Here is a 54,384-nt window from a genome sequence, read left to right on the forward strand (position 1 = left end):
AGCTTGATCACGGGCAGGAAGAGGGCGAGCACCAGGCCCAGCACGATCAGGGGCAGCAGGTACCAGAACGACGGCGCCAGGGCGTCGGCGTAGGCGTCGATGACGCCGGTCTTCAGCGGCTCGGGCAGCTGCTGCACGAGGGCGGGGGTGAGGCTGGACTCCCCCGCACCGGCCGCGCCGCCCGGCACGCCGGCGAACACGCCCTGCAGGTTGTCGGTGAGCCGCGTGGTGAAGATCGTCGTGAACAGGGCCGTGCCCGTGGCGGCGCCGATCTCGCGGAAGAAGTTGTTGGAGCTCGTGGCGGTGCCCAGCTCGTGCGGGTCCACGGCGTTCTGCACCGCGAGCACGACGGTCTGCATCACGAGGCCCATGCCGGCGCCGAGCGTGAAGATCATCGCGCCGAACGTCCACATGGACATGTCGCCCGACAGGGTCGTCAGCCACACCATCGCCAGCGCGACGACGATCAGCCCGACCACGGGGTACGCCTTGTACTTCCCCGTCCTGGAGATCGCGATGCCCGACACGATCGAGGTCAGCATCATGCCGGCCATCATCGGGAGCATCAGCCAGCCGGACTCGGTCACGCCGGCGCCGGTCGACATCTGCAGGAACGTCGGGATCATCGCCATCGCCGAGAACATGCCCATGCCGAGCACCAGGCCGATGAGCGTGGTGATCGTGAAGGTCCGGTTCTTGAACAGGCGCAGCGGGATCAGCGGCTCGGCGACGCGCGTCTCGGCCACGATGAACCCGGCCACGGCGGCCAACGTCAGCACGACCAGCCCGGACAGGCGCCAGTCGGTCCAGTCGTAGCCGCTCGAGGAGAGCGACTCCCAGCTCGTGACGAGCACGATGCCGGTGGTGGCCACCGCCATCGTGACGATCCCGGCCCAGTCGATCGGACGGGAGGAGCGGTGCGAGGGCAGCTTGAGCGCGAACCACGCGATGACGAACGCGGCGACGCCGACGGGGAGGTTGATCCAGAACGTCCAGCGCCAGCCCGGGCCCTCGGTGAGCCACCCGCCGAGGAGCGGCCCGAGGACGGCGGAGATGCCGAACAGCGCACCGAGCGGGCCCATGTACTTGCCGCGCTCGGACGCCGGCACGATGTCGGCGATGATCGACTGCGACAGGATCATCAGGCCGCCGCCGCCGAGGCCCTGGACCCCGCGCCACAGGACGAGCTCGATCATGTTCTGCGAGAGCGCGGCGCCCACGGAGGCGAGGGTGAACAGCCCGATCGCGACGAGGAACGGCCAGCGCCGGCCCATGAGGTCGCCGAACTTGCCGTACAGGGGCATGCCGATGGCGACGGCCAGGATGTAGGCCGTGATGACCCACCCCTGGTGCTCGACGCCGTTCAGCTCGCCGACGATCGTGGGCATCGCGGTGCCGACGATCGTCTGGTCGAGGGAGGACAGGAACATCGACGCCATCAGGGCGCCGAAGATCAGCCAGACGGTGCGCTGCGTCAGGACGACGAGCGGCTTGTCCGGCGCGGCGGGAGCGGCATGGCTCATGGAACACCTCGGATCGGCGGCGCACGGGGCGCCGGGGTAGTGACGGGGGCGGGGATGCTTCGGGTGACGACGTGCGCGGGTGCCGGCGGGCACCCGGGGGTCACGACGTGAGGATGGCGGCGAGCTGGCCGACGACGTGCGGCACGTGGTCGCCGACGTCGCCCTCATGACCGGCGCGGGCCCAGTCGTCCATCGCGGCTCGCGTGACGACGAAGACGACCATGGCGCACATCTCGGGGTCGGCGGGCAACGGGGCCGCCTCGTGCCGCCGCTCGAACAGGGCGACGACCTGGGTCTTGTGCCGCTCGAACCAGGCGAAGTGCCGGCCGAGCAGCCGTGGCTCCAGCTGCAGGATCTCCATCACCTGCTCGCCGTGGTGCTGCCCCGGGCCCGCGAAGGCCTCGAGCAGGGACCGGACGAGCACCTCGAGGTCGGCCACGAGGCGTCCGTGGGGCCCGCCGGCCGCGAACGCCTCGCGGATCTCGGCGCTCAGCTCGAACGAGCCCTGGCCGAGCACCGCGTCGTCCTTCGACTCGAAGTAGTTGAAGAACGTGCGGGGAGAGATCTGGGCCGCCTCGGCGATCTCCTCCACGGTCACGGCGTCCAGGCCGCGCTCGAGCACGAGGCGCTGGGCGGCGTCGACGATCGCGTCCGTGCGCGCGCGCTTCTTGCGCTCACGCAGTCCGAGGTCACCGGCGGGAGGAGTCACCGGACAATCATGCACCCGCTGCAATATTGCACCAAGTGCAACTTCCTGTGAGCGTGGTCACACCTCGCCGAAGCCGCCCTCGATCAGCCCGACGACGGTGGCCACGGCGTCGCGCGCGTCCGCGCCGTGCGCGGCCACCTCGACCTCGGTGCCGGCGGCCGTGCCCAGCGCCATGAGCTGCAGCACGCTCGTCGCGTCCACGCCCTGCAGGGTGACCGGCCCGCCGAACGCCGCCGCGGCGCGTGCCACCACCGCCGCCGGACGGGCGTGCAGGCCCAGCGGGTTGCGGATCACGACCCGCGCCGAGACCGTCTCGCCGCCCGCGTCCGGGGCCTCGGGGGTCGGGGCCGTCGGCGGGGCGACGGGCGGGGCGACCGGCGGGGCGACCGGCGGGGCGACGGGCGCGCCCGCCCCCTCGGCGGCGGCCAGCACCGCGTCCAGGTCGCCGCCCTGCTGCGCCGCGACCGCCGCGGCGACGGTGCCCTCGACGAACGGCGCGTCGGCGAGGCGCACCCGGTCCGCCAGGTCGGCGTCGAGCTCCAGCGCCGTCTCGACGGTCAGCACGGCGGAGCCCAGGTCCGCCAGGACGACGACGCCGTCGACCCGCGGCAGCGCGTGCCCCAGAGCGTCCTGCACGACCTCCAGCGACGTGCCCAGGCCGCCGTCGCCGTCCCCCGCCCCGCTCTCCAGGACGACGTCCGGCGCCATCTCGCGGGCCAGCTCGACCGCACCCTCGGCGAGCCGCGTCGAGTGGGAGACCAGCAGCAGCCCGACGCTCACTCCGCGACCGCCTCCGCCTCGCTCTCGCCCGCCGTGGAATCGGGCGTGGCGTCGAGCGCCGCGTCGAGCGCCGCGCGCAGCACCAGCGCCGTCGAGCGCGCGCCCGGGTCCTCGTGGCCGGCGCTCCGCTCCCCCAGGTAGGAGGCGCGCCCCTTGGTCGCGACGAGCGGGATCGTGCCGGTGGCCCCCGCGTCGGCTGCCTCCGCGGCGGCTCGGAGCACGTCGACAGGGTCCCGACCGGCGTCCGCGGCGGTGGTGGCCGCCTCGACCGCGGGGGCGAGGGCGTCGACCATCGTCTTCTCCCCGACCTGCGCCTTGCCGCGCGACGTCACGCCCTCGAGCGCGGCGTCGAGCAGCACCACGACGCCGGACCCGTCCACGCTGGGGCGGGCGGACCGCTTCGCCGCCCGCAGGAACGCCGTCCCGTACAGCGGCCCCGAGGCGCCGCCGACCTTCGACATCAGGGTCGTCGCGACGAGCATCAGCACGTCGCCCACCTCCGCGCGCTCCGGGGTGCCCGGCTCGTCCAGCTTCGCGACCACGGCCTGGAACCCGCGGTGCAGGTTCTCCCCGTGGTCGCCGTCCCCGATCTGCCGGTCGAGCTCCGTGAGCTCGTCCTTCGACCCCGCCACGACGTCGGCGGTGCGCCGCACCCAACGCTCCGCCCAAGCCACGTCGAGCCCCATGACCGCACGCCTCCTCGCCTCGGGGCGCCCCGCGGCGCCCGTCACCAGTGCAACGCCGCCGTACGCACCGGCGCGTCCCACAGCCCCCGCAGCTCGTCGTCCAGCCGCAGCAGCGTGATCGACGCGCCCTGCATCTCCAGCGACGTCACGTAGTTGCCCACGAGCGACCGGGAGACGGTGACACCGCGCTCCTCGAGCAGCCCGCGCGCTCGACCATAGACGACGTACAGCTCCGACAGCGGCGTGCCCCCCATCCCGTTGACGAACAGCAGCACGTCGTCGCCGCCGCCCAGCCGCAGGTCGTCGGCGACCGGGTCGAGCAGGCTGCGCGTGATCTCGGTGGCGCCGGCGAACGGGATCCGGTGGCGGCCGGGCTCGCCGTGGATGCCGATGCCGATCTCGACCTCGTCGTCGGGCAGGTCGAAGGACGGCTTCCCGACGTGCGGCACCGTGCAGGCCGTGAGCGCGACGCCCATGCTGCGCACGTTCGCCACGACGCGGCCGGCGATCTCGGTGACGGCGCCGAGGTCGTCGCCGCGGGCCGCGGCGGCGCCCGCGATCTTCTCCACGCAGACGGTGCCGGCGACGCCGCGGCGGCCCGCCGTGTACAGCGAGTCCTCGACGGCGACGTCGTCGTTGACGAGGATCGTCGCCACCTGCGACCCCTCCGCCTCGACGAGCTCCACGGCCGTCTCGAAGTTGAGCACGTCGCCCGTGTAGTTCTTCACGATCGCGACGACGCCGGCGCCCGAGTCCGCGCCCAGGATCGCCGGGACGATCTGGTCCGGCGTGGGCGAGGTGAACACCGCGCCCGGGACCGCCGCGTCGAGCATCCCGTCCCCGACGAACCCGGCGTGCAGCGGCTCGTGCCCCGAGCCTCCGCCGCTGACCAGCCCCACCTTGCCCGGGACGGGCCCGCCGGCCCGCGTCACGTACACGGGCTCGTCGTGCACCTCGACCAGGTCGGCGTGGGCGAGCCCGAATCCCGCGAGCGAGTCGGTCACCGCGTCCGCGGGGTCGTCGAGCAGCTTCTTCATGTCGTGCCTCCTCGCCTGGCACCGCCGTGCACCGCGGCGGCCTGTCCCCATCCAACACCCGGGCGGCACGCCACGCAGCACCCCCGGGGGGTGGCGGGCGGGTGATCGTGCGCGCGTCCCGGACGGGCGCGTCAGCCGCGGCCGAGCAGGATCCGGGCGTCCGCGACGGTGATGACCGAGCCGGTGACGAGCACGCCGCGGCCGGTGCCGACGCCCACCTGGTCGCCGCTCTCGGCGAGGTCGGCCGCCATCTGCAGCGCCTCGTCGAGGCGGGCGGCGGTGCGTACGCGGTCCTCGCCGAAGATCTCGTGGGCCACCTCGAGCAGGTCCTCGGGGTCGGCCGAGCGGGCCGACGAGTTCTTCGTGAGCACGAGCTCCGTGAGCGCCGGCTCGAGCGTCGCGAGCAGCCCTTCGACGTCCTTGTCCGCCATCACGGCGACGACGCCGACCAGGCGCGGCAGGTCGAACTCCTCGTCGAGCGCGTCGACGAGGGCCTGCGCCCCGTGCGGGTTGTGGGCCGCGTCCACCAGGACGGTCGGGCTCGAGCGCACCACCTCGAGGCGCCCGGGCACGACGACGTCGGCGAACGCCGTCTCGACCACGCCGCCGTCCAGGGCCCGGCCGCCGAGCAGCGCCTCGACCGCGGCGAGCGCGAGGAGCGCGTTGTGGGCCTGGTACGCGCCGTGCAGCGGCACCAGCACCTCGGTGTACAGGCCGGCGGGGGTACGCAGGTCGACGAGCTGCCCACCGACGGCCGGCCGACGGCCGGCGACCTCGAGCTCCACGCCCTCGCGCAGCAGGTGCGCCGACACCTCCGCCGCACGTTCGCGCAGGATCTCGTCGACGACGACCTCCTGCTCGGCGCTCACGACCGTGGCGCCCTCCTTGACGATGCCGGACTTCTCCGTGGCGATCTCCGCCAGCGTCGAGCCGAGCCAGCGCTCGTGGTCGATGCCCACCGGGGTGAGCACCGCGACCTCGCCGTCGACGACGTTGGTGGAGTCCCACCGGCCGCCCATGCCGACCTCGACGACCGCGACGTCGACCGGGGCGTCGGCGAAGGCCGCGACCGCCATGACGGTGAGCACCTCGAAGAAGCTCAGCCGCGGCCCGTCCGCCTCCTGCGACTCGCGGTCGACCACGCCGATGTACGGCGCGACGTCCTCCCAGACCTCGACGAAGCGGGCGGCGCTCAGCGGCTCGCCGTCCACCTGGATGCGCTCGGTGACGCTCGTGAGGTGGGGCGACGTGAACAGGCCGGTGCGCAGGCCGTGCTCGCGCACGAGCCGCTCGGTCATGCGCGCCGTCGACGACTTGCCGTTGGTGCCGGTGAGGTGGATCGCGCGGAACGCGTGCTGCGGGTCGCCCAGCAGCTCGAGCACGCGCCGCACGCGGTCGAGCGTCGGGTCGATGTCGTGCTCCGGCGCCCGCGACATGATCTCCGCGTACACCTCGCGCAGCGACTCTTGCGCCACGGCGTCCTCCGCCGCCGCGCGGGCGGCCTGGCGCTCGGCGGCACGGGCCTTGCGCACGGCGGACGAGGGCTTGTTCTCAGCGTCGGGGGTCACCCCCGAAGGATAGGCGCTGCGCGCCCGCCGACGACGGCCGGTCAGCGCGGCGCGAGCACCACGACCGGGGTCTCCCCGGCGCGGTGCGCGGCGAACCGGTCGATCTCGCCCCAGCCCTGGTGGCGGCCGACGAGCGTCCAGAGCCGGTCGCGCTCCTCGCCCTGCGCCGCCGTCGCCCGGACGGGTCGCGGGCCGTCGACGGTGTCCACCTCGGCGTCCGGGTGCGCGCTCAGGTTGAGCCACCACGCGGGCGGCGGGTCGCCCCAGCCGTTCATCGCCAGGGTCACGTACCGGCCGTCGTCCTCGACGTAGCCGAGGATCACGGCACGCTCCTGGCCGCTGCGGCGCCCGACGACGCGCAGGCGCAGCATGCCGAACTTGCCGCCGGGGGTGGGCCGCCGCAGCGGCCACCGCCCGCCGCTGATCCGGTAGCCGGCGCGCTGGACCGCCCACGCCGAGCGGACGAACCAGCGCGGCGGGACGAAGGGCGGGCGGGACTCGGGGGCCGGTGTCGCGTGCGTGCTGCCCATGGCGGACTCCTCGGCGAACTCCTCGCAGCGGGCCGGCGCGGCACGCCGGGGCACCAGGCTAGCCCCGGGGTGGGCGCCGCGCCGCTGTCGTCGGCCGGGGCTACGGTCGGGTCGTGGCCACCGCCTCCGACGCTCCCGAGCGTCCCGTCCGCCTCGCTCGTCGCGTCGTCCCCGACCCTCCGGGGTCGGACGCCGCGCCGCTGGTGCTGCTGCACGGCGGGGGCGGTGACGGCTCGACGTGGGACCCGTTCCTCGGCCCGCTCTCCCGCCGCGGCCCGGTCGTGGTGCCGGACCTGCGGGGCGCGGGACGCAGCCCGCGGCGCGGCATCGGGTCGGTGACCGAGCTGCGGGACGACGTGCTGCTGCTGCTCGACGACCTCGCCCTGGACCGCGCGGTGCTGGTCGGGCACTCGCTGGGCGCACTCGTCGGGCTGCTGGTCGCCCTCGAGCGGCCCGACCGCGTCGCGGCGCTGGTGCTCGAGGAGCCCCCGCCCCTGGAGCCCTTCCGCCTCCCCGCGCCGGCCAGGCGCCCGGACGACGCGTCGTTCTACGAGCGGGAGATCCGCCCCGCGGTGCTGGCGGCGCTCGCCGCCCCGGACCCCGCCTGGGTGGACGGTCTGGCCGCCGTCGCCGCGCCGACGCTGGTGATCGGAGGCGGCCCCGACAGCCACCTGCCGCAGGACGCGATGGCCCGCACGGCGGCCCGGCTGCCCGACGCCCGGTTCGTCACGCTGTCCGGCGGCCACCTGGTGCACCCGCACGCCCCCGACGCGTTCCTGCGCGAGGTCGAGGGGTTCCTCGACCTCGCGCAGGGCGGCTCGTGACGGCTGGTCCGCGGGTCAGCCGGCCGGCGTCTCCCGCTTGCTCACGCGCACGGCGCGCTCGCCGTCGCCCGCCGCCACGGCGAGATCGAGGGCGAGGGTCTCGCGGGCGATGAGCTCCCGGTAGGTCTCCACCGCGGCGACGTGCTCGGCGGGCACGTCGAGCTCCAGGGCGATGCGGTCGCTCACCTCCAGGCCCGCGGCCTTGCGGGCGTCCTGCACGTCGCGGATGACGTCGCGGGCGTAGCCCTCGGCGCGCAGCGCGTCGTCGAGCGCGAGGTCCAGGACGACGAACCCGCCGCCCGGCAGCACGGACGCCGCGACGTGCTCGCCGGCCGCGTCGCCCACGACGGTGGTGAGCTCGTACTCCGCCTCGAGGAGGGGCTCGTCGCCGGCGTCGGTCGTGACGACGACGGTGCCGTCGTCGTCACGGCGCCACGCGCCCGCCTTCGCCGCCTTGATGACGGACTGGACGCCGCGGCCCAGACGCGGGCCGGCGGCCCGGGCGTTGACGGCCAGTCGCTCGGTGATGCCGAACCGCTCGGACGCGTCGGCGTCCGCCTCGACGAGGTCGACCGCCTTGACGTTGAGCTCCGACGTCAGCAGGCCGACGTAGTCCGCGAGCGCCGCCGGGTCCGGCACGGCCACCGTGAGGCGGGCCAGCGGCTGGCGCACGCGCAGCTGGTGCGCCTTGCGCAGCGCGAGCGCGCTGGACACGACCGCGCGCACCTCGTCCATCGCCGCGACGAGCTCGTCGTCGCGCACGAGCGCGGCCTCGGGGACCTGGTGGACCGCGACGGCGTGGACGTCGTCGGCGCCCTCGAACCGCTCGCCGACGTCCTGCGCAGTCGCCGGCCAGTCCGTGAGGTGCACGGACCGGCCGCCGGTGAGGCCGCGCCAGACCTCCTCGGTGAGCAGCGGCGCCAGCGGCGCCATGACGCGCGTCAGCGTCTCGAGCGCCGTGTACAGCGTGTCGAACGCGTCGGCGTCCTCGGCCCAGAACCGGTCGCGCTGGGTGCGCACGTACCAGTTGGTCAGGACGTCGAGGTGCTCGCGCACCGACTCGCAGGCGCCCCCGATGTCGTAGGCGTCGAGCTGTGCGGTGACCTTCGCGACCAGGTCGTGGGTGCGGGCCAGCAGGTAGCGGTCGAGGGCGGGCAGGCCGGGGACGCGCTCGGCCGTGACGGGCTGCGCCGTGTAGCCCGCGCCGCCCCCCTCGGAGCCGGTCGCGCTGTTCGCGTACAGGGTGAAGAAGTAGTAGGTGCTCCAGAGCGGCAGCAGCACCTGGCGCACGGAGTCGCGGATGCCCTCCTCCGTGACGACGAGGTTGCCGCCGCGCAGGATCGGGCTGGCCATGAGGAACCAGCGCATCGCGTCGGAGCCGTCGCGGTCGAACACCTCGGAGACGTCCGGGTAGTTGCGCAGGGACTTGCTCATCTTGCGGCCGTCGGACCCGAGCACGATGCCGTGCGAGACGGCGGTGCGGAACGCGGGCCGGTCGAACAGCGCGGTGGCGAGCACGTGCAGCAGGTAGAACCAGCCGCGCGTCTGGCCGATGTACTCGACGATGAAGTCGCCCGGGTAGTGGTGCTCGAACCAGTCGGCGTTCTCGAACGGGTAGTGCACCTGGGCGTACGGCATGGAGCCGGAGTCCATCCACACGTCCATGACGTCCTCGACGCGGCGCATCGTGGACTTCCCGGTCGGGTCGTCGGGGTTCGGGCGGGTGAGCTCGTCGACGAACGGGCGGTGCAGGTCCGGCTCTCCGTCAGGGCCCAGCGGCAGGCGGCCGAAGTCGCGCTCGATCTCCGCCAGCGAACCGTAGACGTCGATGCGCGGGTGCGCCGGGTCGTCGCTCTTCCACACCGGCACCGGGGATCCCCAGAACCGGTTGCGGCTCAGCGACCAGTCGCGGGCGTTCGCGAGCCACTTGCCGAACTGGCCGTCCTTGATGTGCTCGGGGGTCCAGGCGATCTCCTGGTTGAGCTCGACCATGCGGTCCTTGAACTTCGTCACCTCGACGAACCACGAGGACACGCCCATGTAGATCAGCGGCTGCCGGCAGCGCCAGCAGTGCGGGTAGGAGTGCGCGTACGACTCGCGGCGCAGCAGCACCGTGCCGGCGGTGACCGACCCGGCGTCGGCCTCACCGCGGGTGCGGGCCTTGAGGTGGTCGATGATCGGCAGGTTCGCGTCGAAGACCTGCAGCCCGGCGTACTCGTCCACGGGGTGGATGAACTTGCCGTCCGCGCCCACCGGCATGACGGACGCGACGCCCTCGCGGTCGCACACGACCTTGTCGTCCTCGCCGAACGCGCCGGCGCTGTGCACCAGGCCGGTGCCGTCCGTCGTCGTGACGAAGTCGGCCTCCACCACCCGGTGCGCGCGCTCGCGCCCCTCGTAGTACGAGAACGGCGGGGTGTAGGAGGTCTGGAGCAGGTCGCGGCCGGTGAGGCGCCCGACGACGCGCGGCGCGTCCTCGTCCGGGTCGGTGAGCTCGCGGGCGTACGCGTCCACGCGCGCCGCGGCGAGCACGTAGCGCTGCGGCGCGCCCGTGAACGACGACTCCACGACGACGTACTCGATGTCCTCGCCGACCATGACGAGCAGGTTGGACGGGAGCGTCCACGGCGTCGTGGTCCAGATGAGGAGCTTGTCGCCGGGGCGCACGACGTCCTGGCCCGCGGGCACGGTGGTGACGTCGAAGCCGACGGTCACGGCCGGGTCCTGCCGGGTCTGGTAGACGTCGTCGTCCATGCGCAGCTCGTGGTTGCTCAGCGGCGTCTGGTCGTTCCAGCAGTACGGCAGCACGCGGTAGCCCTCGTACACGAGGCCCGCGTCGTAGAGCTTCTTGAAGCCCCAGAGCACCGACTCCATGTAGGTGACGTTGAGCGTCTTGTAGTCGTGGTCGAAGTCGACCCAGCGCGCCTGGCGGGTGACGTAGTCGCGCCACTCGGACGTGTACTTCAGCACCGACGAGCGACAGGCGGCGTTGAACTTCTCGATGCCGAGCTCGAGGATCTCGTCCTTGGTCTTGATGCCGAGCTGGCTCATCGCCTCGAGCTCGGCGGGCAGGCCGTGCGTGTCCCAGCCGAACCGGCGCTCCACGTGCTTGCCGCGCATCGTCTGGTAGCGCGGGACGACGTCCTTCGCGTAGCCGGTGAGCAGGTGGCCGTAGTGCGGCAGGCCGTTGGCGAACGGCGGGCCGTCGTAGAACACGAACTCGTTGCTGCCGTTCTCCCCCGCCGGGTTCTTCGCGACGGACGCGCGGAACGTGTCGTCGGCGGCCCAGAAGTCCAGGACCTCGCGCTCGATCGCCGGCAGGTCCGGGGACGCGGGGACCCCGGCGATGCCGAAGGCGGCGCCCTGCTGGGGCTGGTCGGACGAGCGGTGCTGCGGATAGGCCATGGGTGGGCTCCTGTGCGGACGAGCTGGCGGTCGGTGGTACGACGTCGGTGCTGCTGGGCTGGTGCTGTGCAAGGACGACGCCCCCGCCCCGAAGGGCGCGGGTCCCGCGGTACCACCTCGCTTGCGGACGCCGCTCGCGCTGACCTCCGCCGCTCGTTCACGGCTGTGACGGGCCTACCCGTCCGGTTCTACTGAGAGCGCGGGTGCGCTCGGTTCTTCCGGAGGCTCACCGGTGATGGCCGGGTCGACGCCTGTGCGTCCATGGTAGCCAGCCGCGCAAGTGCGGTCGTCGAGGGGCGGCTTCGGCAGCAGGAGGAAAAACCCGGGCGGCATCGCGGACGTTCTCGCCAGGATGGCGGGTATGGACGAGGTCGAGGTCGTCGTGGCCCACAGCCAGCGCGCGACGCTGCGCGTGGGCGGCATGTTCCTGAAGGTCGACGGCGACCCGGGGCACGCCGAGCGAGAGGCGCGGGCGATGGCCCTGGCTCCGGTCCCGACCCCGGCGATCCTCTGGTGCGAGCCGCCCGTGCTCGCCGTCGCCGCCGTGCCCGGACAGGCGCTCGGCGTCCTCGGCGAACCGTCACCGGCGTCGTCGGCGGCCTGGGCCGCGGCCGGCGCCGCCGCCCGGACGCTGCACGACGCGCCGCTGCCGCCGTGGCCGGGACGCCCGCTCGACGACATCAGGGCCGAGCTCGACGCCGAATGCGCCTGGCTGCTCGACCACGCCGTCCTGCCCCCCGAGGTGATCCGCCGCAACCGCGAGATCGCCGAGGCCGCCCTGCGGCCCTGGTCCCCGGTGTTCGTCCACGGCGACCTCCAGCTCACCCACGTGTTCGTCGACGGCGACGAGCTCACCGGCATCATCGACTGGTCCGAGGCCGCGCCCGGCGACGCGATGTTCGACCTCGCCATCCTGACGCTCGGGCACGAGGAGCGCCTGGACGACGTGCTGGCCGGCTACGGCCCCGGCGCGGACCGGGCCGTGATCCGCGCCTGGTGGTCGCTGCGGAGCCTGACGGCGTCGCGCTGGCTGATCGAGCACGGCTTCGACCCGGACGCGCCGGGAGCCGAGCTCGACGTGCTCAGAGCCCGGATGCGGGAGACCTAGGCACGGGCCTGCGAGCCCGCCACCTCACGCGCGGGCGTCCGCCGCCATCGCCTCGAGCGCGGCGAACGGCGCCGGGGCCGCGAAGCGCCCGCGCAGCGACGGCTCGTACGCCGCGAGCGGCCGCGCCTGGAAGAACCTCGCCAGCGCGGGGTCGTCCGGCTCGACGCCCAGCTCCGGGGCGGGCACGAACCCGAAGCGGGAGTAGTACGCCGGGTCGCCGACGAGCACGACGAGCGGCTCCCCCAGCGCGTCGGCGGCGCCCAGCACCGTGTGCACCAGCGCGGAGCCGACGCCGCGGGCCTGGTGGTCCGGGTGCACGCTCAGCGGGCCGAGCACGAGGGCAGGGTCGTCGCCCACGCGCGCCCGCGTGCACACGACGTGCCCGACGACGTCGTCCCCCGCGCCGGCGACGAACGCGAGCTCGGGGATCCAGCACTCGTCCGCGCGCAGGAGGGCGACGAGCGTCGCCTCGCCGGGTGCGCCGTCCGGCTCCACGGGCGGCGCCGAGTACGGCGCGCCCGCGAAGGCGGCGGCGGTGACGGCGCGGACGGCGGCGGCGTCGGTCGGGAGCTCGCGGCGGATCAGCATGGGCCGATGGTGGCATCGGCCCGCCGTCGTCGTCTCCGGTATTCCCGGTCCCGCCGCGGCGGACGCCGCGGTCTACAGTCCCTCGCATGCGCCGCGGACCGATCGTCGCCCTCGCCGGGGTCTCCGGGCTCGCCGCCGTGCTGGCCTGGAGCGAGTGGCTGAACCGGCGCTGGTCGCGCACCCTCGTGGCCGACGCCGCGGGGCCGACGCAGGCCGTCGTCGTCCTGGGGTTCCGCAATCCCGGCCCGGCGGCGAACGTCGTCAACCGCTGGCGGGTGCGCGCGGGGCTGCGGTCGATCGACCCGGCGGCACGCGCGCGGCTCGTGCTCAGCGGGGGCACGACGACGTCCCGCCGCTCCGAGGCGAGGGTGCTGGCCGACCACGCCGTCGGCGTCCTGGGCTACGACGGGCCTCTGGTGCTGGAGGAGGAGAGCCGGACCACCTGGGAGAACGTCGCGCGCGTCCTCCCGCTGGTCGAGGACGCCGACCGGATCACGTTCGTCTCGCAGCCGGCGCACGCGCTCAAGGCCCGGGTCTACGTGGCCCGTCAGCGACCGGACCTCGTGGGCCGGCTGACCCGCGCGGCCGACCACCGCTGGGGCGAGTGGCTGCCGCTCAAGCCGGCCCTCGCCGCCTACGGCCTGTGGACGCTGCGGGGCGTCCGGCGCGACCTGCGCGGGCGGTGACACCGCGCCGCACGGCTCGTATCGTGACGCCGTGACCGTCACCCAGGCGCTGCTCGCCTTCGCGCTCGTCGCGGGCCTCCTCACCCTCGTCCCCGGACTCGACACCGCGCTCGTGCTGCGCAGCACCGTGACCCGCTCGCGCTCGCACGGGTTCGCGGCGCTCGGCGGCATCCAGGTCGGCACCCTCGTGTGGGGCGCCGCCGCCGCGGGCGGCGCGGCGGCGCTGCTCGCCGCCAGCCAGACGGCGTACCGCGTGCTCACCCTGGCGGGCGCGGCGTACATGGTCTGGATGGGGGCGTCGATGCTCTGGCGATCCTTCCGGTCCCCCCGCGACGCCGCCGGCGAGGTCGACGTGCCGCTGCCGACCGGCGGCCGCTGGCGCGACTTCGGGCTGGGGCTCAGCACCAACCTCATGAACCCGAAGGTCGGCGTCTTCTACGTCGCCGCGATCCCCCAGTTCGTGCCCGACGGCGTCAACCCGCTGCTCATGGGCCTGCTGCTCGCCCTGGTGCACTGCGTGCTCGGGACCGTCTGGCTGTCGCTCGTCGTCCTCGGGGCGGGCTGGTTCGGGCCCCGGCTGCGCCGGTCGGGCGCCGTGCGCTGGGTGGACCGCGTCACCGGCGGGGTGCTGGTCCTGTTCGGCGCCCGCCTGGCGGCCACCGCGCGCGTCTGACGCCGCCCCGGGCCGGTCCGCGCCCGATCAGGTGATCGTCAGCTCGATCGTGTGCCAGCCGGTGGCGCCGTCCGGCGCGGGCGGTGCCTCCGCCTCGACCTGGACGGTGCCGTCCGCGTCCGTCGCGCGCACCGCCACCAGGTGGTCGCCGGGGGGCGCGTCCCAGTCCAGGCGCCACTGGCGCCACGTGTCCGGGCCGACGGTCTCGGCGAGCTCGGCCGCGACCCAGTCGCCGTCGTCCACCCGCACCTCGACGCCGGAGATCCCGGTGTGCTGGGCCCAGGCGACGCCCGCGAGCGTCACGGTGCCGGCGGGCAGGTCGTCGCCCGGGCGCGGGACGTCGATGCGCGACGACAGCTTGATCGGACCCAGCGCGGACCAGCCGCGCGGCGTCCAGTAGCCCTGCTCGTCGGCGAACCGGGTGACCTTGAGCTCGGTGACCCACTTGGTGGCCGACACGTACCCGTACAGGCCGGGCACCACGAGGCGCGCGGGGAAGCCGTGCTCGGTGGGCAGGGGCTCGCCGTTCATGCCGACCGCCACGAGGCAGGCGCGGTCGGGCTCCTGCAGCACCTCCAGCGGCGTGCCCGCCGTGAAGCCGTCGGTGCTGCGCGAGAGCACCATGTCCGCGCCGGCCTGCGGCTTCGCCCGGGCCAGCAGCTCCCGCACGGGGTGGCCGAGCCACAGCGCGTTGCCGATGAGGCTCCCGCCCACCTCGTTGGAGACGCACGCCAGCGTGACGTGGTGCTCCTCGAGCGGCAGCGCGAGCAGGTCGTCCCACGTGATCGTGAACGGCTCGTCCACGAGGCCGGTCACGGTGAGCGACCAGTCGTCGGGGTCCACCTGCGGCACGACCAGGGCCGTGTCGATGCGGTAGAACTCCGGGTTCGGCGTGACGTACGGGGCGGCACCCTCGACGCCGAGGTCGGCGCCCGCGGGCACCGGCGGCGCCGACGTCGCGGGCCGGGGCAGCCGGATCGCCTCCCGCGCGGCCGTCACCGCGCGACCGCCGGCGGAGACCACGCGCGAGACGCCGAGCACGACCACGGCGCCCGCCGCCGTGACGCCGGTCCACTGCAGGAAGCGGCGCCGGTCGATCGCGGACCGCCAGTCGGCCCCGGGCCGCTCGTCCTCGGCGAACCACGTCTCGACCCGCCGCAGCAGGGCGCTGAGCAGGGCGATCGCGGCCACCACCCCGAGCAGGCTCGGCAGCGCCCAGGCGATGTTCGCCCCCGGACGTCCGGCGGCCACGACGGCCGCCACCGCGCCCACGGCGCCCAGCAGGACGGCGCCCCACGGCGGACGACGCCGCTCCAGGAACCCCACGAGCGCCGCCCCGGCGAGGGAGACGGCGCCCATCGTCGCGAGCAGCACGGCCTTGTCGGCCGTGCCGAACCACGACACCGCCAGGTCCTTCAGCCAGCCGGGGACGCCGTCCACCACCGCCCCGCCGACCGCCACGACCGGGCTCGACGACGGGTCGACGAACGCCGCGACCAGCTCCGCGACCGCCAGGCCCGCCGCCGTCGCGACCACGCCCGCGAGCGCCGCCCACCAGCCGTCGCGCCGCTTCGGCTCGGGCGGGACCCACGACTCGGCGTCCCAGCCCCCGGCGTCTCCCGGTGAGCTGCTCATGACCTCAGCGTCCCACCACGGGGCTGGCGGGGGCACCGGGGTCCGGCCAGCCGGCGAGGTGCCCGAGCCACGCGAGGGCGAGCCACGACCCCTCGAGGTCCAGCTCCGTCCCCGGACCCGTGACGCGCGCGGAGCAGAGTGCGTCCAGCGTCCACGGTCCCTGCTCCGCCGGCGCGAGCGTCAGCGACCGGAGCGTCAGCGTCGTGCGGTCCAGCTCGACGTCGGCGGGCGCCGCACCGGACGTCGCCGGCAGCGCGGCCCAGGTCCGCCGGCGCGAGGTCCACAGGGTCGGGCGCTCGCCGTCGACCTCGGCGAGCCCGTCCGCGGTGCCGCCGACGACGGCGCAGGGCAGCTCGGCGACGGGCTCGGCGGGGTCGCGCGGCACCCGCGGCGGCTCGTCCCCGAGGCTCGCCACGTCGCCCGTCGGCGCGTTCCCGTTCGCGATCGACAGCGCGAGGTCCACGGCGGCGCGCACGAGGCCCGACGCCGCGCCCGCGCTCTCGCGCACCCCGCGCCGCTGCCGGCGCGGGCGTCGCCACGAGATCACGTCCTGGACCCGGGGACTCGTCATGGCGTCGACCGTAACGCCACCACGGTCGACGCCACGCCCGGCGCGTCACGCCCCGGCGACCGCCGGGTCCGGCCGGGGCACGTGCGCGAAGACCGACTGCCCCAGCCAGCGGGGCACCTGGCGCCGTGCCACCTCGGGGCCCACGAGGTCCACCTCGCGCGAGCGCAGCGCGTTCGCCCAGGTCACGTCACCCCGCCACAGGCGGGTGAGGGCCCGCAGCGGCGTCGTCACGACCACCGCCGCGTCGTAGCCGGGGTCGTAGTCGCACACCTCGACCTGCCCGTCGCGCACGACGATCCACCACCGGGACACCCGGGGGGCCACGTCGGTGAGCACGATCCCGAGGACGGTCCGCTCCCGGGGCCAGGCGGCGACGTCGATCGTGCGGCGCATGTCCCACAGCAGCAGGTGCGGGTCGAGGTCCTCCTCACCGAGCCCGCCGACCCACCGCGTGCCCCAGGCGCCGAGCGCCTCGACCACCGGCCGCAGCTCCTCGCCGGCGGGCGTGAGCACGTAGCGGACGTGGCCCTCGTCACCGGCGCGTCGCACGACGCCCGCACGTTCCAGGGTCCGCAGCCGCTTCGACAGCAGCGTGGGCGACATCTTCGGGTTGCCGCGCCGCAGCTCGTTGAACCGCGAGCTGCCGAGCAGCAGCTCGCGCACGACGAGCAGCGTCCACCGCTCGTCGAGCACCTCCATCGCCTTGGCGACGGGGCAGAACTGCCCGTAGCCCGCCATCCCCCCAGTGAACGCCCGCGACGCGCGGCGGGCCAGTACAGATCCAGGACTTCGCCCGGTCCAGATCCGGCACTGGATCGCGGCCGGCGCCGGGCGCACCGTGAAGGGGTCGGCACGGTCCCGTGCCGGTCACCGTGGAGCGAAGGAGCCCCTCATGAGCGTCACCGATCCCCGGACCGTCCCCGCCGAGCTGCTCGAGACGGTCCGCACCAAGCACCGCGCCGTCTGGGAGTCGGGCGACTATCCAGCCGTCGCGGACCAGGTCATCCCCTCGTTGGGGGCCGTCGTCGTGGAGGCGTGCGACGTCGGCCCGGGCGACCGGGTGCTCGACGTCGGCGCCGGCTCGGGCAACGCGTCGATCCCGGCCGCGCTGGCGGGGGCCGACGTCGTCGCCTCCGACCTGTCCCCCGAGCTCCTCGAGGCGGGCCGACGACGCGCCGAGGCCACGGGCGCCACCCTGCGCTGGGAGCCGGCCGACGCGCACGCGCTCCCGTTCGACGACGGCGCGTTCGACGTCACCCTGTCGTGCGTGGGCGTGATGTTCGCGCCGTTCCACCAGCTCGCGGCCACCGAGCTCGCACGGGTGACCCGCCCCGGCGGCACGATCGGGAACGTCGCGTGGACGCCGGACGGGTTCATCGGCCAGATGTTCGCGACCCTCAAGCCCTACGCGCCCCCGCCGCCGCCCGGGGCCCTCCCGCCGCCGCTGTGGGGCACCGAGGAGCACGTGCTCGCGCTCTTCGGCGACCGCGTCACCGACGTCCGGGCCGAGGTGCACGGGCTCGTCGTCGACCGCTTCTCCGACGGCGCCGCGTTCCGCGACTTCTTCAAGGCCACCTACGGGCCGACCATCGCGACGTACCGGCACCTCGGGGACGACGACGCCCGGGCGGCCGAGCTCGACGACGCGCTGGCCGCGCTCGGCGACCGGCACCTGCGGGACGACGGCACGATGGTCTGGGACTACCTGCTGGTGCGCGCGACCCGGGCGTGAGCCCGCGCCCTCACCCCGCGGCGATGAGGCGGTGACGGACCCGGTCGAGCTCCGGGTCCGTCACGCCGTGCGCGCGCAGGTAGTCCGCCGGGTCCACGCCGTCGAGGAAGTCCCCGAGCGCCGCGGCGACGGCGTCGCACCAGGCCGCCAGCGCGTCGGGCGCGCGGTGCGGCTCGCTCCATCCCGGCTCGGTGACGGCCCGGTCGTTGTTCGCGCGCACGGCCCGCAGGTAGTCGTCGACGACGACCGGGCGGGGGACGCCGACGAGGGTCAGCAGCAGGGCGGTGACCATGCCGGTCCGGTCGCGCCCGCCTGCACAGTGGTAGACGACGGCGCCGTCGGGCGCGTCGGCGATCGTGCGGAACACGTCGGTGACGAGCCCGGGCCAGCGCTCGAGCACGGTCGCGTAGTAGCGCGGGGTGTCGAGGTGCGGCGCCCAGGCGCGCATGAACTCCTCGTCGTCCGGGTCCTCGACGGGGCGGTGGTGCCGCGTCACGGTCGGCGGCAGCTCCAGCGGCTCGATCTCGGCCGCGTTGCGCAGGTCGACGACGGTGCGCACGCCCGCGGCGGCCATCGCCGCGAGACCCTCGGGGCCGGCGTCGTCGAGCCGCGACGTCCGGTAGAGGCTCCCGGTCCGGGTGCGCCCGCCGTCGGCGGTGGGCAGCCCGCCCAGGTCGCGGGCGTTCGGCAGCGCGCCCCAGTGCACCGCGCGGGCGTCGGGGCCGGTCGAGGCGGGGGCCGCCCCCGCGGGCGAGGTGTCGGTCGGGATGCTCACGGGCGTCAGGCAACCACACGTCGTCGGCGGGGCGTACTAGGCTCGACGCCGGATCACGGGCACGACTCTGGCCCGTCGGCGCGACCCGGGCTGTGGGCCGCGGTTCCACCGGCGCGAGATGGCGCGCCGTCGGACGACACCACCGACGACGACCCCTGGAGCTTCCGCGTGCCCCGACTCCCCCGTACCGCCGTGCCCGGCGTTGCCCTGCTCGCCCTGTCCCTCGCCGCCCTCACCGGCTGCGGCCAGGACCCTGCCGACGCCGCGCCCTCGGCCGCCCCGACGGACGGGTCCGCCGGGGGGACCACCTACCCGCTGACGCTCGACAACTGCGGTGTCGAGACGACGGTCGACGGCGCACCGCAGCGCGTGGTGACGATCAAGTCGAGCACCACGGAGATGCTGCTCGCCCTCGGGCTCGGCGACCGCATCGTCGGGTCGGCGTTCCTCGACGGCCCCGTGCCGGACTCGCTGGCCGACGCCGCCGCCGACGTGCCCGCCGTCGCCGAGCCGATGGCGGAGCAGGTGCCCGGCACGGAGGCCGTGCTCGGCCTGGAGCCCGACCTCGTCTACGCCGGCTGGGAGTCCAACCTCACCGCCGACGGCGCGGGCGACCGTGCCACGCTGGCGAAGCTCGGCGTGGCGACCTACGTCTCCCCCGCCGCCTGCAAGGCGCCGGAGTACATGCCTGACCCGCTGACCTTCGACGACGTCTTCGCCGAGATCGACGAGGTGGGCGAGGTCTTCGACGCCTCCGACGCCGCCGACGACCTCGTCGCGACGCAGCAGGACGCGCTCGCGTCCGTCGCCCCCGACGACCGCGGCCTCACCGCGCTCTGGTACTCCTCGGGCGACGACATCCCCTACGTCGGGGCGGGCATCGGCGCGCCGCAGATGATCATGGACGCCGTCGGCCTGGAGAACGTCGCGGGCGACGTGGACGACACCTGGACGTCGTTCTCCTGGGAGCAGGCGATCGAGGCGGACCCGGACGTCGTCGTGCTCGTCGACGCGACGTGGAACAGCGCGGAGCAGAAGATCGAGCGGCTCGAGTCGAACCCCGCCACCGCCCGGATGACGGCCGTGCGCGAGGGGCGCTACCTCATCGTGCCGTTCCCCGCGTCCGAGGCCGGCGTGCGCAACGTCGACGCCGTCGTCGACCTCGCCGACCAGCTGGCGGGCCTCGACCTGTGACCACCGTCGCCGAGCCGGTCCGCACCCCGCCGTCGACGTCGTCGACGGCGCGGCGGGGCGCGGCCTGGTGGCTGCCCGCGTCGGTGGTCGTGCTCGTCGCGACCGTCCTCGTGACCGTGACGGTCGGCCCGGCCGACCTGTCCGTCGCGGACGTGTGGCGTTCGATCGCGACGCACGTCGGCCTCGGCGGCGCGCTGGGCCTCGAGCCGCTCGACGCGCTGCCGGACGGCATGGTCTGGGAGCTGCGGCTGCCCCGCGTGCTCACCGCCGCGGCGGTGGGGGCGGGTCTCGCGGTGTGCGGCGTCGTCATGCAGTCCCTCACGCGCAACCCGCTCGCGGACCCCTACCTGCTGGGGCTGTCGTCCGGGGCGTCGCTGGGAGCGGTGCTCGTGCTGGTCGCCGGGCTGACGGTGCTGCTGCCGGTCGCCGCGTTCGGCGGCGCGGTCGCGGCGCTCGCCGCCGCCCTCGGGCTGGCCGGCGCGATCGGCACGATCACGCCGACCCGCACCGTGCTGGCCGGGCTGGCGGTGAGTCAGCTCGCCGCGGCCGCGACGAGCTTCGTCATCTTCTGGTCCGCCACCGGCGACTCGTACCGCGAGATCCTGTCGTGGCTCATGGGGTCGGTCGCGGGCGCGACCTGGACCTCGGTCGCGATCACCGGCGTGGCCGTGCTGGTGCTGGGCACCCTGCTCGCCTCGACCGGCTCGATCCTCGACGCGTTCACCTTCGGCGACACCGCGGCCGCCACGCTCGGCGTGCCCGTCGCACGGGTGCGGTGGCTGCTGCTGGTGGGCGTCGCGCTGCTCACGGGCGCCCTGGTGTCCCAGAGCGGGTCGATCGGGTTCGTCGGCCTGATCCTGCCGCACGCCGTACGGCTGCTCACCGGTGCGCGGCACCGGCTGCTCCTGCCGCTGTCCGCGCTGTGCGGTGCGTCGTTCCTCGTCTGGGCCGACACGCTCGCCCGCACGGTCTTCGCCCCCCGCGAGGTGCCCGTGGGCATCGTGACCGCCGCGATCGGCGCGCCCGTGTTCGCCCTGCTGCTGTGGCGCGGCCGGAGGATCGCATGACCACCGAGACCCGCTCCCAGGCTCGCACCGAGACCCGCACCGGCGCCCCCGCCCGGGACGCCGCGGCTCCGGCCGCCGACGGCCTGGACGCCGACCGGGTCTCGTGGTCGACGAGCGGCCGCCTGATCCTCGACGGCGTGGACGTCACCGCACCCGTGGGCGCGGTGACCGGGCTGCTCGGCCCGAACGGCTCGGGCAAGTCCACGCTGCTGCGCGTGCTCGCCGGGGTGCAGGCGCCGACGGACGACGGGCCCTCGGGCGGCGCACGCGTCGTCTTCGGTGGCGCCGACCTCCTCGCCCTGCCGCGGCGTCGTCGCGCACGGACGCTCGCGTTCGTCGAGCAGGAGGCGTCCACCGACCTGCCGGTGACGGTGCTCGACGCCGTCCTGCTCGGCCGCATCCCCCACCGCTCCCTGCTGGCCGGCGACTCCGCGGACGACCGCGCCGCCGCCCGGCGCGCCCTCGACGACGTCGGGGCGGCGCACCTTGCCGACCGCGAGGTCACGACCCTCTCCGGCGGCGAGCGCCAGCGCGTGCACATGGCGCGCGCCCTGGCGCAGGAGCCCGCGCTCGTCCTGCTGGACGAGCCGACCAACCACCTCGACATCGCCGCCCAGCTCGACGCGCTGCGCATCCTGCGCGACCTCGCCGACCGGGGCGTCACCGTGCTCGCCGCCCTGCACGACCTCCAGCTCGCCGCCCAGCACTGCGACCACGTGGTGCTGCTGTCCGGAGGCCGCGTCGTCGTCGCCGGCGACGTGCGCGACGTCCTCGTGCCCGACGTCCTCGACCCCGTCTACGGCGTGCGCACCGAGGTGCTCACCCACCCGCGCACCGGTCGCCCGGTGCTGACGTTCGAGCCGGCCGACTGATCCGCTGCATCAGGCCCGCGGACGCCGCCCCAGCTCGATGGCCGGGCAACGGTCCATCACCATGTCGAGTCCGGCGGCGCGGACGCGGGCCGCGGCGGCCTCGTCGACGACGTCGAGCTGGAACCACACCGCCTTGGCGCCGATCGCGATCGCCTCGTCGGCGACGGCCCCGGCCAGCTCGGAGCGGACGAAGACGTCCACGACGTCGACCGGGAACGGGATGTCCGCCAGGCTCGCGTAGCCCTGCTCGCCGTGCACGGTCTCGGCGCGCGGGTGCACCGGCACGATCCGCTTGCCCGCGCGCTGCAGCACCCCCGCGACGCCGTACGCGGCGCGCTCCGTGTTCGTGGACAGCCCGACGACGGCCCAGGTGGTGGTCTCGTCGAGGACGCGGTCGATGGTCGCGTCGACGTCGGTGGTGGTCTCGCTGACCTCTGAGCTGCTCATGCCTCGTGCAACCGGCACCTCGATCGGCCTGTTCCAGTCGCGCGGGTCCCTGATCCTCATGCGTGCCCCCTCGTCGTCCGTTCCGTCCGAGCCCTCGTCCGAGCCGTCATGCGACCGCCAGCGCCACGCCCGCGAGCGCGCACGACGCGGCGCAGGCGACGGTCCGCACGTGGTTGAGCCGGCTCCAGGGCCGGTCGAACGCGGCCCACCCGGCGGCGTCCCGGTGCGCCATGACGTGGTTGTTCAGCGGCACGTTGCCCACCGCCGTCACCCCGAGCATGCCCACGACCACCAGCACGGCGCTCGCCACGACCAGCCACGCGCCGTCATACCCGCCGACGAGACCGACCACCGCCGAGCCCGCGGGCACGACCACGGCCGCGCCGAACAGGGTCATGAACGGTGGCCGGACGGCGTCCTCGTTGATCGCCGCGATCGCGGCGGCCGCCGCCGCGGGGTCGAGCCTGCGCAGCCCCGGCATGACGAAGGTCGAGAACGCCGCGAACACCCCGCCCGCCAGACCGGTGGTCAGCACGGTCAGCACGAGGAGCACGCCCCAGGGGTCCATGGGCCCATCCAACCAGCGGGACGGCCCCGGCCGCAGCAGGATGGACCGCATGCCCGTGCCTCCGGCCGTCTCCAAGGCCACCAAGCGCTTCAACCCGTACGCCCTCAAGGTGAGCTCGCGCGTGCCGCCGTGGGTCACGCTGCACCACACGGGCCGCAAGAGCGGCCGCGAGTACCAGACCCCCGTGGTGGCGTTCGCCGCCCGGGCGCCGATCGACACGCGGGTCGCTCGGCCCGGCGACCCGGTCGAGATCGGGGAGTACCGCGACATCCTCGTGCTGACACCGCTGCCCTGGGGCCCGGACGTGGACTGGTGCCGCAACGTGCGCGCCGCGGGCTCGTACCGGCTCACCCGCAAGGGGGTCGACTACCGCGCGGACCAGCTCCGCGTCGTGGACGCCGACGCCGCCCGCGGGATGCTCGGCGGGTTCGTCGGCGCGGCGTCGGGGCTGATCGGCATCGAGTCGTTCCTCGTCGGGCGGCTGCACCGCTGGCCGGTCGACGAGCCAGGGCAGGGCTGAGGACCCGACGGCGTCGGCGGCGCGGGGCACCTCCATGGACACGAGGCCGGCGGCCGACGGTCCGTCCGCGCGCGCCCCGAGCAGAACACCGCGCGGCACTCGGCCGGTGGCGCGTCAGGCGTCCACGCCGTCGAGCAGCCCCGTCAGGATCCGGGGCAGCAGACGCCCCAGCAGGTCCTGGTCGCCCGTCGCGGGGGCCGACGTCGCGATCGCCCGCGCGAGGTGCGGATGCTCCCCGGCGACGACGACCGCGCGGAGGTACTCCTCCTGCGCCGACCGCCACTCCTCGGTCGAGCGGTCCGCGGCGAGCTCGGTCGCGGCGAGCGTCGCCACGAGCCCGATCGTCAGGCCCACGGCCTCGAGCTTGACCTGGCCGGGCGCGTCGACCGGGTCCAGCGCGGCGAGCGTCCGCTCGAGGAGGACGACGCCGTGGGGCGTCATCGGCGGCTGCGCCTGCAGGACGTCGACCGTCCACGGGTGACTCCGGCAGAGGGAGTCCAGCGCGCGGGCGAGCGCGAGGACGTCGGCCTGCCAACCACCGGTGAGGGAGGGGTACCGGACGTCGGCGAGCACCGCGTCGAGCATGAGCTGGATCAGCTCGTCGCGGCTGTCGACGTACCGGTACAGCGCGGTGGCGCCGGCTCCGATCGCGGCCGCTACCTTGCGCATCGACACGGCTCCGAGGCCCCCGGCGTCGGCCAGTCGGACCGCAGCGGCCGCGATGCCGGCGCGGTCGTGCCCGGGTGCCGGTCCGCGGCCCGCCCGTTCGGTCCGCAGCCAGATGCTGCGGGGCCGCTCGCTCTCTGCGTACATCGCTCGCAGTCTAGTAGCCTGGAGTACAGCGAACACTGTTCTCAGAGAGCCCGAGGCGCCCGATGACCCCGCCGACCCGCTTTGCCACCCATGACGACGTCACCATCGCGTACGAGACGTTCGGCGACCCGGCCTCCGGCGAGCCGCTCCTGCTGATCATGGGGCTGGACTTCCAGATGGTGTGGTGGCCCGACGCCCTCTGCGAGCTGCTGGTCGACGCAGGGTTCGCCGTCGTGCGATTCGACAACCGCGACACCGGGCTCTCCACGCACTTCACGTCGCCGGCACGACAGAACCCCTGGCGGGCGATGCTCGGCGGGACGGCCCCGGCGTACACCGGCACGGACATGCTCGACGATGTCGAGACCGTGCTGGACGCCGTCGGATGGACGTCGGCGCACCTGCTGGGCATCTCGCTCGGCGCCGGCGTCGCGCAGGCGGCCGCGCTTCGACGTCCGACCCGGGTCCGCAGCCTGACCAGCTGCTGCGGCCTGCCGTGCACCGCCCCCACGTGGCGCAGGTTGGCGTACGTGCGGTTCGGCATCTTCCGCGAGCTGGCGAGGCTCGGCGAGCCGACCACGTCCGCAGAGGCCGTCGACGTCCTGGTGGCGATCTGGCGAGCCCTCTCCGACCCGGCGCCGATCGACGAGGAGTGGGCCCGCCAGGCCGCGACCGTGAGCCACGACCGCGCGCCCCGGGACCCGCGCACCACCCAGCGGCAGCTCGCCGCGTGGTCCCGGGAGCGCCTGCCCGCGCTCTCGACCCTCCGCGTCCCGACCCTCGTGGTCTCCGGCGAGGACGACCCGCTCATGAAGGTGTCGGGCGGGCGCGACGTCGCCCGTCAGGTCCCGGGCGCCGTCTTCCGGACCCACCCGGGGATGGGGCACACGCTCCCGGAGAGGGTCTGGCCGGCGCTCGTCGCGGACCTGCGGCGGCTGGCGGACCGGGCGAGGGCAGCGGCCTAGGTGAACCCCCCTGGGCGCCGGGCGCGGCACCAGGGCCGGTTTCAGGGACCTCCCGGTTCTGTGACGCCGGTCACCTTCCGTACGTTCGACCGCATGATCGAGGCACAGGGTCTGTCCAAGCACTACGGGAGCACGACCGCCGTCGAGCGCGTCACCTTCACGGTGCGGCCCGGCGTCGTCACCGGCTTCCTCGGCCCCAACGGGGCGGGCAAGTCCACCACCATGCGCATGATCATGGGGCTCGACCGGCCCTCCGCGGGCTCGGTCACCGTCAACGGCCGCGCGTACGCGCGGCACCGGTCCCCGCTCACCGAGGTGGGCGCGCTCCTCGAGGCCCGTGCCGTGCACCCCGGCCGGACGGCGCGGTCGCACCTGCGCGCGCTGGCCGCCACGCACGGCATCCCCGACCGGCGGGTCGACGAGGTCATCGACATGACCGGCCTGGCCTCCGTGGCCCGCAAGCGGGTCGGCGGGTTCTCGCTCGGCATGGGCCAGCGGCTCGGCATCGCGTCGGCACTGCTGGGCGACCCGCGCACGCTCATCCTCGACGAGCCCGTCAACGGCCTCGACCCCGAGGGCGTGCTGTGGGTGCGCCGCCTCGCGCGGAGCCTCGCGGCCGACGGCCGCACCGTCTTCCTGTCCAGCCACCTCATGAGCGAGATGGCGCTCACCGCCGACCACGTCATCGTCATCGGGCGCGGCCGCATCCTCGCCGACGCTCCGGTCAGCGACGTCGTCGAGGCCGCGTCGCGGCGCGCGGTCACCGTCCGCACCCCCGGCCCATCGGCCCTGCGCACCGCGCTGGAGCGCGCGGGCGCCGCCGTCGTCGTGCCCGACGTCGCCCACGAGGGCTCGCTGGAGGTCACGGGCCTGGACGCCGCCGCGATCGGCGAGATCGCCCTCACCGCCGGCGTCGCGGTGCACGAGCTGACCCCGGTCGCCTCGACCCTCGAGGACGCCTACCTGGAGCTCACAGCGGACGCCGTCGAGTACCGCACCGACGACACCTCCGACCAGCTGGCGGCCGCCGGCACGACGAGCACGGGAGACCCGTCATGAGCGCCACCACCACCCTGGTCGCGGACCGCGCGCCGGAAGCCGACGCCCACGTGACCTTCGCGCGCGTGCTGCGCTCGGAGCGGCTCAAGCTGTGGTCGCTGCGCTCCACCTGGTGGGGCGTGGCGCTGACGGTGCTGCTCATGGCGGGGCTCGCGGCGCTCATGGCCGCGACGCTCGGGTCGGCCGCGAGCTCGCCCGGCATGCAGGAGACCATGAGCGCCGACCCGCGGCTCGCGACCCCGAGCGGCGCCGTCGCGGTGACGTTCGGGTACGGGTTCGCGCAGCTCACCGTGGCAGTGCTCGCCGTCCTGACCATCACCGGCGAACACTCCACCGGGATGATCCGCGCGACCTTCGCCGCCGTGCCCCGGCGGCTGCCCGTCCTGTGGGCCAAGCTCCTGGTCGTCGCGGCGACGACGGCGCTGCTGGCCGTCGTCGGCCTGGCCGCGGCCTGGCTCGCGACGGCGTCCTCGCTGTCCGCCGACGGACTCGCGCTGGACCTCTCCGACGGCGAGCATCTCCGCGCCCTGGGCGGCACGGTCGCGTACCTGGTGACCGTCGCCGCGCTGTCGCTGGGCATCGGCGCCCTCTGGCGGAGCACCGCGGCCGGGATCGCCACCACCCTGGGCCTGCTGATGGTGCTGCCGCTGCTGTTCCAGGTGCTCGCCGGCTCGGCCGCCTGGGCGCAGGACGTCTACGCCTACCTCCCGACCGTGGCCGGCGAGCGCCTCGTCGCCACCGGGCCCGCCCCGGACGGGCTCCTCTCCCCCGGCGCCGGGTTCGCGGTGCTGGCCGCCTACGCGACGGCGGTGCTCGCCGCGGCCGCCGTCGCCGTCCGGCGCCGCGACGCGTGACCGCGCTCGCGGCCGGGCTCAGTCGTCGCGCGCCTCCTTCACCTGGGCGACCAGCTGGGTCGGGTTCACGAACCTCAGGGCGGCGACGAGCATGACGAGCATCGTCGCCGTGTACATGACGGCCATGGCGGAGACGAGCTGGCGGGCCTCGCCGCCGCCCGCCGACGTCATGGCGCGGTAGATCGCCACGACGAGGGTGTCGGACTGCGGCCCGGACACGAGGAACGTCAGCTCGAACATGCCGACGGTGCGCACGAGCACGAGGATCGACGCCGCGAGGATGCCGGGCACGAGCAGCGGGGCCAGGATGCGCGTGAACACCTGCCGCATCCCGGCGCCGCACATGCGCGCCGCGGACTCGATCGCCGGGTTGATCTGCTCGATGAACGGCGTCATGGTCAGGATCACGAAGGGCACCGAGGGCACCAGGTTGACGAGGATCACCGCGATCACCGACCGGCCCAGTCCGAACGCGTACATCACGGTGGCGAGCGGGATGCCGAACGTGATCGGCGGCATGAGGATCGGCAGCAGGAAGAGCAGGTTCACCAGACGCTTGCCGGGGAAGCTCCGCCGTGCCAGCAGGTACGCCGCCGGCACGCCGATCAGCACGGACAGCACGACGACGGCGAGCGCCACCCCCACCGTCACGCCCACCACGTGCGTGAGGTCGAACCGGTCCCACGAGCTCGCGTACCACTCGGTGGTCCACTCGGCCGGCAGCCACGTGTCGAACCACGACCGCCCGAACGAGTCCACGACCACGGCCGTGATGATGCCGAGCAGGAACACCAGGAACGCGGCCATGCCCGCCCAGACGAACCACGTCGACGGCGACGCCGCCAACGACCGCTCGCCCGGGGGCCTGCCCGCCGCGCCCCGCGCGCGGGCCGGAGCGTCCTGCGGCGCGCCCGACGTCGTCGGGCTCTCGAGCGTGCTCATCCCTTGCCTCCCGTCGATCCCTTGTAGAGCAGCGACCGCCAGGCGAGCACGACCGCGATGACGATCAGCTCGACGACGCCCATCATGAGCGCGATGGTCGAGGCCATCGCGTAGTCGTTCTGCTCGCCGAAGGCGCGGAACGCCATGAGCGACATCACGCGCGTGGAGCCCATCGCGTCACCGACGAGGCGGGCGGACGGGAACACCGAGAACGCCAGCACGAACGTGAGGATGAACGTGGTGGCCAGCCCGGGCGCGAGCAGCGGCAGGGTGATCCGCCGGAACCGCTGCCACCAGCCGGCGCCGAGCGTGCGCGCCGCCGAGTCGAGCGACGGGTCGATGCCCGACAGGTAGCTCGACACCAGCAGGAACGCGAACGGGAACCCGGTGATGATCAGCGAGAACATCACGCCGGTGTAGTTGTTCACGAGCTGCACCGGCTCGTCGACGAGACCCGTCGCCAGCAGGAACCGGTTGAGCCACCCCTGGCGCCCGGCGAAGATGAGCAGCCCCTGCGCCGTGAGCACCGTGCCGAGCGTGATCGGCAGCACCAGCACCGACGTCATGAACCGCTTGAAGCGGAACTTGCGGCGCAGCACCATCGCCACGGGGATCGACGCGAGCACGTTGAACAGCGCCGCCGGCAGGGCGAGGCGCATCGTGATCCAGATCGAGTCGAAGACGAACGGGTCGCGGAAGAACGCCACGTAGTTCGCCAGGATCCCGCCGCCCCACTGCTCCTGGGTGGCGGCGCTCGGCTGGAAGGTGAGCCCGATCCCGTACGAGAACGGGTACACGAACAGCGCGAGCGCGAAGACCAGCGCGGGCACCATGAGCCACAGCGACGAGTCGATGCCGCGCTCCGCGAGCCGGTGCCGCAGGCTCGCGGTGCTGCGCGCCGGGTGGTCGGCGACAGCGGTCATGCCACCGTCACCGCCTCCGCCCGGTCGGCGGCCGCCGGCGCCGCCGATAGCTCCGCCGGGAAGACGAGCACCCGGTCGGAGGCCGCGGTGAGGCGCACGGCGTCGCCCACCGCGGGCGCCGTCGGCGTGCGCACGTGCAGCGTGGCGCCGTCCGCCGTCTGCACCACCACGGCGAACTCCCGACCGTGGTACTCGACGACGGCGACCACGCCCTCGACGACGTTGCCGTCGCGCGGCGCGTGGCCGTCGGCCAGCACCGTGAGGTCGTCCGGCCGCACCGCCACCCGGACCTCGTCCCCCGCCGCGACGTCGCCCACCGTGCGCCCGTGCAGGGTCAGCCCGCCGACGCGGACGGTGCCCTCGCCGCCCAGGGTCCCGGCGAGGATGTTGCGGTAGCCCATGAAGTCCGCGACGTGCCAGTTGCGCGGGTGGTCGTAGAGGTCGTCCGGCGCACCGATCTGCTGCACCCTGCCCTCGCGCAGCACGACGAGGCGGTCGGCCAGGGACAGCGCCTCCTCCTGGTCGTGCGTCACGTAGATCGTCGTGAGCCCCAGCTCCTGGTGCAGCCGCCGGATCTCCGTGCGCATGTCGAGCCGCAGCTTCGCGTCGAGGTTCGACAGCGGCTCGTCCATGAGCACCAGCGACGGCTCCAGCACCACCGCGCGCGCGATCGCGACGCGCTGCTGCTGCCCGCCGGAGAGCTGGCCCGGCAGCTTCTTGGCGTGCTGCTCCAGCTTCACCAGCGCGATGGCCTCGGCGACCCGCCGCGTGACGTCCGCGCGCGGCAGGCCCCGCATCTGCAGCCCGAACGCGACGTTCTTCTCCACGGTGAGGTGCGGGAAGAGCGCGTAGCTCTGGAACACCATCCCGAAGCCGCGCTTCTCGCTCGGCACCGTGTCCACCCGACGCCCGTCGAGCAGGATCTGTCCGTGGGTCAGCGGGAGCAGGCCCGCGAGGCAGTTGAGCGCCGTCGACTTGCCGCAGCCCGACGGGCCGAGCAGGGCGATGAACTCGCCGGCCCGGACCGTCAGGTCGAGGCCCGCCAGGGCCTGGTGGCCGCCGAAGCTGCGCCCGACGTCGCGCAGCTCCAACGACTCGAACGTGCCGGCCGTGATCGCCATCGGGCCCTCACTCCTCCGTGTACTTGCCGGCACCGATCTCGCGGTCCCAGATGTCGAAGGCCTTGACCATCGCGTCCGGGGCGAGCGGCGTCGTCGACGGGGCCGACTCGATGAGGTCGTCGTACCAGTCGCGGCCGTACTTCTCGATGGTCTCCTGCGACTCCTGCGGGGCCTTGTCGAGCGTGGCGCCCTCGACCGCGGGGCCGGGGTAGAAGTAGCCGTGGTCGTAGGCCTTGGCGTTCTGCTCCGGCGTGAGGACGTCCTGCAGCAGCAGGAGGATCGCCGAGATCTTGTCTGCCGACTGCCCCTTCGGGATCGCGGCGTAGTGCGCGTCGGTCACCCAGGTGAAGTCGTCGAACGGGGCCGCCTCGAGCGTGTTCGGCAACCGGCCGTCGGTGCGCGGCTCGATCTCCCAGCCCGTCGTCGTGGGGATCATGCTCCAGGTGCCGTCGCCGACGTTGGTGACGACCTGCCCGGTGCCGGTCGGGTAGTTGTCGACGTACTGGCCCAGCTCCTTGAGGTAGGCCCACGTCTTGTCCCAGCCGTTCTCCGGGTCCTTCGGGTCCTTGTCGCCCAGGATGTACGGCAGGCCCATGAGGAACGTGCGGCCGGGGCCGGAGTTCGCGGGTCGCGCGTACCCGAACTTGCCCGGGTTGGCCTTCGCCCAGTCGAGCAGCTCCTGGGGTGTCGACGGCACGTCCGTCACGACCTCTGGGTCGTACTGGAGCAGCGGCCCGGACGGGTAGTACGTGACGACGACGCCGTACCCCTCGGCGAGGTCCTGCATGGCCGCCGCCGGCTCGAGGTAGTTCTCCTGGTTGGACAGGCGGTCGCCGAAGTCGTCGACGACGGGCACCCACAGGTCCTGCGCGATGCCGGCGGACAGGCCGTCGTTGCCGGTCAGCACGAGGTCCACCGAGAGGTTCCCGGAGTCCACCTGGGGCTTCACGATGCCCGTGACGTCCGGCGCGCCGCCGGTCTCCCAGGTGACGGACGAGACGACGTCGGGGTTCGCCTCGACGAACGCGTCGACCATCGGCTCGGTGAGCTTCTGGTTGCCCGCGACGTCGAGGATGTGGAGCTCGACGGGCTCCGACGGGGCGTCGGGGACGTCGGCCGCGTCGGTCACGGCGGGACCGCTGCCGTCGCCCTCGGCCGCCGGTGGGGCGCAGCCCGCCACGGTGACGACGCCGAGACCGGCGAGGCAGAGGAGTGCGGCAGTACGGGACACGCTGGATGACCGCATGACGGAGGTACGCATGAGACCTGCTTCCTTCTGATTCGGGGCGACGTTGGCCCGGGGACGTCAGGAGCCCTCGTCGACGTCGGCGAGGGGGTGGTGCTACTCGAGGGGTACAGCGGGGCTGGCGGACGTCCTCGTGGGGGCGCCCGTCCGGCGGTCCACGACCTCGTGGACGGCGCCCGTGGAGCCACGGACCACGAGCTCGACGGGCAGGCGGTCCACGGCCGGACCGGGACGCGCCCCGGCGTCGACCCGGGCCGGGGGGTCCTCGGAGCCGAGCTCCCCGACCAGCAGGTCCACCGCGCGGCGGCCCAGTCTCGTGCGGGGAACGCGGATGGTGGTCAGCGCCGGGGACACGAGCGTGGCGACCGCGACGTCGTCGAACCCGACCACCGACACGTCGTCCGGCACCTTCACCCCGCGTTCCCGGAAGCGGCCGAGCATCCCGAGCGCCATGAGGTCGTTGAAGGCGACGACGGCCGTCACGTCCTGCGCGAGCACGTGGTCCGCCGCGGCGAAGCCCCCCGAGAAGTAGGGGCTGAAGGCGCCGAGCTCGACGAGCGACAGACCGTCCAGGCTCTCGGCGGCGCGCCGCAGACCGTCCGAGCGGCGTTCGCTCGACCAGGAGCTGACCGGGCCCGCCGCCACCGCGACCCGGCGGTGGCCGAGGACGTAGAGGTGGCGCAGCGCCTGCGAGACGCCGTCACGGTCGTCGACGGCGACCGACGGCAGGGCACCGACCTCCCGGCTCACGAGCACCGTCGGGACGTCGCCCGCGAGGCCGAGCACGTCGTGGTCGCTCGAGCGGGGCGACGCGAGGAGCACGCCGTCGACCCGGCGCGCGAGCTCGCGGACGAGCGCGGTCTCCGAGGTCGCGTCCTCCTCCGAGTCGACGATGAAGACGGCGTAGCCGAGCGCCCTCGCGCGCGCCTGGACGCCCTTCGTCACCGAGGCGAAGTAGGGGTTCTCCAGGTCGGGGACCAGCAGCCCGATGGCGTGGGTCCGTCCCATCCGCAGCCCGCGGGCCGTCGGGTCGGGCTGGTACCCCAGTCGGGCTGCCGCGGCGACGACCCGGTCGCGCGTGGCAGGAGAGACCCGGCCCGTCGATGCCAGGGCACGGGAGACGGTCGACACGGAGACCCCCGCCGACTCGGCCACGTCACGCGCGCTCGCCATGACACCCCTTCAGGTCGGACCGGTGCGCCGTCGCACCCGCCGTGCCGCAACAGTGGCAAACGATTGCAGGCGGGTCAACCCCCTGGTCGTCCTCCTTGGGGTCGACGTGGGCCTGCGCGCAGCGCCGAGCGCAGCGCGTCGGTGCGCAATCGATCCCGCCCACGGGCGACCGTCGAGGGGCCACGGCGGACGGGGGCGCGGCACAATGGCCCCATGACGGCACAGCTCTGGATCACCGGCGACCCCGAGACGGACGCACTGCTGAGCGACGACATGTTCGCGCTGCTCGTGGGCATGCTCCTCGACCAGCAGTACCCGATGGAGCACGCGTTCGCGGGGCCGCGCAAGATCCGCGACCGGCTGGGCAGCATCGACCCGCACGCGGTGGCGGACGCCGACCCGGACGAGTTCGTCACCCTCGCCACCACTCCCCCGGCCATCCACCGGTACGGCCGGTCCATGGCGGGCCGCGTGCAGGCGCTGGCGCGGGTGATCGTGGACGACTACGACGGCGACGTCGCGAAGCTCTGGACGACGGCCGGGGCCGAGGGGCCGGCCACCGGCGCGGAGGTGCTGGCCCGCCTGCGCGCGCTACCGGGCTTCGGCGAGCAGAAGGCCAAGATCTTCCTCGCCATGCTCGGCAAGCAGCGCGACGTCCGGCCCGTGGGCTGGCAGGAGGCCGCCGGGCACTACGGCGACGACGGCTCGCGCCGCTCGATCGCCGACGTGACCAGCGCGGAGTCCCTCGCCGAGGTGCGGACCTTCAAGAAGGCGCAGAAGGCGGCGGCGAAGGCGGCCAAGCAGGGCTGAGGCCCCGCTCGGCCGCCGCGGGACGCCGGTTCAGCGGCCGTGGTGCCCGTGCGGGAGCGGCACCTTCCACACCTCGCCGTCGAGGGTGACGACGTAGGCCGTGCGCCCGACGATCTCGAACGACGTCGGCCGGTCGAGGCCGGTCGCCACGGCTCGCAGGACGCCGTGCCGCCCGGCCTTCATCACCTGGCCGGTGTCCGGGTCGGCGGGCGACCCCTCGGGGTTGCCCGGGGTGAAGTGGCCCTGGGCAAGCGCGTAGAGCCCGCCCCGTCCGCGCTCGACGTCGACGAGCAGGCGGCCGCCGGAGGCGACCTCGTGGACGCCGTGCCTCCAGGGGGTGAAGGCGACGACCCGGCCGTCGCGCGGCAGGTGGGGCACCGGACCCGCCTGGGCGACCAGGACGGTCCGGCCGATGGCCTCCAGGCCCGTCGGCACGACGTTGCCGAACGCGCGGACCTGCGTGATCGAGCCGTCGGGCGTCACGTACAGCACCCGGTTGTGGTGGCCGTCGGTGACGAGGAATCCCCTGCGGTACGGCTCCATGGCGTACTGCAGGCCGGAGGGCACGAAGAAGTCGGTCTTCGGCGGGTGGGCGATCGACCAGGCGCCGATGTCGGCGACGGGACGCGCGACGCCGTCCCGGCCGACCCGGTACAGGCCGGAGACCTGCGGGTCCGCGAGCGACACGAGGACGTACGCGGTGCGGCCGCGGAACGCGACGTCGAGGGCGCCGCCGGGCGTCCCCGGCTGCTGCACGGGCAGCCCCGAGACGAAGGTCGAGGCGGCGCCGGTGCGGCGGTCGATCCGGGAGACCTCCCCGGACACCGGTTCGGTGACGTAGAGAGCCCCGTCGGGACCGACGGTGGAGCCGGCGCCGCCGGACAGCCCGGTGGTCAGGAGCGACGGGTCGGCGTGATGGTGGCCGTGGTCGTGGCCGTGGTGCGACGGAGTCGCGGCAGCGGTCGCGACCGTGGTCGCGGCGAGCATGGTGGACAGCAGGACGGCGATGATGCGTGGGGTGCGCATGGGGACCCCTCCCGAGGTGCGTCGTTGCACGGACGGTGAGGCTCGGCGCGGTGGCCGGGTCGGGACGTGGCGCTCCCCTCGCCGTGATCGACGCTACGCCCGATGCCCCTCGCCGTCACGGGCCGTTCGCCCCGGCGACCACCCGGCGGCGCGCAGCCGTCCGAGCGCGCGGTCGTGGGGCAGCGCGTGCCGGGTCCCGCGGTGCCCGACGGTCGTCGTGGCGGTGAAGACCGACGCGAGCAGCGCCTCCTCGACGGCGTCCGTCGCGGCCGCGAACAGCGGGTCCAGCGCGTCGTCGGGCACGAGCGGGTCGGCGGGGTCCGCCGTCGTGAACGCGAGGCCGTAGTCGCCGCTGCCGTGCGCGAAGTCGGAGCCCACCCGGCCCATGGCGAACACCGCGCGGCGGGCGACGCGTTCGAGCCGCCTGGCGTCGAGCGGGGCGTCGGTGGCCACGACGATCATGCACGAGTTGCCCTCCGCCGGACCGGATCCCTTCGGCACCGCGTCGATCTCTTCGGCACGGGGAACTGCCGAAGAGATCGACTCCGTGCCGAGCAGATCTGCCGCGGGCAGCGGCACGCCCTGCACGGTGAGGGTGCCGGAGAAGTTGGACTGCACCAGCACGCCCACGGTGCGCGGCCGGCCCGCGACGTCGACCCGGCGCGACGACGTCCCGATCCCGCCCTTGTACCCGAGCGCGGCGGTCCCCGCCCCCGCGCCGACGCAGCCCTGCTCCACCGGGCCGGACGTCGCGCCGTCGAGCGCGGCGAGCACGTGCGCCTCGGTGATCGGCCGGGCGCGGATGTCCGAGAGGTACCCGTCGTTCGTCTCCCCCACCACCGGGTTGAGGGTGCGCGCGTCCTCGTAGCCGGGCCAGGCGAGCACGTGGGTGACGAGCGCGTCGGCGGCGCGGAACGCGGAGAGCGTCGCGGTGAGGAGGATCGGCGTCTCGATCGCGCCGAGCTGCTCGAGCTGCGTCGCGCCCACGAGCTTGCCGTACCCGTTGCCCACGAACAGCCCGCACGGCAGCGCTCGCCGCTGCCCGGGCCCGGCGCCGAGCGCGTCGGGGACGACGGCGGTGACGCCCGTGTGCAGGTGCTCGCCCTCGTGCAGGGTGGTGTGCCCGACGCGCACCCCCGGGACGTCGGTGATCGCGTTCGCCGGGCCCGTGGGCAGACCGCCGACGACGACGCCGAGCTCGCGGGGCCCCGGGCGCGCGGCGCTCATGCCCGCCCCGTGGGGACGAGCCGCGCCGGGTGGACGTCGCCCCAGGTGCGGGAGCCGTCGACCAGGTCCTGCACGTGCTCGCGGAACCGCGGGCACGTGGCGATGTCGTGCGCCCGGCACGACAGGGCGTGCTCCGTCATGTGCCGGGAGCGGTCGATCTCCTCCTGGCGCCGGTCGAGCTCGGCCAGGTGCGCGGTGAGCACCTCGTGGCGGTCACGGGCGCCGCGCCCCGTGGACCCGGCGTCGAGCAGCACCTGGATCTGCTCGAGGCTCATGCCCGCGACCTTGGAGCTGAGGATCGTCGCCACCCGCACGACGTCGTCGGGCCCGTAGCGCCGCCGCCCCGCGCCGTCGCGGACCGGGTCCAGCAGGCCGACGTCCTCCCAGTAGCGCAGCACGTGCGTCTCCAGGCCGAAGCGCTCGGCCAGCTCCCCCACGCTCCACGTCTGCTGGGCCGCACCGCTCGACGCCATCCCACTTGACTTCATGTCGACATGAAGTCACAGCCTGGGGTCAGCACGCAACCCGACCCGAAGGAGACGCCATGAGCGACACCACCCGCCACGACCTGCACGACGCCGTGATCATCGGCGGCGGACCGGCCGGCCTCGCGGCCGCTCTGATGCTCGACCGCACTCACCGCGACGTCGTCGTGCTCGACTCCGGCACCTACCGCAACGACCCCACCGACGCGATGCACAACGTGCTCGGCTTCGACGGCGTGGCGCCGGCGGAGTTCCGCGCCGCGGCCCACCGCACGCTGGCCGCGTACGAGACGGTCGGGCTGCGCCGCGCCACCGCCCACGACGTCGCCCCGCTCGACCCCGCGTCGCCGGCCGACGGGTTCGTCGTGCGCACCGACGACGGCGACGTCGCCGCCCGCCGCCTGCTGCTGGCCACCGGCGTGCGCGACGAACTGCCCCCGACGCCCGGGCTGGAGCGGCTGTTCGGCACCGTCGCCGCACACTGCCCGTACTGCCACGGTCACGAGTTCTCCGGCACCCCGGTCGCGATCCTCGGCGCCGGGCCGCACGCCGCGCGCGTCGCCGGGCTGATCGAGCGGATCGCGACCCGCGTCGTCGTCCTGGCCGACGGCGGCGACGTCGACCCGCAGGTCCGCGCGGCGCTCGACGCCCGCGGCGTCGCCGTCCGGCCGGAGAAGGTGCTCCGCCTGGAGCCGCTGACGCTGCCCGGCGGGCACCCGGGCGCACGGGCCGTGCTGGACGGCGCCGCGGCGGAGGAGCTCGGCGGGATCATGGTCGCCCCGACGCTGCACCAGGCGGCGCCGTTCGCCACCCGCCTCGGGCTCGAGCTGCGCGAGTCCGGCTGCGTGGCCGTCGACGCCATGGCCCGCACCAGCATGCCCGGGGTCCTCGCGGCCGGCGACCTCGCCCACACCGCCGACTTCCCCATGCCCGTGAGCTCCGTGACCGCGGCGATGGCGGCCGGACAGCTCGCCGCGGCGTCGATCGACGCCGACCTGCTGGCCGCCCCGCGCTGAGGCGCCGCCGGGGGGCGGATGAAGTTCCGCCGGCGCGACCCGGACGACGTGGCACCGGCCGACACTGGAGCGGTGGCCTCGATCATGCTCACGGCGATGCCGTTCGCCGGGCACACGCTGCCGCTGCGCGCGGTCGCGGCGGAGCTCGTGCGGCGTGGCCACGACGTCCGCGTGTACACGGGGCGCAGGCACGCGGAGACCTTCGCCGCGGTCGGCGCCCGCCCGGTCGTGTGGCAGCGGGTGCCGGACTTCGACGAGCGGCACCCCGCCACGACCTTCCCGCGCATGCGGGGCGCAAAGGGGTTCCGCCAGATGCTGGTCAACGTCGAGGACCTCTTCCTCGGCACGGCCGCCGCGCAGACCGCCGACCTCGTCGCCCTGCACGACGACGAGCCGTGGGACCTGATCGCCGGCGACCCCATGGCGCTCGGCACCCGGTTCGCCGCGGAGCGGCTCGGCTCCCGGTGGGCGACCGTCTCCCCGCTCGCGTACTGGCCGCCCGGGGCACAGGTCCCGCCCACGGGCCTCGGGCTCACCCCGCCGCGCGGGCCGATCGGGCGGGCGCGCGACGGCGTCCTGAGAGGCGCCGTGCGGGCGGGCGCCACCGCCCTGACCCGGCGGTACCGGCGCGCGCGGTCGGACGCGGGGCTCCCGCCCGACGGCACGACGATCGAGACCGCCTGGCACTCGCCGCGACTCGTCGTGACCGCCGGCTCCCCGGGCCTGGACTACCCGCGCGACGACATCCCCGCGACCGTCCGGTTCGTCGGCGACCTCACCGACGACGGCCGTCCCCCGACCCCGCAGCCCCTCCCGCCGTGGTGGGACGACGTCGTCCGGTCGGAGGCCCCGGTCGTGCACGTCACGCAGGGCACGGAGAACGTCGACCCCGCCGACCTCGTGCTGCCCGCCCTCGAGGCCCTGGCCGACGAGGACGTCCTGGTCGTCGTCGGGGTCGGCCACCGCACGGCGCCGCTCCCCGGGCCCCTGCCCGCGAACGTCCGGGTCGCGCCGATGGTCCCGTACCCCGCGCTCCTGCCGGTCACGTCGGTGATGGTCACGAACGGGGGCTACGGCGGGGTGCTGCAGGCCCTGCGCCACGACGTCCCGCTCGTGGTCGCGGGCGGTGATCTCGACAAGCCGGAGATCGCCGCGCGGATCGGCTGGCACGGCGCCGGGGTGAACCTCCGCACCGGCCGGCCGCGGGCGGCCTCGATCGCCGCGGCGTACCGCGACGTCACGACCGACCCCCGGTACCGCGTGACCGCCGCCCGCCTGGGCGCCGAGCTGCGCGGGCTCGGCGGGACGCGCGCCGCGGCGGACCTGCTCGAGGAGCACCTGACGTCCCGGCCTCCGACTACGCTCACCGCATGACCTCAGCGCACCCCCTGCCGCTCGGCCCTGCCCCGCGACCCACCACGGGAGACGACCTCGCCGACCGGCTCCGCGCCCTCGCGACGCGGGCGGCCGGCGCCGGCGTCGCCGGCCTCGACCGGGCGCGCGTCACCGCCACCCTGGAGGGCGCGGACGTCGCGACGCTCGAGGCGGACCTCACCGGCGTGGCGTTCGGCGCGCAGCAGAAGGCCCCGGGCGTCGGGTGGCAGCCCGGCACGATCACCGCGCGCGAGGACGGCACGGTGCGCCGCCTGCGCGTCGACGCCCACCCGCTCACCGCCGTCGACCTGCCCGTGGACGTCACCGCCGAGGCCGAGGGGCTGCGGTTCACCTGGGTCGAGGGCGCCGACGGCCAGGTCGGGTTCGAGCCGGTCGAGCCCGACGACGCGCACCCGGTGACCGGTCACGCCCGCGTCGCGGTCTCCCGCGCCGGCCTGGTCGCGACCGTGCACGGCCTGCTCGCCGTCTCGCTGCAGTCCCAGGGCATCACGCTGAGCGACCTGGACGTGCAGCTCGACTCCCACGGCCCGCGCGCGGCAGGCCTGCGCATCGAGGCGAAGATCCGCAAGGGGTTCCTCTCCGCGGGCGTCTCCGCCACGGCGTCGGCCTCGGTCGACGCGGCGATGGTGCTGACCGTCGGCGACGTGCGCATCTCCAGCGGCAACCCGCTCGTCGCCGCGATGCTCGGCGCCGTCCGGGGCCGCGTCGAGGCCGCGGCGAACCGCCGCATCGACCTCGCGGCTGCGCTGCCGCCCGGGGTCCGGCTCGCGGACGTGCGCCTCGACGTCGGCGAGGAGCTCGTGCTCACGGCCCGGCTGGGCTGAGCGCGCGCACGGGACGTCAGGCGATGGCGGGCTGGTCGAGCACCCACCGCCAGGTCCCGTCGGCCTGACGACGGGCCACCTCGGCCGTCACCGCCCCCGACTCCAGCCGGGTGGACGTCAGCGCCAGGTCGCCCTGGACCAGCGCCCGCGCCGGCACGCCCGGGGGGAGCTGCGGCCGCGCGGCGAGGATCAGCCCGAGGGCCGCCCGGATCGCCTCGCGACCGACCTGCTGCTCCCCGGGCGGGAACGCGAACACGGCGTCGGGCTCGTAGAGGGCGACCAGGCCCTCGAGGTCGCCGGCGTTCAACCGTTCGACGAACAGCCGTCCGAGGTCGTCGGGCTCGAGCGCCGGCACATGCTCATCGTTGACCATGCGGCGATCGTGCCACCGCCACCGACGTCCGTCCACGGTCCTGGGTGGCCCGCCTGTCGGTGCCGCGTGCGAGATTCGGGTCATGCCCGACCGCCCCGACGTCCCTCCCTCGCTCGTCGAGCACCTGGGGAGCCTGCTCGACTTCCCGGAGTGCGCGCGGGAGGACGCCTGGACCGGTGTCCGGTGGCGGGTGCGCAAGGCCACCGTGGCACACGTCTTCGGCGGCGAGGACCAGCTCTTCCGCGTGACCTTCCGCGCCGAGCCGCAGGAGGTCCGGGCGTTCGAGCACCTCGGTCACCCGTACTTCCGCGCCGGCTGGGGCGGCAACGTCGTGGGCGTGGTCCTCGACGACCGCACCGACTGGGACGAGATGGCCGAGCTGCTCACCGACTCCTACTGCCTCCAGGCGCCACGCACGCTGGCCGAGGCCATCGACCGGCCGGAGCCGCCGGACGACGGCGCGGCGACCGCCGGCTGACGCCCGTCAGAGGGAGACGGACGTCCCGACCAGCACCAGCTCGGACGTGTGCGACCCGGCCACGCCGACGTCGGCGGGCCGCGGGCGGAACCCGGGCAGGTCCTCCAGCCCGCCGCCGGCGGCGACGACCCGCAGGTCCAGCGGCTGCCCGGCGGGCACGACGAGCCGCACCTCGAAGCCGTCGTCGCCCGGGGCGTAGAAGCGGGTGTCGAGGGCGCCGCCCTCGACCGGCACCGCCCGGCCGGCGACCTTCGCACTCTCCACGCTCGAGGCGTTCAGCTGCACGTACCGCAGGGCTCCCGCGGTGCCGATCGGCGCCCCCGCACCGGGGGTCACGCGCAGGGTGAGGACGCGGGCGTCGCCCGCCGGCTCGGCGTCCAGCACGTCGACGACGGGGGCGGGCAGGTCGGCCGCCTCGGCGTCGCCGGCGTGCACCTCGCCCGCGAACATCGGGAACGGCTCGGACAGGTCGGTCTCGGTGTCCACGAACTGCGCGGTCCACCTGCTCGGGGTGCCCTCGTCGGAGACCCAGTGCGCCGAGCCGGTGTCGGCGTCCAGCGCGTACGCGAGGCGGGTGGGCTCGGGGTGCTCGGCGTCGAACGGGTCGGCGACGAATCCGACGACGAGCGCGACGACGCCCACCGCGGCGCACGCGCCCACCAGGCCGAGCGCACGTCGTCGGCCGCGGGGCCACAGCGCGGCGAGGACGGGCGTGAGCGCCAGCCCGAGCAGCGCGGCGACGACCGCGGGCGCGGCGCCCGTCGCGAGGCCCAGCGCCGGGAAGAACAGCAGCACGATCGGTACGAGGACCACGACCCCCACGGCCGCGCCCAGGGTCACGGCCACCCGCCGGCCGACGACGCCGCGCGCCACCCGCAGGGTCAGCAGCCCGGCGACGGCGCCCGCGAGCGCCGGCAGCGCGGCGAGGTACGAGCCGCCGGGGGTGACGGCGGCGAGGACGACGCCGAGGACGGCGAGCCAGCCGAGCGCCCCGAACGCGAGCGCGGCCCCGCCGAGCGACCGGCGCAGCCCGAGGAACCAGGCGGTCCACACGGTCGCCACGATGCCGAGCAGGGCGACGCGGAAGCCCCAGGGGCGCCACGGGTCGAGCATCTCGCCATAGCCGGGCCGTACCAGGCCCATGACCCACCACAGCGCGACCGATCCGGCGACGGCACCGGCGAGCGGGAGCAGCGCGGACGCGAAGCCGAGGGCGAGGGTGCCGGCCGTGGTCCGCTCGCCGCGCACCTCGCGCCGACGGGCGAGGGTCACCCCGAGGGCGCCGACCGCGACCACGGCGGCGACGGCGAGCGGCCACACCAGCCAGCCCGGGTAGCGCGCGAGCACCCCTCCCGGCAGCGGGAAGTAGGTGGCGTCGTCGGCCGACGGCGTGGCGAGCGCCGCCGCGTCGGCGTCCCCGAGCTCGCGCGCCAGCGCCAGCATGTTGGCGCCGTGGTGCTGCAGGCTCGCCGTCGACATCCGCTCGGGGGTGTCCTGCGGCGCGTGGTAGGTCGCCGAGCCGTCGATGTACGCGGAGTTGAGGCCGGTGAACCGGCCCTCCGGGTCGTCGAGGAACGGCGAGAAGTCGGTGTCGTTCGGCAGGATGCGGTACACCTCGACCGCCATCGAGCTGCCCACGGGGTACGGCACGTGGGAGTAGGCGTCGACGAGGGCCGCGTTGCCGTCCGACGTCTCGAACATGATCGCCGGGCCGGACGAGCCGCGGGCCTCGACGTTGACCACGACGCCCCCGTCGGCCGCGCGCGGGTCGGAGTCCGCGAACGCCTCCGCGCCGCACAGGCACGCCTCCTCCGCGTCGGTGAACACGAGCACGAGGTCGTTGCGCAGCGGTTCGTCGGCGCCGAGCGCGCGGGCGGTCTCCAGCAGGGTCGCGACGCCGGCGCCGTCGTCGTTGGCGCCGTGCGACACCTCGGCGGAGTCGTAGTGCGCGACGAGGAAGACCGGACCGGTCGGGTCGGTCCCCGGGATCGTGGCGACGACGTTCTTCGTGGCCGCGACGCGGCTCTGGTCGCCCAGCCGGCCGGACATGCCGACACCGTCGGTCACCTCCGGGTCGAGCCCGAGCCCCTCCAGGTCTGCCACGATCGCGTCGCGGACGGCGGCCGCGGCGGCCGTGCCGTGCGGGTGCACCTCGCCGCCGACCGCCTCGACCGTCGCGAACGCCCGCTCGGCGCTGAACTCGTCCGCGGCGGCGTCCGCCGACCGGGCGGACGGCGGCAGCACCGCCCAGACGGCGAGCGCCGTCAGGACGAGCAGGAAAAGGGAGCACGCGAGCGACGTCGCCCGCGACCGGGTGTGGGTCACCCGGGCACGCTAGCGGCGCCCGCGCGGTGTGGCCCAATCGTGATACGCGCCGTCTCAGGTGGACCGCCGCCTGGACCATCGCCGGACCGACAGGCGGACCCACCTGCGGATCGATGGTTGGATCGCCCCGTGCGCGCGATGACGTTCGACCGGTTCGGCGGGCCCGTCACGGTCCGCGAGGTGCCCGACCCCGCGGCTCCGCCCGGCGGCGTCGTGGTGCGTGTCCACGCGAGCGGCCTGTGCCTGAGCGACTGGCACGCCTGGGCGGGGCACGACACGGACATCACCTCCCTCCCCCACGTGCCCGGCCACGAGCTCGCCGGGGTGGTCGCCGCGGTGGGCGACGGCGTGCGGCGCTGGAGCGTGGGCGACCGCGTGACGTCGCCGTTCGTCTGCGGTTGCGGGCACTGCGACTGGTGCCGCTCCGGGCAGGCGCAGGTCTGCCCCGACCAGACGCAGCCCGGGTTCACGCACGCCGGGTCGTTCGCGGAGCTCGTGGTGCTGCACGCCGCCGACACCAACCTCGTCGGCCTGCCCGACGCCGTGGACGACGCCACCGCCGCGAGCCTCGGGTGCCGCTTCGCCACGGCCTACCGTGCCGTCGCAGGCCGGGCGCGGGTGCTCCCGGACGAGCGCGTCGTGGTGCTGGGCGCGGGCGGCGTGGGCCTCAGCGCCGTCATGGTCGCCGCGGCGCTCGGCGCCCAGGTGGTGGCCGTCGACCGGCACGACGGCGCGCTCGAGGCCGCGCGCCGGGCCGGGGCCGCGCACACCGTCCGCGCCGACGAGGACCTCGACGTCGCCGCGGTGGTGCAGGACCTCACCGGCGGCTGCCACGTGAGCGTCGACGCGGTCGGCAGCGAGCGCACCTGCGCCGACGCGATCGGCAGCCTGCGCCGCCGCGGGCGGCACGTGCAGGTCGGCCTGCTGCCGCCGGTCGACGGCCACCCCCGCGTGCCGATGTCCCGCGTGATCGGCTGGGAGCTGGACGTGCTGGGCAGCCACGGGATGGCCGCCGCCGACTACCCGGAGATGCTGGCGCGGGTCGCCGACGGCACGCTGCGCCCCGCCGACCTCGTCGACCGCGTCGTCGGCCTGGACGAGGGGGCGCGGCTCCTCCCCGACCTGCCCGGCACCCCGCGCTCCGGGATGGTCGTCGTCGACCCGCGCCGCTGAACCCGGGGCGGACAGCGGGGCGGGCGGGGCGGGCGAGGCGGGGCGGCAGGGCACCGACGTCGACGTCACGGAGATCACCCCGCCGGCACCCTCCCCGGTCATGGCCCGGCCACCCGGTCGGGGCTATGCTGGCCGACGGCCTGAGCAGCAGCGGCGACCGCCGCGACGACGACGAGGGAGGTGCGCGCCACATGACCCGTAGCGAGCCTCCCAGTAGTCCGAGCCGCGACTGACGGCTCCCCGCCCGGCCACGACGCCGGGCGGCCGTGGCGCACGCGCTCCTGACCGGCGCCACCGTTCTCCGAGCGCCCCGACGATCCGGGGCGCCCCCAGCCGCAGTCGCGGGACCGACGACCGTCCCTCGTCCCTGCACGCCCTCGGAGTCCGCCATGTCCGTCACCTCCCCCCGCGCCACCGGCTCCCGCACGGTCCGCACCCGTCCCCTGCTCGGCGCGCTGCGCCCCCGCCGCGCCACCCCGGCCTCCGGCGCGGGCGGCCACCTCGGCAGCGCCCGCACCGACGCCTCGGCGACGCGGCGCGACGTGCCCGGCCGCTCGTCGATCGTCGAGTCCGCCCTGTACGACGCCGACGGCCGCCGGGTCGCGAGCTTCACGCGCCTCGCGGACACGTTCCGCGAGCTGCGCGCCCACCCCGGCGGCATGGCGTGGATCGGGCTCGAGCGACCCGACGAGACCGAGCTCGCCCAGCTGGCGCGGGAGTTCGACCTGCACCCCCTGGCCGTCGAGGACGCGATCGTCGCGCACCAGCGGCCCAAGATCGAGCGCTACGGCGACACGCTGTTCGTCGTCCTGCACGCGGCCCGCTACCTCGACCACGCGGAGGAGGTGGAGTTCTCCGAGCTGCACGTCTTCGTGGGCCCCGACTTCGTCGTCACGGTCCGGCACGGCGCGTGCCCCGACCTGGCGGCCGTGCGCACCCACCTCGAGGCGCACCCGGCCATGCTGGCCCGCGGCCCCGAGTCGGTGCTGTACGCGATCGTGGACCGCGTCGTCGACGACTACGCACCCGTCGTGGCCGGGCTCGACGGCGACATCGACGAGATCGAGTCCGAGGTGTTCGGCGGCGACGCGGCGGTGTCGCGCCGCATCTACGAGCTCTCCCGCGAGGTGGTCGAGTTCCAGCGGGCGGTGCGCCCCCTGCAGCGCGTGTGCGGCTCGCTCGCCAAGGGCGCGGAGAAGTACGGCGTCACCGAGGAGATGCAGGCGTACCTGCGCGACGTCGCCGACCACCTCACCGAGGTCGCGGACCGCGTCGAGTCGTTCCGCGCCGCCCTGCGCGACATCCTCACCGTGAACGCCACCCTCGTGGCCCAGCGGCAGAACGAGGAGATGACGCACCTCACCGAGGTGAGCATCCGCCAGGGCGAGGAGGTCAAGAAGATCTCCGGATGGGCGGCCATCCTGTTCGCGCCGACCCTGGTCGGCACCGTGTACGGGATGAACTTCGACGACATGCCGGAGCTGCACTGGGCCTGGGGCTACCCGGCCGCGCTGGTGGCCATGCTCAGCGTGAGCGTGGCGCTCTTCGCCGTCTTCCGCTGGAAGCGCTGGATCTGAGCGGGGCCACGCCGCGCGGCTGCCGCCGCGTGGTCGCGCGCGCCGTCGCCGGGCGCGGTCGCTAGGGTCGCGGGGTGACCTCGACCGCGACGACCGCTCCCGGCAGCCCGACCACCGACCCCGGCGGTCTCAACCCCGCCACCCGCACGCTCCTGTCGCTCGGTGCGGCCGTCCTCGTCCTCGCGGGGGTGCACTGGGCCTCGGACGTCCTGGCGCCGGTGTTCCTCGCCGCGGTGATCGTCATCATCTGCCACCCCGTGCGCCGCCCGCTCGAGGCCCGGGGGTGGCCGCGCTGGGCGGCGACCACGGCCGTGATCGTCGTCGCGTACCTCATCCTCGCGGCCCTGCTCGCGATGCTCGTCTTCGCCGGCTTCCAGTTCGCCGACCTGGTCACCGAGTACTTCCGCGACCTCGAGCAGTCGGTGTCCCAGATCGCCGCGCAGCTCGCCGAGCTCGGCCTGGACACGCAGGTCACCGACGCCGCGACGTCGTTCCTGGAGCCCTCCCGGCTGCTGTCCCTCGCAGGCAGCGTGAGCGGCATGGTCCTGTCGATCGCGACGGCCTTCTTCTTCGTGCTCGCCTACTCGATCTTCATGGCGGCCGACGCCGCCCGGTACGCGACCGCGTCCCGCGTCTTCGGCGCCACGCACGCGGAGCAGATCGGTCGCGCGACGCGGTTCAGCACCGGGGTGCGCCGCTACTTCGTGGTCAACGCGACCTTCGGTGCGATCGTCGCGATCGTCGACGGCTTCGCGCTCGCGCTGCTGGGCGTCCCCGCCCCGGTCGTGTGGGCGATCCTCGCGTTCGTCACCAACTTCATCCCGAACATCGGGTTCGTGCTCGGCCTGGTCCCACCGCTCGTCATGGCGTTCGTCGTCGGCGGCTGGCCCCTGGCCCTGGCCGTCGCGGCCGTCTACTGCGTCGTGAACGTGGTGCTCCAGGTGCTCGTGCAGCCCAAGTTCGTCTCCGACGCCGTCAGCCTCAGCCTCACGCTGAGCTTCATGTCCGTGGTCTTCTGGACCTTCGTCATCGGCCCGCTCGGCGCCATCCTCGCGATCCCGCTCACCCTGCTGGTGCGGGCGCTCGTCCTCGAGGGCGACCCGCGCACCGTGTGGCTCCGGTGGCTCTCGGGCGACGACGTCACGCCCCAGGACGAGCGCCCCGCCACCCCGATGCCCGGCGCCGTCGCCGATGCCCCCGCCGAACCCGCCCCCTCGCACCCCGCCGTGGACCGGGTCCGGCACGCGCTGGACGGCGCCGGCGCGGACGGCGACATCCGTTGGCTCGACGACCACGCCACCACCGCCGCACGGGCCGCCGAGGCCCTCGGTGTCCCCGTCGGCGCCATCGCGAACTCGCTGGTCTTCACGCTCGACGACGAGCCGGTGCTCGTCCTGACGAGCGGCGCCCACCGCGTCGACACCGAGTTCCTGGGCTCCCGCCTCGGCGGCCGGCTCGCGCGGGCAAGCAAGGAGACCGTGCGCGACGCCACCGGCCAGGTGATCGGCGGCGTCGCGCCCGTGGGCCATCCCGCCCCCGTGCGCACGCTCGTCGACGTCGACCTCCGGGGCCACGACGTCGTGTGGGCCGCGGCGGGGCACGCGCGGACCGTGTTCCCGACGTCCTACGACGAGCTGGTGCGGATCACGGGCGGCACGCCGACGCCGGTCGTGCCGCCCGCGGAGTGAATCCGGCTGTCCTCGGGCACGGGTCCGCTCAGTAGCCCAGCGCGTCCAGGGCGGCGTCCGCCATCGCGCTCTCGCCGCGCGCGTTCGGGTGCACGGGCACCACGTTCGTGCCGAACAGCAACGGTTCCACCCAGCGCTCGCCGGCCGGGGCGCAGGCGTCGCGGCCCTCGCTGCGCTCCGCGAGGTCGACGAACGTCGCCCCCGCCTCGTCGGCGGCCCGCTCGATGACGCCGTTGAGCGTGGCCTGCAGGTCGCGCAGGTAGGGCACGTCGCCCGCCGCGACGGGGAGCTTGGAGAAGCACCCCTTCTCCGCGGGCACGATCCACGGGTAGCCGAGGATCGCGACGTCGGCGTGCGGCGCCCGGGCCTTGATGTCCTCGAGCGCCTGCCGGACGGCCGGGTACGTGGACTCCTCGACCTGGTCGGTGAAGCGGTCGCCGTAGGTGCGCTCGCACGGGTTGCCGCGCCCTGCCGTGACGGCGCCGGCCGAGCCGCAGGCCAGCAGCGCGCCGATGAACGTGCTGTTGTCGTTGCCGCCGATGGTGAGCGTGACCAGGTCGGCGTCCTCGGTCACGGCGTCGAGCTGCGGCGCGACGCCCGGATACTGGGCCTTGCCGAGGTCCTTGGTCTGGGCCGCCCCGCAGGTGACGTCCACCAGGTCCGCGCCGAGACGGTCGGCGACGAAGTGCGGGTAGTTCAGCGTCGTGCGCAGGCAGGCGAGCGGGGCGTCGGGATCGGGCGGAAGGATGCCCGACCCGGCCGAGTACGAGTCGCCGAGGGCGACGTACCGCACCGGATCAGGTGCCGCTCCGGCGGGTGCCGCGACGGCGACGACGCCGGCGGCGGCGAGCGCGGCGGCGGAGGCCGCGGCGAGGGCGGTACGGCGAGTGCGACGTGCGAGGTGCATGACAACTCCCTTGTGTGTCCGCAGGCGCTCGACGGTGAACGCCGAGACCGAGTATCACGACGTGCGACGGCGTCTACCAGACGACGCGCCGACGATCCTTGCCCCCGGCACCCGCCCTGCCGGTCGCCGGGCCGCGGCTAGCGTGGTGAGAGCGCCCCGCTCCCCGAGCGGGACCGCACCCGACCACCCACGACCACCCGACCGAGGAGCACGACGATGGCTCACGGCGACATCACGCACATCGACATCCCGGTGACGGACAAGGAACGCGCCAGGGGCTTCTACTCCGGCCTGTTCGGCTGGCAGATCGAGGCACCGCCCGGGTTCGAGGACTACCCGATGTGGCGGGCACCCAACCAGATCAGCGGGGGCGGGCTGGCGCCGCGCGGCGACGGGTTCGACCAGCCCCGCAGCTACGTCGAGGTCGACTCCATCGACGAGACCCTCGCCCGGGTGCGCGACCTGGGCGGCACGGTGCTCATGGAGAAGTCCGAGATCAGCCCCACCAGCTGGTGGGCCGTGCTCGAGGATCCGGACGGCAACCGGATCGGCCTCTACGAGGGCACGACGGACGCCGGCTGAGCCGACCGGGGCCGGCTTCTCGGCGCCTCAGCGGGCGAACAGGGCGCCGCCGTCGGGGTCGCCCTCCCGCCGCGGGCGCAGCGCCGACGGGGCCGGCCACGGCAGCGCGAACCGCTCGACGGCGACGTCGATCGCGCCGAGGTCGTCGGTCTGCACGACGACGCGGTCGGGCGTGACCTCGACGAGCTTCACGCGCAGCGGCTCGTCGTCGTCGCGCTCGAGCGTCCAGACGTCGGCCATCCACGACAGCCCGGTCGACTCGAGCGCCTCCTCGGCATCCGTCCAGTCGAGCGGCCCGCTCACGTCCCGACCGAGCAGCGACACGGCGACCCAGCCGTCGCCCTCGGGGCGCAGCCAGCCCAGCGCCTCGCGGTCGTCGGGGCGGCGGTGCTCGATCCAGTCCGCGGGCAGGGGGTTCTCCGGCGCAGGCATGTCGGCACCGTAGGCGACGGCGCGCGGCCTCCGCGAGCGGATTCCCGTACTACCTCGCGGGTTCCGGTGCTACCTCGCGGAGATCGGTGCTACCTCGCGAGGTCGGCGCGGCCGTCGGCGAGCCCGCGGGCGTAGGCCTCCGCGCTGCCCTCACGGAACAGGTCGTCGGCGCTGGGGCGCACCAGCGTGCGGGCACCGGGGCCGTCGGCCTCCGGCCCCTCCCCCGCGCGGACGTGCCGCGCGAGGCCGCGCACCACCGCGACGGGTCGGCCGTCCGCCTTGCCGCGCACCAGCTCCGAGGCGGCTGCGACCTCGTCCGCGACGGCGGTCACCGTGGCCGACAGCGGGCGGCCGTGCGCGTCGACCCCCCCGCGCAGGTCGTCGACGACGTCCACGCCGGCCGCGCCGATCGCGATGTCGGTGAGGCCGTCCCGCCAGGTCCGCCCGGCCGTGTCGGTGACGACGACGCCGAGGCGGTCCAGGCCGAACCGCGCGCGCAGGGCGGCTCGCAACGCGCGCGCCGAGGCGTCCGGGTCCTCGGGCAGCAGCAGCACGGTGCCCTCGGGCGTGTTCGACGCGTCCACCCCGGCGGCGGCCATCACCAGCCCCAGCCGGTTCTCGACGATGCGCAGCGGCGGCTGGCCGTCGGGCCGCGCGCGGGTCGCGACCACGCGCACGGTCTCGTCGGTGATCGCCTGCTCGCGGTCGGCGGCGCGCACCACGCGCCCCTCGGCCTTCGAGACGACCTTGGACGTGACGACGACGACGTCGCCCTCGGCGAGCGGGTCCCCGGACGCCGCGCCGTCGGCGGCCAGCGCGTCGCCGACCAGGCCCGCGAGGTCGTCCCCGGGCCGGACCTCCGGGAACCCGCCGGGCGCCCAGGCGGTGAGCCGAGCGCTCACCGCACCAGCTTCGGGAGCACCTCGCGGCCGAAGACCTCGATCCACTCCTTCTGGTTGCGTCCCACGTTGTGCAGGTAGATCCGGTCGAAGCCGAGGTCGACGTACTTCTGGATGGCGGCGCGGTGCTCGTCCGGGTCGGCGCTGATGACCATGCGCCCCTCGAAGTCCTCGGGGCGGACCAGCTTCGCCATCTGCGCGAAGTCGTGCGGGGAGCGGATGTCGGCCTTGGGGAACTTCATGCCGCCGTTGGGCCACTCGGTCATCGCGTTCGCGAGCGCCTCCTCGTCGGTCTCCGCCCACGACATGTGCACCTGGAGCACCTTGGGCATCCCCTGCGGGTCACGACCCGACTCGCGGACGCCGTCGTCGAACTTGCCGAACAGCATCTCGATCTTCTCCAGCGGCGCCCCGACGGTGATGAGGCCGTCGGCGTGCTTGCCGGCGCGCTTGGCGGTGATCGGGCCGGCCGTGGCGACGAGGATCTCGGGCGGCACCTCGGGCATGGTCCACAGCCGCGTGGACTCCATCTTGTAGTACTGCCCGGAGTGCTTGACGTCCTTGCCGTCGATGCCGGACGCGAAGAGCTTCTTGATGATGTCGATGGCCTCGAACATGCGGTTGATCCGCTCGGGGGCCTCCGGCCAGTACCCGGCCACGACGTGCTCGTTGAGCGCCTCGCCGGACCCCAGGCCGAGCCAGTGCCGGCCGGGGTACATCGCGGCGAGCGTGGCCGACGCCTGCGCGACCATCGCCGGGTGCCAGCGGAACGTCGGCGCCGTGACGCCGGGGCCGAGGTCGCCGCGGGTGCGCTCTCCGAGCGCCGTCAGGACGTTCCACACGAACGCCGCCTCGCCCTGCTGCGGCACCCACGGCTGGAAGTGGTCGGCGGCCATGACGCCGGAGAAGCCGTGCTCCTCCGCGTAGGCCGAGAACTCGACCACGTCGGTGGGGTGGAACTGCTCGAGCATCGCGGCATAGCCGATGGTCAGGTCGGGGTTCGCAGCCATGCCTCCGACCCTATCCCCGGCCGACGACCAGGTACGTGGTACCGGGTCGGTCAGCAGGGTCGGTCAGCGGGGTCGGTCAGCCCAGCCGCTTGGCGAAGAAGTGCTCGGCGTACGGGTTGTCGTTGTACCGGGCGATGCGCCGGTAGCCGGCCCGCTCGTACATCGCGACGGCCTCCGTCAGCGTCCCGTTCGTGTCGAGGCGCACCTCGCGGTGGCCGAGGTCGCGGCTCACGCCCTCGAGGTGGCGCAGCAGCCGGGAGCCGAGCCCCGCGCCCCGCCATCCCGGGTGCACCCACATCCGCTTGATCTCCCCCACGCCGCCGGACACCTCGCTCGACAGGGTGCGCACGCCCCCGCAGGCGACGGGCTCGCCGTCGCTCGTCGCGACGACGAACGCACCCGACGGCGGCGCGAGACGCGCGTCCTCGGGGTCGGGTTCGCCCGACGCGGGCAGGGGACCGGGGTCGAACCCGCCGGGGAAACGCTCGTCGAGCTCCGCCACGTACGCCGCGACCGCGCGCCTGGCGAGGTCCGACGCCGGGTCCGCGCGCTCGAGCGTCACGGTCGCGGCCCGCACGAGGAGGTCGGCCTCCGCGAGGGCCGCGGCGAGCCGAGCCCGCTGGCGGGCGGTGAGCGGCGCGACCAGGTCGCGCGCCCGGTCCACGGACCGCCGCTCCAGGTCGTCCCACGCGCGCCGGCCCGCGGGCGTGAGGTCGACGCGGCGGCGTCGCCGGTCGTCGTCGTCGGGCACGACGGCGACGAGCCCGTCGGACTCCAGCCGGCGCAGCAGGCGGCTGAGGTACCCCGAGTCCAGGCCGAGCCTGGCACGCAGGTCCCGCGTGGTGCCCGGCTCCGTGCCGATCTCGAACAGGAGGCGCGCGGTGCCCAGCGGCATCCCGGTCCCGAGGAACGAGTCCTCGAGCGCGCCCACGCGCTGCGTGTAGCCGCGGTTGAACCGCCGTACGACGTCGACTTGCCGCTCGACCTGCGCGGCCGTCTCCGCCCCCGTCCCACCCGTCGTCCCACCCGTCGAACTCTGCATACCTCTGACTCTAGTCAGAGGTTATGGGCCACGCTCCGGCGCCGTCCGCCGATCGAGACGCCCCTGCCCGGCGGGCCCCGTGCATCTGGGAGAATGACCGACCATGAGCGACTTCCCGACCCCCGAGGCGCCGACCGCGCCCGCGCAGACCCCCGCAGCGACCCCGAACGCCGGCAACCCTGTTGCTCAGGTAGCCGGCGACGTCGTCCGCGCGGAGGTCCGGGAGGTACCGGACAAGGTCAGCCTGGAGGGCCTGGAGCAGCGCTTCGACGAGCGCTGGTCGGCCGAGGGCACCTACGCGTTCGACCGCACGGCCACCCGCGAGCAGGTGTACTCGATCGACACCCCGCCGCCCACGGTCTCGGGCTCGCTGCACGTGGGCCACGTGTTCAGCTACACGCACACGGACACCGTCGCCCGCTTCCAGCGGATGCGCGGCAAGAAGGTCTTCTACCCGATGGGTTGGGACGACAACGGCCTGCCCACCGAGCGCCGCGTGCAGAACTACTACGGCGTGCGCTGCGACCCGTCCCTGCCCTACGTCGAGGGCTTCGAGCCGCCGCACCAGGGCACCGACGGCAAGAACGTCAAGCCGGGCGACCAGGTGCCGGTCAGCCGCCGCAACTTCATCGAGCTGTGCGAGCGGCTCACCGCCGACGACGAGCGCCAGTTCGAGGAGCTGTGGCGCCGCCTCGGCCTGTCCGTCGACTGGGCGCAGAACTACCAGACCATCGACGCCACCTCCCGCGCCGCGTCGCAGCGCGCCTTCCTGCGCAACCTCGCCCGCGGCGAGGCGTACCAGGCGGAGGCGCCGGGTCTGTGGGACGTGACGTTCCAGACCGCCGTCGCGCAGGCCGAGCTCGAGGCGCGCGAGTACCCCGGCTTCTACCACCGCGTCGCGTTCCACCGGCCCGACGGCAGCCCGCTGTACATCGAGACCACGCGCCCGGAGCTCATCCCCGCCGTGGTGGCGCTCATCGCCCACCCGGACGACGAGCGGTACCAGGGCCTGTTCGGCACCACCGTCACCTCCCCCCTGTTCGGAGTCGAGGTGCCGGTGCTCGCGCACCCGGCCGCCGCGATGGACAAGGGTGCCGGCATCGCCATGTGCTGCACCTTCGGCGACCTCACCGACGTGCAGTGGTGGCGCGAGCTGCAGCTCGCCACGCGCTCGGTCATCCAGCGCGACGGCCGCCTCTCCCGCGAGACGCCCGAGTGGGTCGCGGGCGGCCCGGGCGAGGCCCTGTACGCCGAGGAGCTCGCCGGCAAGACGACGTTCAGCGCCCGCAAGGCCGTCGTCGACGCCCTCCGCGAGTCGGGCGACCTCGACGGCGAGCCGTCGGCCACCCAGCGCATGACGAACTTCTACGAGAAGGGCGACAAGCCCCTCGAGATCGTCACCTCCCGCCAGTGGTACATCCGCAACGGCGGGCGCGACTGGGCGGCCCGTGACCTCAAGGCGGAGCTGCTCGCGCGCGGCAAGGAGCTCGACTTCCACCCGGACTTCATGCGCGTGCGCTACGAGAACTGGGTGAACGGCCTCAACGGCGACTGGCTCATCTCGCGCCAGCGCTTCTTCGGCGTGGCCGTGCCGCTGTGGTACCCGGTGACCGGGGCGGGCGACGTCGACCACGACCACCCGATCGTGCCGACCGAGGCGGAGCTGCCCGTCGACCCGACGTCGCAGGCCCCGGCCGGCTACGAGGAGTCGCAGCGCGGCGCGCCGGGCGGCTTCGTCGGCGACGCCGACGTGATGGACACCTGGGCGACGTCGTCCCTGTCCCCGCTGATCGTGTCCGGCTGGGAGCGTGACGCGGACCTCTTCGAGCGCGTCTACCCGATGGACCTGCGCCCGCAGGGCCAGGACATCATCCGCACCTGGCTGTTCTCCTCGGTGGTCCGCTCGCACCTCGAGTGCGGCGTCCTGCCCTGGAAGCACGCCGCCATCAGCGGCTGGATCCTCGACCCGGACCGCAAGAAGATGTCCAAGTCCAAGGGCAACGTCGTCACGCCGATGGGCCTGCTCGAGGAGCACGGCGCGGACGCGGTGCGGTACTGGGCCGCCGCCGCCCGCCTGGGCACGGACGCCGCGTTCGAGGTCGGCCAGATGAAGATCGGCCGCCGCCTCGCGATCAAGGTGCTCAACGCCTCGAAGTTCGCCCTGACGTTCGGCGTGGACCCGGAGACCGGCGCCGGCGAGATCGTGCTGGACCCGGCCCGCGTCACGGTCCCCCTGGACCGCGCGATGCTCGCCGGCCTGGCGGACGTCGTCGAGCAGGCCACCGCCGCGTTCGAGGCGTACGACCACACCCGCGCGCTGGAGGTCACGGAGACGTTCTTCTGGACCTTCTGCGACGACTACCTCGAGCTGGTCAAGGACCGCGCGTACGGCGCCGGCGCCGCGGCCACCGAGGTGACGGCCGAGACCGTGTCGGCACGCACGGCCCTCGCCCTCGCGGTGGACGCGCTGCTGCGCCTCCTGGCACCGTTCCTGCCGTTCGCGACCGAGGAGGTCTGGTCG

The 54,384-nt window shown here is 74.7% G+C and carries 53 protein-coding genes and 1 pseudogene (2 of these 54 only partly in view); 23 read left to right on the forward strand and 31 right to left on the reverse strand.

The window, feature by feature from the left end:
• The 7 genes from ACFQ8Y_RS10450 to ACFQ8Y_RS10480 all read right to left on the reverse strand — a co-directional run.
• Window positions 1-1,523 carry the 5' portion of an MDR family MFS transporter gene (locus ACFQ8Y_RS10450; RefSeq protein ID WP_430585395.1) on the reverse strand. 160 nt of this gene lie to the left of the window's left edge, so 1,523 of the gene's 1,683 nt are visible here — the first part of the coding sequence; it begins with the start codon at window positions 1,521-1,523; its stop codon lies beyond the left edge, outside the window.
• A gap of 100 nt (window positions 1,524-1,623) precedes the next feature.
• Window positions 1,624-2,232 carry a TetR/AcrR family transcriptional regulator gene (locus tag ACFQ8Y_RS10455; RefSeq protein ID WP_430549871.1) on the reverse strand — a complete coding sequence of 203 codons (609 nt, stop codon included), beginning with the start codon at window positions 2,230-2,232 and terminating at the stop codon, window positions 1,624-1,626.
• Window positions 2,233-2,289: 57 nt separating this feature from the next.
• Complete coding sequence (dhaM, locus tag ACFQ8Y_RS10460; protein ID WP_430585396.1) at window positions 2,290-3,012, reverse strand: dihydroxyacetone kinase phosphoryl donor subunit DhaM; 723 nt, start codon at window positions 3,010-3,012, stop codon at window positions 2,290-2,292.
• Window positions 3,009-3,698: a dihydroxyacetone kinase subunit DhaL gene (gene dhaL, locus ACFQ8Y_RS10465; protein ID WP_430585397.1), complete on the reverse strand. Its 690-nt coding sequence runs from the start codon at window positions 3,696-3,698 to the stop codon at window positions 3,009-3,011. Before dhaL ends, dhaM begins: the two co-directional genes overlap by 4 nt.
• Window positions 3,699-3,739: 41 nt before the next feature.
• A complete protein-coding gene (dhaK, locus tag ACFQ8Y_RS10470) occupies window positions 3,740-4,735 on the reverse strand; it encodes a dihydroxyacetone kinase subunit DhaK (protein ID WP_430585398.1) in 996 nt (331 codons plus the stop codon).
• A 131-nt stretch (window positions 4,736-4,866) separates the two neighbouring features.
• On the reverse strand, window positions 4,867-6,303 hold the full coding sequence (locus ACFQ8Y_RS10475) for a bifunctional folylpolyglutamate synthase/dihydrofolate synthase (protein ID WP_430549867.1): 1,437 nt from the start codon (window positions 6,301-6,303) through the stop codon (window positions 4,867-4,869).
• 41 nt (window positions 6,304-6,344) lie between these two features.
• Window positions 6,345-6,833, reverse strand: a complete 489-nt coding sequence (locus tag ACFQ8Y_RS10480) for a nitroreductase/quinone reductase family protein (protein WP_430585399.1) — start codon at window positions 6,831-6,833, stop codon at window positions 6,345-6,347.
• 113 nt (window positions 6,834-6,946) lie between these two features.
• Between ACFQ8Y_RS10480 and ACFQ8Y_RS10485 the strand changes: the two genes are divergently transcribed.
• On the forward strand, window positions 6,947-7,657 hold the full coding sequence (locus ACFQ8Y_RS10485) for an alpha/beta fold hydrolase (RefSeq protein ID WP_430585400.1): 711 nt from the start codon (window positions 6,947-6,949) through the stop codon (window positions 7,655-7,657).
• Window positions 7,658-7,672: 15 nt separating this feature from the next.
• On the opposite strand, the gene ileS is transcribed toward ACFQ8Y_RS10485, so the two are convergent.
• Window positions 7,673-11,062 (reverse strand): isoleucine--tRNA ligase, encoded by a 3,390-nt coding sequence (gene ileS, locus ACFQ8Y_RS10490; RefSeq protein ID WP_430585401.1) that lies wholly within the window; start codon window positions 11,060-11,062, stop codon window positions 7,673-7,675.
• 361 nt (window positions 11,063-11,423) lie between these two features.
• Between ileS and ACFQ8Y_RS10495 the strand changes: the two genes are divergently transcribed.
• Window positions 11,424-12,170, forward strand: coding sequence for a phosphotransferase family protein (locus tag ACFQ8Y_RS10495; RefSeq protein ID WP_430585402.1), 747 nt, complete (start codon window positions 11,424-11,426; stop codon window positions 12,168-12,170).
• Window positions 12,171-12,194: 24 nt separating this feature from the next.
• Here ACFQ8Y_RS10495 and ACFQ8Y_RS10500 read toward each other — a convergent pair whose 3' ends face one another.
• The gene (locus ACFQ8Y_RS10500) at window positions 12,195-12,758 is read right to left on the reverse strand and encodes a GNAT family N-acetyltransferase (RefSeq protein WP_430585403.1); all 564 of its coding nucleotides are present in this window, start codon (window positions 12,756-12,758) and stop codon (window positions 12,195-12,197) included.
• Window positions 12,759-12,844: 86 nt separating this feature from the next.
• Here ACFQ8Y_RS10500 and ACFQ8Y_RS10505 point away from each other — a divergent pair, with 86 nt between their 5' ends.
• On the forward strand, window positions 12,845-13,444 hold the full coding sequence (locus tag ACFQ8Y_RS10505; RefSeq protein WP_430585404.1) for a YdcF family protein: 600 nt from the start codon (window positions 12,845-12,847) through the stop codon (window positions 13,442-13,444).
• Between the two features lie 31 nt (window positions 13,445-13,475).
• Window positions 13,476-14,117: a LysE family translocator gene (locus ACFQ8Y_RS10510; protein ID WP_430549860.1), complete on the forward strand. Its 642-nt coding sequence runs from the start codon at window positions 13,476-13,478 to the stop codon at window positions 14,115-14,117.
• Between the two features lie 27 nt (window positions 14,118-14,144).
• Here ACFQ8Y_RS10510 and ACFQ8Y_RS10515 read toward each other — a convergent pair whose 3' ends face one another.
• Genes ACFQ8Y_RS10515 through ACFQ8Y_RS10525 form a run of 3 tightly spaced genes read right to left on the reverse strand, consistent with a single transcriptional unit; the run spans window position 14,145 to window position 17,061 of the window.
• On the reverse strand, window positions 14,145-15,752 hold the full coding sequence (locus tag ACFQ8Y_RS10515) for a molybdopterin-dependent oxidoreductase (protein ID WP_430585405.1): 1,608 nt from the start codon (window positions 15,750-15,752) through the stop codon (window positions 14,145-14,147).
• Between the two features lie 4 nt (window positions 15,753-15,756).
• Window positions 15,757-16,323, reverse strand: a complete 567-nt coding sequence (locus ACFQ8Y_RS10520) for a hypothetical protein (protein WP_430585406.1) — start codon at window positions 16,321-16,323, stop codon at window positions 15,757-15,759.
• Between the two features lie 45 nt (window positions 16,324-16,368).
• Complete coding sequence (locus ACFQ8Y_RS10525; protein ID WP_430549857.1) at window positions 16,369-17,061, reverse strand: winged helix-turn-helix transcriptional regulator; 693 nt, start codon at window positions 17,059-17,061, stop codon at window positions 16,369-16,371.
• A gap of 154 nt (window positions 17,062-17,215) precedes the next feature.
• Here ACFQ8Y_RS10525 and ACFQ8Y_RS10530 point away from each other — a divergent pair, with 154 nt between their 5' ends.
• A complete protein-coding gene (locus ACFQ8Y_RS10530) occupies window positions 17,216-18,055 on the forward strand; it encodes a class I SAM-dependent methyltransferase (protein WP_430585407.1) in 840 nt (279 codons plus the stop codon).
• Between the two features lie 10 nt (window positions 18,056-18,065).
• On the opposite strand, the gene ACFQ8Y_RS10535 is transcribed toward ACFQ8Y_RS10530, so the two are convergent.
• Window positions 18,066-18,830 carry a tyrosine-protein phosphatase gene (locus tag ACFQ8Y_RS10535; protein WP_430585408.1) on the reverse strand — a complete coding sequence of 255 codons (765 nt, stop codon included), beginning with the start codon at window positions 18,828-18,830 and terminating at the stop codon, window positions 18,066-18,068.
• 168 nt (window positions 18,831-18,998) lie between these two features.
• On the opposite strand from ACFQ8Y_RS10535, the gene ACFQ8Y_RS10540 reads away from it, so the two are divergent.
• From ACFQ8Y_RS10540 to ACFQ8Y_RS10550, 3 genes are read left to right on the forward strand one after another with little or no spacing between them, the layout of a single operon-like run.
• Complete coding sequence (locus tag ACFQ8Y_RS10540) at window positions 18,999-20,024, forward strand: putative F420-0 ABC transporter substrate-binding protein (protein WP_430585409.1); 1,026 nt, start codon at window positions 18,999-19,001, stop codon at window positions 20,022-20,024.
• A complete protein-coding gene (locus ACFQ8Y_RS10545; protein ID WP_430563305.1) occupies window positions 20,021-21,091 on the forward strand; it encodes a putative F420-0 ABC transporter permease subunit in 1,071 nt (356 codons plus the stop codon). The genes ACFQ8Y_RS10540 and ACFQ8Y_RS10545 overlap by 4 nt, the downstream gene beginning before the upstream one ends.
• Entirely contained in the window at window positions 21,088-21,963 is an 876-nt protein-coding gene (locus tag ACFQ8Y_RS10550; RefSeq protein WP_430585410.1) for a putative F420-0 ABC transporter ATP-binding protein, read from the forward strand. The genes ACFQ8Y_RS10545 and ACFQ8Y_RS10550 overlap by 4 nt, the downstream gene beginning before the upstream one ends.
• 9 nt (window positions 21,964-21,972) lie before the next feature.
• On the opposite strand, the gene ACFQ8Y_RS10555 is transcribed toward ACFQ8Y_RS10550, so the two are convergent.
• Together ACFQ8Y_RS10555 and ACFQ8Y_RS10560 are read right to left on the reverse strand one after the other, a co-directional pair.
• Entirely contained in the window at window positions 21,973-22,410 is a 438-nt protein-coding gene (locus ACFQ8Y_RS10555; protein WP_430549851.1) for a CoA-binding protein, read from the reverse strand.
• A gap of 106 nt (window positions 22,411-22,516) precedes the next feature.
• Window positions 22,517-22,978: an anthrone oxygenase family protein gene (locus ACFQ8Y_RS10560; protein ID WP_430585411.1), complete on the reverse strand. Its 462-nt coding sequence runs from the start codon at window positions 22,976-22,978 to the stop codon at window positions 22,517-22,519.
• A 49-nt stretch (window positions 22,979-23,027) separates the two neighbouring features.
• Between ACFQ8Y_RS10560 and ACFQ8Y_RS10565 the strand changes: the two genes are divergently transcribed.
• Window positions 23,028-23,498, forward strand: a complete 471-nt coding sequence (locus tag ACFQ8Y_RS10565; protein WP_430585412.1) for a hypothetical protein — start codon at window positions 23,028-23,030, stop codon at window positions 23,496-23,498.
• A gap of 114 nt (window positions 23,499-23,612) precedes the next feature.
• On the opposite strand, the gene ACFQ8Y_RS10570 is transcribed toward ACFQ8Y_RS10565, so the two are convergent.
• Window positions 23,613-24,311: a TetR/AcrR family transcriptional regulator C-terminal domain-containing protein gene (locus ACFQ8Y_RS10570; protein WP_430585413.1), complete on the reverse strand. Its 699-nt coding sequence runs from the start codon at window positions 24,309-24,311 to the stop codon at window positions 23,613-23,615.
• A gap of 62 nt (window positions 24,312-24,373) precedes the next feature.
• Between ACFQ8Y_RS10570 and ACFQ8Y_RS10575 the strand changes: the two genes are divergently transcribed.
• From ACFQ8Y_RS10575 to ACFQ8Y_RS10585, 3 genes are all read left to right on the forward strand, one after another.
• On the forward strand, window positions 24,374-25,276 hold the full coding sequence (locus ACFQ8Y_RS10575) for an alpha/beta fold hydrolase (RefSeq protein ID WP_430585414.1): 903 nt from the start codon (window positions 24,374-24,376) through the stop codon (window positions 25,274-25,276).
• A 93-nt stretch (window positions 25,277-25,369) separates the two neighbouring features.
• Window positions 25,370-26,335 carry an ABC transporter ATP-binding protein gene (locus tag ACFQ8Y_RS10580; protein ID WP_430585415.1) on the forward strand — a complete coding sequence of 322 codons (966 nt, stop codon included), beginning with the start codon at window positions 25,370-25,372 and terminating at the stop codon, window positions 26,333-26,335.
• A complete protein-coding gene (locus tag ACFQ8Y_RS10585; RefSeq protein WP_430585416.1) occupies window positions 26,332-27,189 on the forward strand; it encodes an ABC transporter permease subunit in 858 nt (285 codons plus the stop codon). The genes ACFQ8Y_RS10580 and ACFQ8Y_RS10585 overlap by 4 nt, the downstream gene beginning before the upstream one ends.
• A gap of 18 nt (window positions 27,190-27,207) precedes the next feature.
• On the opposite strand, the gene ACFQ8Y_RS10590 is transcribed toward ACFQ8Y_RS10585, so the two are convergent.
• The 5 genes from ACFQ8Y_RS10590 to ACFQ8Y_RS10610 form a co-directional block, all read right to left on the reverse strand.
• On the reverse strand, window positions 27,208-28,131 hold the full coding sequence (locus ACFQ8Y_RS10590) for an ABC transporter permease (protein WP_430563297.1): 924 nt from the start codon (window positions 28,129-28,131) through the stop codon (window positions 27,208-27,210).
• Window positions 28,128-29,054, reverse strand: a complete 927-nt coding sequence (locus ACFQ8Y_RS10595; RefSeq protein ID WP_430585417.1) for an ABC transporter permease — start codon at window positions 29,052-29,054, stop codon at window positions 28,128-28,130. The genes ACFQ8Y_RS10590 and ACFQ8Y_RS10595 overlap by 4 nt, the downstream gene beginning before the upstream one ends.
• On the reverse strand, window positions 29,051-30,175 hold the full coding sequence (locus ACFQ8Y_RS10600) for an ABC transporter ATP-binding protein (protein WP_430585418.1): 1,125 nt from the start codon (window positions 30,173-30,175) through the stop codon (window positions 29,051-29,053). Before ACFQ8Y_RS10600 ends, ACFQ8Y_RS10595 begins: the two co-directional genes overlap by 4 nt.
• Before the next feature lie 7 nt (window positions 30,176-30,182).
• A complete protein-coding gene (locus ACFQ8Y_RS10605) occupies window positions 30,183-31,436 on the reverse strand; it encodes an extracellular solute-binding protein (protein WP_430585419.1) in 1,254 nt (417 codons plus the stop codon).
• A gap of 81 nt (window positions 31,437-31,517) precedes the next feature.
• Window positions 31,518-32,594: a LacI family DNA-binding transcriptional regulator gene (locus ACFQ8Y_RS10610; RefSeq protein ID WP_430585420.1), complete on the reverse strand. Its 1,077-nt coding sequence runs from the start codon at window positions 32,592-32,594 to the stop codon at window positions 31,518-31,520.
• 213 nt (window positions 32,595-32,807) lie between these two features.
• Here ACFQ8Y_RS10610 and ACFQ8Y_RS10615 point away from each other — a divergent pair, with 213 nt between their 5' ends.
• Window positions 32,808-33,404 carry an HhH-GPD-type base excision DNA repair protein gene (locus ACFQ8Y_RS10615; RefSeq protein WP_430563294.1) on the forward strand — a complete coding sequence of 199 codons (597 nt, stop codon included), beginning with the start codon at window positions 32,808-32,810 and terminating at the stop codon, window positions 33,402-33,404.
• A gap of 30 nt (window positions 33,405-33,434) precedes the next feature.
• Here the strand turns inward: ACFQ8Y_RS10615 and ACFQ8Y_RS10620 are convergent, their stop codons facing one another.
• The 3 genes from ACFQ8Y_RS10620 to ACFQ8Y_RS10630 form a co-directional block, all read right to left on the reverse strand.
• A complete protein-coding gene (locus ACFQ8Y_RS10620) occupies window positions 33,435-34,430 on the reverse strand; it encodes a ScyD/ScyE family protein (RefSeq protein WP_430585421.1) in 996 nt (331 codons plus the stop codon).
• 93 nt (window positions 34,431-34,523) lie between these two features.
• On the reverse strand, window positions 34,524-35,657 hold the full coding sequence (locus tag ACFQ8Y_RS10625) for a P1 family peptidase (RefSeq protein ID WP_430585422.1): 1,134 nt from the start codon (window positions 35,655-35,657) through the stop codon (window positions 34,524-34,526).
• Window positions 35,654-36,145, reverse strand: a complete 492-nt coding sequence (locus tag ACFQ8Y_RS10630) for a MerR family transcriptional regulator (protein ID WP_430585423.1) — start codon at window positions 36,143-36,145, stop codon at window positions 35,654-35,656. Before ACFQ8Y_RS10630 ends, ACFQ8Y_RS10625 begins: the two co-directional genes overlap by 4 nt.
• A gap of 56 nt (window positions 36,146-36,201) precedes the next feature.
• Between ACFQ8Y_RS10630 and ACFQ8Y_RS10635 the strand changes: the two genes are divergently transcribed.
• From ACFQ8Y_RS10635 to ACFQ8Y_RS10645, 3 genes are all read left to right on the forward strand, one after another.
• Window positions 36,202-37,158 (forward strand): NAD(P)/FAD-dependent oxidoreductase, encoded by a 957-nt coding sequence (locus tag ACFQ8Y_RS10635; RefSeq protein WP_430585424.1) that lies wholly within the window; start codon window positions 36,202-36,204, stop codon window positions 37,156-37,158.
• Window positions 37,159-37,230: 72 nt separating this feature from the next.
• Window positions 37,231-38,532: a glycosyltransferase gene (locus ACFQ8Y_RS10640; RefSeq protein ID WP_430585425.1), complete on the forward strand. Its 1,302-nt coding sequence runs from the start codon at window positions 37,231-37,233 to the stop codon at window positions 38,530-38,532.
• Window positions 38,529-39,377, forward strand: a complete 849-nt coding sequence (locus tag ACFQ8Y_RS10645; protein WP_430563289.1) for a hypothetical protein — start codon at window positions 38,529-38,531, stop codon at window positions 39,375-39,377. Before ACFQ8Y_RS10640 ends, ACFQ8Y_RS10645 begins: the two co-directional genes overlap by 4 nt.
• Window positions 39,378-39,393: 16 nt before the next feature.
• Here the strand turns inward: ACFQ8Y_RS10645 and ACFQ8Y_RS10650 are convergent, their stop codons facing one another.
• Window positions 39,394-39,750 (reverse strand): YybH family protein, encoded by a 357-nt coding sequence (locus ACFQ8Y_RS10650; protein WP_430585426.1) that lies wholly within the window; start codon window positions 39,748-39,750, stop codon window positions 39,394-39,396.
• A gap of 82 nt (window positions 39,751-39,832) precedes the next feature.
• Here ACFQ8Y_RS10650 and ACFQ8Y_RS10655 point away from each other — a divergent pair, with 82 nt between their 5' ends.
• Window positions 39,833-40,228: an MmcQ/YjbR family DNA-binding protein gene (locus ACFQ8Y_RS10655; protein ID WP_430585427.1), complete on the forward strand. Its 396-nt coding sequence runs from the start codon at window positions 39,833-39,835 to the stop codon at window positions 40,226-40,228.
• Window positions 40,229-40,234: 6 nt separating this feature from the next.
• Here the strand turns inward: ACFQ8Y_RS10655 and ACFQ8Y_RS10660 are convergent, their stop codons facing one another.
• A complete protein-coding gene (locus tag ACFQ8Y_RS10660; protein ID WP_430585428.1) occupies window positions 40,235-42,553 on the reverse strand; it encodes a M28 family peptidase in 2,319 nt (772 codons plus the stop codon).
• 129 nt (window positions 42,554-42,682) lie between these two features.
• Here ACFQ8Y_RS10660 and ACFQ8Y_RS10665 point away from each other — a divergent pair, with 129 nt between their 5' ends.
• The 4 genes and pseudogenes from ACFQ8Y_RS10665 to ACFQ8Y_RS10680 all read left to right on the forward strand — a co-directional run bounded on the left by ACFQ8Y_RS10665 (window position 42,683) and on the right by ACFQ8Y_RS10680 (window position 46,991).
• A complete protein-coding gene (locus ACFQ8Y_RS10665; protein ID WP_430585429.1) occupies window positions 42,683-43,726 on the forward strand; it encodes an alcohol dehydrogenase catalytic domain-containing protein in 1,044 nt (347 codons plus the stop codon).
• Between the two features lie 389 nt (window positions 43,727-44,115).
• Window positions 44,116-45,303, forward strand: coding sequence for a magnesium/cobalt transporter CorA (gene corA / locus ACFQ8Y_RS10670; RefSeq protein WP_430549830.1), 1,188 nt, complete (start codon window positions 44,116-44,118; stop codon window positions 45,301-45,303).
• A gap of 74 nt (window positions 45,304-45,377) precedes the next feature.
• Window positions 45,378-46,379: pseudogene (locus ACFQ8Y_RS10675) on the forward strand (AI-2E family transporter); the annotation flags it as partial.
• A gap of 96 nt (window positions 46,380-46,475) precedes the next feature.
• Window positions 46,476-46,991 carry a YbaK/EbsC family protein gene (locus ACFQ8Y_RS10680; protein ID WP_430563333.1) on the forward strand — a complete coding sequence of 172 codons (516 nt, stop codon included), beginning with the start codon at window positions 46,476-46,478 and terminating at the stop codon, window positions 46,989-46,991.
• Between the two features lie 28 nt (window positions 46,992-47,019).
• Here the strand turns inward: ACFQ8Y_RS10680 and ACFQ8Y_RS10685 are convergent, their stop codons facing one another.
• On the reverse strand, window positions 47,020-47,898 hold the full coding sequence (locus ACFQ8Y_RS10685) for an SGNH/GDSL hydrolase family protein (protein ID WP_430563284.1): 879 nt from the start codon (window positions 47,896-47,898) through the stop codon (window positions 47,020-47,022).
• 216 nt (window positions 47,899-48,114) lie between these two features.
• On the opposite strand from ACFQ8Y_RS10685, the gene ACFQ8Y_RS10690 reads away from it, so the two are divergent.
• Entirely contained in the window at window positions 48,115-48,480 is a 366-nt protein-coding gene (locus ACFQ8Y_RS10690) for a VOC family protein (protein ID WP_430585430.1), read from the forward strand.
• A 27-nt stretch (window positions 48,481-48,507) separates the two neighbouring features.
• Here ACFQ8Y_RS10690 and ACFQ8Y_RS10695 read toward each other — a convergent pair whose 3' ends face one another.
• The 4 genes from ACFQ8Y_RS10695 to ACFQ8Y_RS10710 all read right to left on the reverse strand — a co-directional run bounded on the left by ACFQ8Y_RS10695 (window position 48,508) and on the right by ACFQ8Y_RS10710 (window position 51,863).
• Complete coding sequence (locus ACFQ8Y_RS10695; protein WP_430549827.1) at window positions 48,508-48,912, reverse strand: hypothetical protein; 405 nt, start codon at window positions 48,910-48,912, stop codon at window positions 48,508-48,510.
• 89 nt (window positions 48,913-49,001) lie between these two features.
• The gene (gene cofE / locus ACFQ8Y_RS10700; RefSeq protein WP_430585431.1) at window positions 49,002-49,814 is read right to left on the reverse strand and encodes a coenzyme F420-0:L-glutamate ligase; all 813 of its coding nucleotides are present in this window, start codon (window positions 49,812-49,814) and stop codon (window positions 49,002-49,004) included.
• Window positions 49,811-50,821 carry a TIGR03557 family F420-dependent LLM class oxidoreductase gene (locus ACFQ8Y_RS10705; RefSeq protein WP_430549825.1) on the reverse strand — a complete coding sequence of 337 codons (1,011 nt, stop codon included), beginning with the start codon at window positions 50,819-50,821 and terminating at the stop codon, window positions 49,811-49,813. Before ACFQ8Y_RS10705 ends, cofE begins: the two co-directional genes overlap by 4 nt.
• Window positions 50,822-50,897: 76 nt before the next feature.
• Complete coding sequence (locus ACFQ8Y_RS10710) at window positions 50,898-51,863, reverse strand: GNAT family N-acetyltransferase (RefSeq protein WP_430585432.1); 966 nt, start codon at window positions 51,861-51,863, stop codon at window positions 50,898-50,900.
• Between the two features lie 103 nt (window positions 51,864-51,966).
• On the opposite strand from ACFQ8Y_RS10710, the gene valS reads away from it, so the two are divergent.
• Window positions 51,967-54,384, forward strand: the 5' portion of a protein-coding gene (valS, locus tag ACFQ8Y_RS10715) for a valine--tRNA ligase (protein WP_430585433.1). The gene runs 369 nt beyond the window's last position; only the first 2,418 of its 2,787 coding nucleotides appear in the window; the start codon lies at window positions 51,967-51,969; its stop codon lies off the right edge, out of view.

The organism is Isoptericola sp. NPDC056605, assembly GCF_042792795.1.
In the GTDB taxonomy this organism is placed as follows: domain Bacteria; phylum Actinomycetota; class Actinomycetes; order Actinomycetales; family Cellulomonadaceae; genus Isoptericola.

Coding starts and splice junctions, on each gene's coding strand:
- dhaL (WP_430585397.1), bottom strand. CDS start 3,698: ATGGGGCTCGACGTGGCTTGGGCGGAGCGTTGGGTGCGGCGCACCGCC.
- dhaK (WP_430585398.1), bottom strand. CDS start 4,735: ATGAAGAAGCTGCTCGACGACCCCGCGGACGCGGTGACCGACTCGCTC.
- ACFQ8Y_RS10480 (WP_430585399.1), bottom strand. CDS start 6,833: ATGGGCAGCACGCACGCGACACCGGCCCCCGAGTCCCGCCCGCCCTTC.
- ileS (WP_430585401.1), bottom strand. CDS start 11,062: ATGGCCTATCCGCAGCACCGCTCGTCCGACCAGCCCCAGCAGGGCGCC.
- ACFQ8Y_RS10495 (WP_430585402.1), top strand. CDS start 11,424: ATGGACGAGGTCGAGGTCGTCGTGGCCCACAGCCAGCGCGCGACGCTG.
- ACFQ8Y_RS10500 (WP_430585403.1), bottom strand. CDS start 12,758: ATGCTGATCCGCCGCGAGCTCCCGACCGACGCCGCCGCCGTCCGCGCC.
- ACFQ8Y_RS10505 (WP_430585404.1), top strand. CDS start 12,845: ATGCGCCGCGGACCGATCGTCGCCCTCGCCGGGGTCTCCGGGCTCGCC.
- ACFQ8Y_RS10515 (WP_430585405.1), bottom strand. CDS start 15,752: ATGAGCAGCTCACCGGGAGACGCCGGGGGCTGGGACGCCGAGTCGTGG.
- ACFQ8Y_RS10520 (WP_430585406.1), bottom strand. CDS start 16,323: ATGACGAGTCCCCGGGTCCAGGACGTGATCTCGTGGCGACGCCCGCGC.
- ACFQ8Y_RS10525 (WP_430549857.1), bottom strand. CDS start 17,061: ATGGCGGGCTACGGGCAGTTCTGCCCCGTCGCCAAGGCGATGGAGGTG.
- ACFQ8Y_RS10530 (WP_430585407.1), top strand. CDS start 17,216: ATGAGCGTCACCGATCCCCGGACCGTCCCCGCCGAGCTGCTCGAGACG.
- ACFQ8Y_RS10550 (WP_430585410.1), top strand. CDS start 21,088: ATGACCACCGAGACCCGCTCCCAGGCTCGCACCGAGACCCGCACCGGC.
- ACFQ8Y_RS10555 (WP_430549851.1), bottom strand. CDS start 22,410: ATGAGCAGCTCAGAGGTCAGCGAGACCACCACCGACGTCGACGCGACC.
- ACFQ8Y_RS10560 (WP_430585411.1), bottom strand. CDS start 22,978: ATGGACCCCTGGGGCGTGCTCCTCGTGCTGACCGTGCTGACCACCGGT.
- ACFQ8Y_RS10565 (WP_430585412.1), top strand. CDS start 23,028: ATGCCCGTGCCTCCGGCCGTCTCCAAGGCCACCAAGCGCTTCAACCCG.
- ACFQ8Y_RS10570 (WP_430585413.1), bottom strand. CDS start 24,311: ATGTACGCAGAGAGCGAGCGGCCCCGCAGCATCTGGCTGCGGACCGAA.
- ACFQ8Y_RS10575 (WP_430585414.1), top strand. CDS start 24,374: ATGACCCCGCCGACCCGCTTTGCCACCCATGACGACGTCACCATCGCG.
- ACFQ8Y_RS10580 (WP_430585415.1), top strand. CDS start 25,370: ATGATCGAGGCACAGGGTCTGTCCAAGCACTACGGGAGCACGACCGCC.
- ACFQ8Y_RS10585 (WP_430585416.1), top strand. CDS start 26,332: ATGAGCGCCACCACCACCCTGGTCGCGGACCGCGCGCCGGAAGCCGAC.
- ACFQ8Y_RS10590 (WP_430563297.1), bottom strand. CDS start 28,131: ATGAGCACGCTCGAGAGCCCGACGACGTCGGGCGCGCCGCAGGACGCT.
- ACFQ8Y_RS10595 (WP_430585417.1), bottom strand. CDS start 29,054: ATGACCGCTGTCGCCGACCACCCGGCGCGCAGCACCGCGAGCCTGCGG.
- ACFQ8Y_RS10600 (WP_430585418.1), bottom strand. CDS start 30,175: ATGGCGATCACGGCCGGCACGTTCGAGTCGTTGGAGCTGCGCGACGTC.
- ACFQ8Y_RS10605 (WP_430585419.1), bottom strand. CDS start 31,436: ATGCGTACCTCCGTCATGCGGTCATCCAGCGTGTCCCGTACTGCCGCA.
- ACFQ8Y_RS10610 (WP_430585420.1), bottom strand. CDS start 32,594: ATGGCGAGCGCGCGTGACGTGGCCGAGTCGGCGGGGGTCTCCGTGTCG.
- ACFQ8Y_RS10615 (WP_430563294.1), top strand. CDS start 32,808: ATGACGGCACAGCTCTGGATCACCGGCGACCCCGAGACGGACGCACTG.
- ACFQ8Y_RS10620 (WP_430585421.1), bottom strand. CDS start 34,430: ATGCGCACCCCACGCATCATCGCCGTCCTGCTGTCCACCATGCTCGCC.
- ACFQ8Y_RS10625 (WP_430585422.1), bottom strand. CDS start 35,657: ATGAGCGCCGCGCGCCCGGGGCCCCGCGAGCTCGGCGTCGTCGTCGGC.
- ACFQ8Y_RS10630 (WP_430585423.1), bottom strand. CDS start 36,145: ATGAAGTCAAGTGGGATGGCGTCGAGCGGTGCGGCCCAGCAGACGTGG.
- ACFQ8Y_RS10635 (WP_430585424.1), top strand. CDS start 36,202: ATGAGCGACACCACCCGCCACGACCTGCACGACGCCGTGATCATCGGC.
- ACFQ8Y_RS10645 (WP_430563289.1), top strand. CDS start 38,529: ATGACCTCAGCGCACCCCCTGCCGCTCGGCCCTGCCCCGCGACCCACC.
- ACFQ8Y_RS10650 (WP_430585426.1), bottom strand. CDS start 39,750: ATGGTCAACGATGAGCATGTGCCGGCGCTCGAGCCCGACGACCTCGGA.
- ACFQ8Y_RS10655 (WP_430585427.1), top strand. CDS start 39,833: ATGCCCGACCGCCCCGACGTCCCTCCCTCGCTCGTCGAGCACCTGGGG.
- corA (WP_430549830.1), top strand. CDS start 44,116: ATGTCCGTCACCTCCCCCCGCGCCACCGGCTCCCGCACGGTCCGCACC.
- ACFQ8Y_RS10680 (WP_430563333.1), top strand. CDS start 46,476: ATGCCCGGCGCCGTCGCCGATGCCCCCGCCGAACCCGCCCCCTCGCAC.
- ACFQ8Y_RS10685 (WP_430563284.1), bottom strand. CDS start 47,898: ATGCACCTCGCACGTCGCACTCGCCGTACCGCCCTCGCCGCGGCCTCC.
- ACFQ8Y_RS10690 (WP_430585430.1), top strand. CDS start 48,115: ATGGCTCACGGCGACATCACGCACATCGACATCCCGGTGACGGACAAG.
- ACFQ8Y_RS10695 (WP_430549827.1), bottom strand. CDS start 48,912: ATGCCTGCGCCGGAGAACCCCCTGCCCGCGGACTGGATCGAGCACCGC.
- ACFQ8Y_RS10705 (WP_430549825.1), bottom strand. CDS start 50,821: ATGGCTGCGAACCCCGACCTGACCATCGGCTATGCCGCGATGCTCGAG.
- ACFQ8Y_RS10710 (WP_430585432.1), bottom strand. CDS start 51,863: ATGCAGAGTTCGACGGGTGGGACGACGGGTGGGACGGGGGCGGAGACG.